The 56,290-nt window shown below is 66.2% G+C and carries 55 protein-coding genes (1 of these 55 cut by a window edge); 36 read left to right on the forward strand and 19 right to left on the reverse strand.

The features are described 5' to 3' along the window. Nucleotides 1-365, reverse strand: a 365-nt coding sequence (locus tag Q8M13_RS18545) for an adenylosuccinate synthetase (protein ID WP_305301639.1), incomplete at its 3' end; no start/stop codon positions are given. A gap of 216 nt (nt 366-581) precedes the next feature. Between Q8M13_RS18545 and Q8M13_RS18550 the strand changes: the two genes are divergently transcribed. Next, a complete protein-coding gene (locus Q8M13_RS18550; RefSeq protein WP_305301640.1) occupies nt 582-1,562 on the forward strand; it encodes a threonine/serine dehydratase in 981 nt (326 codons plus the stop codon). Here Q8M13_RS18550 and Q8M13_RS18555 read toward each other — a convergent pair. The 3 genes from Q8M13_RS18555 to Q8M13_RS18565 are packed head-to-tail and all read right to left on the reverse strand — an operon-like array spanning nt 1,559 to nt 7,279. Continuing rightward, complete coding sequence (locus Q8M13_RS18555) at nt 1,559-4,693, reverse strand: efflux RND transporter permease subunit (RefSeq protein ID WP_305301641.1); 3,135 nt, start codon at nt 4,691-4,693, stop codon at nt 1,559-1,561. The two genes, Q8M13_RS18550 and Q8M13_RS18555, sit on opposite strands and share 4 nt — an antisense overlap. After that, nucleotides 4,690-5,841, reverse strand: a complete 1,152-nt coding sequence (locus tag Q8M13_RS18560) for an efflux RND transporter periplasmic adaptor subunit (protein ID WP_305301642.1) — start codon at nt 5,839-5,841, stop codon at nt 4,690-4,692. Before Q8M13_RS18560 ends, Q8M13_RS18555 begins: the two co-directional genes overlap by 4 nt. 1 nt (nt 5,842) lies before the next feature. Continuing rightward, a complete protein-coding gene (locus Q8M13_RS18565; RefSeq protein ID WP_305301643.1) occupies nt 5,843-7,279 on the reverse strand; it encodes an efflux transporter outer membrane subunit in 1,437 nt (478 codons plus the stop codon). A gap of 241 nt (nt 7,280-7,520) precedes the next feature. Between Q8M13_RS18565 and Q8M13_RS18570 the strand changes: the two genes are divergently transcribed. Together Q8M13_RS18570 and Q8M13_RS18575 are read left to right on the forward strand one after the other, a co-directional pair. Further along, nucleotides 7,521-9,185: a M28 family metallopeptidase gene (locus Q8M13_RS18570; protein ID WP_305301644.1), complete on the forward strand. Its 1,665-nt coding sequence runs from the start codon at nt 7,521-7,523 to the stop codon at nt 9,183-9,185. A 14-nt stretch (nt 9,186-9,199) separates the two neighbouring features. Continuing rightward, entirely contained in the window at nt 9,200-10,003 is an 804-nt protein-coding gene (locus Q8M13_RS18575) for a DUF72 domain-containing protein (protein ID WP_305301645.1), read from the forward strand. Nucleotides 10,004-10,079: 76 nt separating this feature from the next. Here Q8M13_RS18575 and Q8M13_RS18580 read toward each other — a convergent pair whose 3' ends face one another. Continuing rightward, nucleotides 10,080-10,388: a hypothetical protein gene (locus Q8M13_RS18580; protein ID WP_305301646.1), complete on the reverse strand. Its 309-nt coding sequence runs from the start codon at nt 10,386-10,388 to the stop codon at nt 10,080-10,082. Between the two features lie 235 nt (nt 10,389-10,623). Here Q8M13_RS18580 and Q8M13_RS18585 point away from each other — a divergent pair, with 235 nt between their 5' ends. From Q8M13_RS18585 to Q8M13_RS18645, 13 genes are all read left to right on the forward strand, one after another. Beyond that, nucleotides 10,624-12,555 carry a methyl-accepting chemotaxis protein gene (locus Q8M13_RS18585; protein ID WP_305301647.1) on the forward strand — a complete coding sequence of 644 codons (1,932 nt, stop codon included), beginning with the start codon at nt 10,624-10,626 and terminating at the stop codon, nt 12,553-12,555. Between the two features lie 178 nt (nt 12,556-12,733). Continuing rightward, entirely contained in the window at nt 12,734-13,057 is a 324-nt protein-coding gene (locus Q8M13_RS18590) for a DUF1330 domain-containing protein (RefSeq protein ID WP_305301648.1), read from the forward strand. Nucleotides 13,058-13,111: 54 nt separating this feature from the next. Beyond that, nucleotides 13,112-14,038, forward strand: a complete 927-nt coding sequence (locus Q8M13_RS18595) for an SDR family oxidoreductase (RefSeq protein ID WP_305301649.1) — start codon at nt 13,112-13,114, stop codon at nt 14,036-14,038. A gap of 97 nt (nt 14,039-14,135) precedes the next feature. After that, nucleotides 14,136-14,759 (forward strand): TetR/AcrR family transcriptional regulator, encoded by a 624-nt coding sequence (locus tag Q8M13_RS18600; protein WP_305301651.1) that lies wholly within the window; start codon nt 14,136-14,138, stop codon nt 14,757-14,759. A gap of 4 nt (nt 14,760-14,763) precedes the next feature. Next, nucleotides 14,764-15,822, forward strand: coding sequence for an alpha/beta hydrolase (locus tag Q8M13_RS18605; RefSeq protein ID WP_305301652.1), 1,059 nt, complete (start codon nt 14,764-14,766; stop codon nt 15,820-15,822). Further along, complete coding sequence (locus tag Q8M13_RS18610; RefSeq protein ID WP_305301654.1) at nt 15,803-16,780, forward strand: NADPH:quinone oxidoreductase family protein; 978 nt, start codon at nt 15,803-15,805, stop codon at nt 16,778-16,780. The genes Q8M13_RS18605 and Q8M13_RS18610 overlap by 20 nt, the downstream gene beginning before the upstream one ends. 14 nt (nt 16,781-16,794) lie before the next feature. After that, nucleotides 16,795-17,541 carry a type I methionyl aminopeptidase gene (gene map, locus Q8M13_RS18615; RefSeq protein WP_305301655.1) on the forward strand — a complete coding sequence of 249 codons (747 nt, stop codon included), beginning with the start codon at nt 16,795-16,797 and terminating at the stop codon, nt 17,539-17,541. 156 nt (nt 17,542-17,697) lie between these two features. Further along, entirely contained in the window at nt 17,698-17,832 is a 135-nt protein-coding gene (gene rpmH, locus Q8M13_RS18620) for a 50S ribosomal protein L34 (protein WP_056731898.1), read from the forward strand. Nucleotides 17,833-17,867: 35 nt separating this feature from the next. Next, on the forward strand, nt 17,868-18,269 hold the full coding sequence (rnpA, locus tag Q8M13_RS18625; protein WP_305301657.1) for a ribonuclease P protein component: 402 nt from the start codon (nt 17,868-17,870) through the stop codon (nt 18,267-18,269). Nucleotides 18,270-18,281: 12 nt separating this feature from the next. After that, nucleotides 18,282-20,078, forward strand: coding sequence for a membrane protein insertase YidC (yidC, locus tag Q8M13_RS18630; RefSeq protein ID WP_305301659.1), 1,797 nt, complete (start codon nt 18,282-18,284; stop codon nt 20,076-20,078). Further along, on the forward strand, nt 20,078-20,728 hold the full coding sequence (gene yihA / locus Q8M13_RS18635; protein WP_305301661.1) for a ribosome biogenesis GTP-binding protein YihA/YsxC: 651 nt from the start codon (nt 20,078-20,080) through the stop codon (nt 20,726-20,728). Before yidC ends, yihA begins: the two co-directional genes overlap by 1 nt. 218 nt (nt 20,729-20,946) lie before the next feature. Further along, nucleotides 20,947-22,089, forward strand: a complete 1,143-nt coding sequence (locus Q8M13_RS18640; protein WP_305301663.1) for an acyl-CoA dehydrogenase family protein — start codon at nt 20,947-20,949, stop codon at nt 22,087-22,089. Between the two features lie 96 nt (nt 22,090-22,185). Next, nucleotides 22,186-22,944, forward strand: coding sequence for a Crp/Fnr family transcriptional regulator (locus tag Q8M13_RS18645; protein ID WP_305301664.1), 759 nt, complete (start codon nt 22,186-22,188; stop codon nt 22,942-22,944). Between the two features lie 6 nt (nt 22,945-22,950). On the opposite strand, the gene Q8M13_RS18650 is transcribed toward Q8M13_RS18645, so the two are convergent. Further along, nucleotides 22,951-24,219 carry an amidohydrolase family protein gene (locus tag Q8M13_RS18650; RefSeq protein ID WP_305301665.1) on the reverse strand — a complete coding sequence of 423 codons (1,269 nt, stop codon included), beginning with the start codon at nt 24,217-24,219 and terminating at the stop codon, nt 22,951-22,953. A gap of 198 nt (nt 24,220-24,417) precedes the next feature. Between Q8M13_RS18650 and argB the strand changes: the two genes are divergently transcribed. The 4 genes from argB to Q8M13_RS18670 all read left to right on the forward strand — a co-directional run bounded on the left by argB (nt 24,418) and on the right by Q8M13_RS18670 (nt 27,672). Continuing rightward, nucleotides 24,418-25,332 (forward strand): acetylglutamate kinase, encoded by a 915-nt coding sequence (argB, locus tag Q8M13_RS18655; protein ID WP_305301666.1) that lies wholly within the window; start codon nt 24,418-24,420, stop codon nt 25,330-25,332. Further along, nucleotides 25,329-25,991, forward strand: a complete 663-nt coding sequence (locus Q8M13_RS18660; protein WP_305301668.1) for a pyrimidine 5'-nucleotidase — start codon at nt 25,329-25,331, stop codon at nt 25,989-25,991. The genes argB and Q8M13_RS18660 overlap by 4 nt, the downstream gene beginning before the upstream one ends. After that, nucleotides 25,991-26,821: a 2,3,4,5-tetrahydropyridine-2,6-dicarboxylate N-succinyltransferase gene (dapD, locus tag Q8M13_RS18665; RefSeq protein WP_305301669.1), complete on the forward strand. Its 831-nt coding sequence runs from the start codon at nt 25,991-25,993 to the stop codon at nt 26,819-26,821. The genes Q8M13_RS18660 and dapD overlap by 1 nt, the downstream gene beginning before the upstream one ends. Before the next feature lie 476 nt (nt 26,822-27,297). After that, nucleotides 27,298-27,672, forward strand: a complete 375-nt coding sequence (locus tag Q8M13_RS18670; protein ID WP_305301670.1) for a hypothetical protein — start codon at nt 27,298-27,300, stop codon at nt 27,670-27,672. Nucleotides 27,673-27,687: 15 nt separating this feature from the next. On the opposite strand, the gene Q8M13_RS18675 is transcribed toward Q8M13_RS18670, so the two are convergent. After that, the gene (locus Q8M13_RS18675; protein WP_305301672.1) at nt 27,688-28,323 is read right to left on the reverse strand and encodes a hypothetical protein; all 636 of its coding nucleotides are present in this window, start codon (nt 28,321-28,323) and stop codon (nt 27,688-27,690) included. A 171-nt stretch (nt 28,324-28,494) separates the two neighbouring features. Here Q8M13_RS18675 and dapE point away from each other — a divergent pair, with 171 nt between their 5' ends. After that, nucleotides 28,495-29,643: a succinyl-diaminopimelate desuccinylase gene (gene dapE, locus Q8M13_RS18680; protein WP_305301674.1), complete on the forward strand. Its 1,149-nt coding sequence runs from the start codon at nt 28,495-28,497 to the stop codon at nt 29,641-29,643. 18 nt (nt 29,644-29,661) lie between these two features. Here dapE and truA read toward each other — a convergent pair whose 3' ends face one another. Beyond that, on the reverse strand, nt 29,662-30,453 hold the full coding sequence (truA, locus tag Q8M13_RS18685; protein WP_305301675.1) for a tRNA pseudouridine(38-40) synthase TruA: 792 nt from the start codon (nt 30,451-30,453) through the stop codon (nt 29,662-29,664). Then, nucleotides 30,453-31,379, reverse strand: coding sequence for a methionyl-tRNA formyltransferase (fmt, locus tag Q8M13_RS18690; RefSeq protein ID WP_305301676.1), 927 nt, complete (start codon nt 31,377-31,379; stop codon nt 30,453-30,455). Before fmt ends, truA begins: the two co-directional genes overlap by 1 nt. 87 nt (nt 31,380-31,466) lie before the next feature. Here fmt and Q8M13_RS18695 point away from each other — a divergent pair, with 87 nt between their 5' ends. Continuing rightward, on the forward strand, nt 31,467-31,820 hold the full coding sequence (locus Q8M13_RS18695) for a hypothetical protein (protein WP_305301677.1): 354 nt from the start codon (nt 31,467-31,469) through the stop codon (nt 31,818-31,820). On the opposite strand, the gene Q8M13_RS18700 is transcribed toward Q8M13_RS18695, so the two are convergent. The 4 genes from Q8M13_RS18700 to Q8M13_RS18715 form a co-directional block, all read right to left on the reverse strand. Beyond that, nucleotides 31,810-32,601 carry a GNAT family N-acetyltransferase gene (locus Q8M13_RS18700; protein ID WP_305301678.1) on the reverse strand — a complete coding sequence of 264 codons (792 nt, stop codon included), beginning with the start codon at nt 32,599-32,601 and terminating at the stop codon, nt 31,810-31,812. The two genes, Q8M13_RS18695 and Q8M13_RS18700, sit on opposite strands and share 11 nt — an antisense overlap. Nucleotides 32,602-32,666: 65 nt before the next feature. Then, nucleotides 32,667-32,939, reverse strand: a complete 273-nt coding sequence (locus Q8M13_RS18705; RefSeq protein WP_305301680.1) for a DUF4242 domain-containing protein — start codon at nt 32,937-32,939, stop codon at nt 32,667-32,669. A gap of 106 nt (nt 32,940-33,045) precedes the next feature. Further along, a complete protein-coding gene (gene def, locus Q8M13_RS18710; protein WP_305301682.1) occupies nt 33,046-33,555 on the reverse strand; it encodes a peptide deformylase in 510 nt (169 codons plus the stop codon). 15 nt (nt 33,556-33,570) lie between these two features. Beyond that, nucleotides 33,571-34,842, reverse strand: coding sequence for a DNA recombination protein RmuC (locus Q8M13_RS18715; protein ID WP_305301684.1), 1,272 nt, complete (start codon nt 34,840-34,842; stop codon nt 33,571-33,573). A 408-nt stretch (nt 34,843-35,250) separates the two neighbouring features. Here Q8M13_RS18715 and typA point away from each other — a divergent pair, with 408 nt between their 5' ends. The 3 genes from typA to Q8M13_RS18730 all read left to right on the forward strand — a co-directional run bounded on the left by typA (nt 35,251) and on the right by Q8M13_RS18730 (nt 38,757). Beyond that, complete coding sequence (typA, locus tag Q8M13_RS18720) at nt 35,251-37,083, forward strand: translational GTPase TypA (protein ID WP_305301685.1); 1,833 nt, start codon at nt 35,251-35,253, stop codon at nt 37,081-37,083. Nucleotides 37,084-37,289: 206 nt separating this feature from the next. Then, nucleotides 37,290-38,393, forward strand: coding sequence for a sensor histidine kinase (locus tag Q8M13_RS18725; protein WP_305301889.1), 1,104 nt, complete (start codon nt 37,290-37,292; stop codon nt 38,391-38,393). Between the two features lie 13 nt (nt 38,394-38,406). Beyond that, nucleotides 38,407-38,757 (forward strand): response regulator, encoded by a 351-nt coding sequence (locus Q8M13_RS18730; protein ID WP_305301890.1) that lies wholly within the window; start codon nt 38,407-38,409, stop codon nt 38,755-38,757. 11 nt (nt 38,758-38,768) lie between these two features. On the opposite strand, the gene Q8M13_RS18735 is transcribed toward Q8M13_RS18730, so the two are convergent. From Q8M13_RS18735 to Q8M13_RS18745, 3 genes are read right to left on the reverse strand one after another with little or no spacing between them, the layout of a single operon-like run. Then, nucleotides 38,769-39,839: an HlyD family secretion protein gene (locus Q8M13_RS18735; protein ID WP_305301686.1), complete on the reverse strand. Its 1,071-nt coding sequence runs from the start codon at nt 39,837-39,839 to the stop codon at nt 38,769-38,771. 2 nt (nt 39,840-39,841) lie between these two features. Then, nucleotides 39,842-41,431, reverse strand: coding sequence for an MFS transporter (locus Q8M13_RS18740; RefSeq protein ID WP_305301688.1), 1,590 nt, complete (start codon nt 41,429-41,431; stop codon nt 39,842-39,844). Between the two features lie 35 nt (nt 41,432-41,466). After that, nucleotides 41,467-41,928 (reverse strand): GNAT family N-acetyltransferase, encoded by a 462-nt coding sequence (locus Q8M13_RS18745; RefSeq protein ID WP_305301689.1) that lies wholly within the window; start codon nt 41,926-41,928, stop codon nt 41,467-41,469. Nucleotides 41,929-41,968: 40 nt separating this feature from the next. On the opposite strand from Q8M13_RS18745, the gene Q8M13_RS18750 reads away from it, so the two are divergent. After that, nucleotides 41,969-43,135 carry an aminotransferase gene (locus Q8M13_RS18750; RefSeq protein ID WP_305301691.1) on the forward strand — a complete coding sequence of 389 codons (1,167 nt, stop codon included), beginning with the start codon at nt 41,969-41,971 and terminating at the stop codon, nt 43,133-43,135. Between the two features lie 203 nt (nt 43,136-43,338). Here Q8M13_RS18750 and Q8M13_RS18755 read toward each other — a convergent pair whose 3' ends face one another. After that, entirely contained in the window at nt 43,339-44,103 is a 765-nt protein-coding gene (locus tag Q8M13_RS18755) for an SDR family oxidoreductase (RefSeq protein ID WP_305301692.1), read from the reverse strand. A 92-nt stretch (nt 44,104-44,195) separates the two neighbouring features. Between Q8M13_RS18755 and Q8M13_RS18760 the strand changes: the two genes are divergently transcribed. Beyond that, on the forward strand, nt 44,196-45,161 hold the full coding sequence (locus Q8M13_RS18760) for an alpha/beta fold hydrolase (protein ID WP_305301693.1): 966 nt from the start codon (nt 44,196-44,198) through the stop codon (nt 45,159-45,161). A gap of 2 nt (nt 45,162-45,163) precedes the next feature. Here the strand turns inward: Q8M13_RS18760 and Q8M13_RS18765 are convergent, their stop codons facing one another. Further along, nucleotides 45,164-45,895, reverse strand: coding sequence for an extensin family protein (locus Q8M13_RS18765; protein WP_305301694.1), 732 nt, complete (start codon nt 45,893-45,895; stop codon nt 45,164-45,166). Between the two features lie 92 nt (nt 45,896-45,987). Here Q8M13_RS18765 and Q8M13_RS18770 point away from each other — a divergent pair, with 92 nt between their 5' ends. The 6 genes from Q8M13_RS18770 (at nt 45,988) to Q8M13_RS18795 (ending at nt 52,862) form a co-directional block, all read left to right on the forward strand. Beyond that, nucleotides 45,988-47,463 (forward strand): M20 family peptidase, encoded by a 1,476-nt coding sequence (locus tag Q8M13_RS18770; RefSeq protein WP_305301695.1) that lies wholly within the window; start codon nt 45,988-45,990, stop codon nt 47,461-47,463. A gap of 72 nt (nt 47,464-47,535) precedes the next feature. Beyond that, nucleotides 47,536-48,582 (forward strand): hypothetical protein, encoded by a 1,047-nt coding sequence (locus Q8M13_RS18775; RefSeq protein WP_305301696.1) that lies wholly within the window; start codon nt 47,536-47,538, stop codon nt 48,580-48,582. Nucleotides 48,583-48,714: 132 nt separating this feature from the next. Next, a complete protein-coding gene (locus Q8M13_RS18780; RefSeq protein ID WP_305301697.1) occupies nt 48,715-49,326 on the forward strand; it encodes an ATP-dependent Clp protease proteolytic subunit in 612 nt (203 codons plus the stop codon). Between the two features lie 4 nt (nt 49,327-49,330). Further along, entirely contained in the window at nt 49,331-50,944 is a 1,614-nt protein-coding gene (locus tag Q8M13_RS18785) for an alpha-amylase family glycosyl hydrolase (protein ID WP_305301698.1), read from the forward strand. A 17-nt stretch (nt 50,945-50,961) separates the two neighbouring features. Then, a complete protein-coding gene (locus Q8M13_RS18790; protein WP_305301700.1) occupies nt 50,962-52,068 on the forward strand; it encodes an aromatic ring-hydroxylating dioxygenase subunit alpha in 1,107 nt (368 codons plus the stop codon). Nucleotides 52,069-52,079: 11 nt separating this feature from the next. Next, a complete protein-coding gene (locus Q8M13_RS18795; protein ID WP_305301701.1) occupies nt 52,080-52,862 on the forward strand; it encodes an alpha/beta fold hydrolase in 783 nt (260 codons plus the stop codon). Nucleotides 52,863-52,932: 70 nt separating this feature from the next. On the opposite strand, the gene Q8M13_RS18800 is transcribed toward Q8M13_RS18795, so the two are convergent. After that, a complete protein-coding gene (locus Q8M13_RS18800) occupies nt 52,933-53,565 on the reverse strand; it encodes a glutathione S-transferase family protein (RefSeq protein ID WP_305301702.1) in 633 nt (210 codons plus the stop codon). Nucleotides 53,566-53,641: 76 nt separating this feature from the next. Between Q8M13_RS18800 and Q8M13_RS18805 the strand changes: the two genes are divergently transcribed. The 3 genes from Q8M13_RS18805 to Q8M13_RS18815 all read left to right on the forward strand — a co-directional run. After that, on the forward strand, nt 53,642-55,282 hold the full coding sequence (locus tag Q8M13_RS18805; RefSeq protein ID WP_305301704.1) for an acyl-CoA dehydrogenase family protein: 1,641 nt from the start codon (nt 53,642-53,644) through the stop codon (nt 55,280-55,282). 338 nt (nt 55,283-55,620) lie between these two features. Next, the gene (locus tag Q8M13_RS18810) at nt 55,621-55,836 is read left to right on the forward strand and encodes a hypothetical protein (protein WP_305301705.1); all 216 of its coding nucleotides are present in this window, start codon (nt 55,621-55,623) and stop codon (nt 55,834-55,836) included. Next, nucleotides 55,833-56,290, forward strand: partial view of a TetR/AcrR family transcriptional regulator gene (locus Q8M13_RS18815; RefSeq protein ID WP_305301707.1) — the 5' portion only. The gene runs 196 nt beyond the window's last position; only the first 458 of its 654 coding nucleotides appear in the window; its start codon is at nt 55,833-55,835; its stop codon lies off the right edge, out of view. The genes Q8M13_RS18810 and Q8M13_RS18815 overlap by 4 nt, the downstream gene beginning before the upstream one ends.

Consider the following 56,290-nt stretch of genomic DNA (forward strand, 5'->3'; position numbering starts at 1 on the left):
CCCGAGGCCAGTTCGCGCGCCTGATCGAGCTGTACGTGGTAGGGCATGATCAGCGGCGTCGCCGGACTGATCTTCAGGCGGTCGCGCACGGCAACGCCGGTGGCCTCGACCTCGGCCACTTCGGTGCGCAGCGCATCCGGCGACAGCACCACGCCGTTGCCGATCAGGCACTCGATCCCTTCGCGCAGAATGCCCGACGGAATCAGGTGCAACACCGTCTTCTTGCCATTGACGATGAGCGTGTGGCCGGCATTGTGCCCGCCCTGGAAACGCACCACGGCGCGTACGCGCTCGGTCAGCAGGTCGACAATCTTGCCCTTGCCCTCGTCGCCCCATTGGGCGCCGATCACGGTCACATTGGCCATTTAGATACGATTTCCCGGCCTGCCGAGCGGGTCCAACCACGCCCTTCGACAGGCTCTCGGCGGGTGGACTGGATCGATTTTAGGAAGCAGACGCATAGCCTAAGCCAACAGCCGTCCGGTTCGCTGGGGGTAAACCAGCGACGGGCGTCGCCGTCAAGCCCCGCGCCGTGCGGCGAGGTCGCGCCGGTGCGCGCCCGGCGCTATGCTGGACCTCAAATGACAGTGACCTTGCCAGACATCGAAGCCGCCGCCGCTCGCCTCGCCGGCCACGCGGTCGAAACCCCGCTGATCGAAAGCCCTGCCCTGAACGAGCGCCTGGGCCGCCGGGTGTTGATCAAGCCCGAGACCCTGCAGCGGGTCGGCGCATTCAAGTTCCGGGGCGCCTACAACCGGCTGGCGCAGCTCTCATCGCAGCAGGCCCAGGCGGGAGTCGTCGCCTACTCTTCCGGCAATCACGCCCAGGGCGTGGCCCTGGCGGCGAGGCTGCTCGGCATGCCCGCCCTGATCTTGATGCCGTCCGACGCGCCCACCGTAAAGATCGAGGCGACGCGCGGCTATGGCGCGGAGGTCCAACTCTACGACCGCCTGACCCAGAGCCGTGAAGCTCTCGCCGCGACAGTGGCCGCTGAGCGCGGCGCAGTCATCGTTCCGTCCTTCGATGATCCCGACATCATCGCCGGCCAGGGCACGATCGGCCTCGAACTCATCCGCCAGGCCGGCGCGCGTGGCGCTGAGCTCGACGTCGTGGTGGCGCCGATCGGCGGGGGCGGTTTGATGGCCGGCCTATCGACCGCCGTGAAGGCGCTCTCGCCCGCCACCGCCATCGTCGGGGTGGAGCCGGAAGGCTTCGACGACACCCTGCGTTCGCTGCAAAAGGACGAGCGGATCAACATCAAGCCGACGACGCGCTCGCTGTGCGACGCGCTGGAAAGCCCAGCGCCGGGCGAACTCACCTTCCCGGTCCTTCAGAAGACCGTCGCCGATGTCGCGGTCGTCAGCGACGCCGAGGTGGCCGAAGCCATGCGCTACGCCTTCGCCGTCCTGAAGCTCGTGGTCGAGCCCGGCGGCGCCGTCGGCCTCGCCGCCCTGCTGGGGGGCAAGGTCAAGTTCGGGAAAGAGGGCGCTACCGGCCTGGTGCTGTCCGGCGGCAACGTCGATCCCGAGCTGTTCGCCCAGGTCCTGCGCCGAGAGATCTAGAGCCGGTCCTCCGGCGCCGGGACCGGCGCGGCGTCGCGGGGCGTGACCAGCTTGGCGAGCTTGGGTTTCAGCCAGTTCTCGAAGTCGTCGACGAACTCATAAACCACCGGCACCAGCACCAGAGACAGCAGGGTCGAGGTGATCAGGCCGCCGATCACGGCGACCGCCATCGGCTGGCGGAACTCGGCCCCCTTCTCCAAGGCGAACGCGGTCGGCAGCATGCCCGCCGCCATGGCCAGGGTGGTCATGACGATCGGACGCGCCCGCTCGCGGCAAGCCTCGATCAGGGCCTCGCGCTGCTCCCTGCCGTCGCGCTCCCGCTCGATGGCGTACTCCACCAAGAGGATGGAGTTCTTGGCCGCGAGGCCCAGCAGCATCAGGAAGCCGATCAGCGAGGGTATCGATAGCGAGAGGTCGAAGATCAGCAGGCCGAGGAACGCCCCGCCCACCGCCAGCGGCAAGGCCGAGAGGATGACGATCGGCTTGAAGAACGAGCGGAACAGCAGAACCAGAACGCCGTAGATCATCGCCACGCCGGCGAAGACCGCCAGTCCGAAGGAGGCGAACAGTTCCTGCATGGCCTCCAATTGGCCGGTCTCGGCCGGGGTCACGCCGGCCGGCAGGTTCTTCATGATCGGCAGCTTGTCGACGGCCTGGTTGGCGGTGCCCATCTCGACGCCGTTCAACTCGGCCTGGACCGTCTGCTGGCGCATTCGGTTGAGACGTTCGATCCGCGCCGGACCGGCCTGGAACTCGACATCGGCCACCGCCTCCAGCGTCGTCACCGCGCCGGACGAGGTCGGGATGCGCAGCGCCTTGATCCGCTGGATGTCGGCGCGGGCGTCGGCTGGCAGGCGGATGCGGATCGGCAGGCGCCGCTCGCCATCCGTCAGCTTGGCGACGTTGGCGTCGATATCGCCGACCGTCGCCACCCGGGCGACCTGCGCGATGGTGTCAGCGGTGACGCCAAGACGCGCGGCCTCGGCTTCCCGCGGCCGGATCACCACCTCGGGCCCGACCGGCGGAGTCGAGGGCCGGGGGTCGGCGATGACGTTCAGGGTGCGCATCTGCTTCTCAAGCTCGAGCGCAGTGGCCTGAAGCTTGGCCGGGTCGTTGCTCTGCAGGATCTTCTGCAACCCCGCCTCGCCCTGGGATCCGAGGAAGCTGACGCGGGCGTCGGGTATGGCGAGCAGGTCGGCGCGCATTTCCTTGCGCAGGTCCGCCCCGCTGATGTGACGATCACCGGACAGCAGAACCGTCATGGTGCCGGAGCGCAGATCGCTCCCGCCGCCACCGCCCCCACCAGGACCACCAACGGAAACCGTCGAACCGATCTGAGCGAACACGCCGGTGACTTCCGGCCGGTCCTGGAACAGCTTCGTCAGGCGTTGGACGACATCTTCCATGTCGGTCGCGGTCGCGCCGGGCGGGCCCTGCACGTTGATATAGAGATAGTCAGGATCGCCCTCGGGCTGGAAGCCCTGCGGCAGCATCGGGACCAGCAGCAGCGAGCCGATGAAGATCACCCCGCCGATGATGGACGCGATGATCCGGTGGTCGAGCGCCCATTCCAGTGTGTCCCGGTAGAACCCTTCGAACGGTTTACGCGGCTTGGGATGAGCAACGGGCTTCAGCAGGTAGGCGGCCATCAGCGGCGTCAGCAGTCGCGCGACGACCAGCGAGAACAGCACCGCGATCGACACGGTGATGCCGAACTCGCGGAAGAACTGACCGGCCATGCCGGCCATGAACGACACAGGCGTGAACACCACGACGATGGCGAAGGTCGTCGCCACCACCGCCAGACCGATGGCGTCCGCGCCTTCCATAGCCGCCTGATAGGGCCGCATGCCCCCGGCGACGCGTTTCTCGATGTTCTCGATCTCCACGATGGCGTCATCGACCAGGATGCCGATGACCAGGGTCAGCGCGAGCAGGGTCACGACGTTCAGCGAGAAGCCGAACAGGTTCATGAAGAAGAAAGTGGGGATCAGCGAGACGGGCATGGCGAACGCGGTGATCGCCGTCGAGCGCCAGTCGCGCAGGAACAGGAACACCACCAGGGCCGCCAGGATCATGCCTTCCAGCAGCACGTGCTGGGTGGCCCGGAAGCTGGCCCGCGTCTCGTCGACGCTGGAAAAGATCTTGGTGAAGGTGACGCCCTTGTACTGACCTTCGGCCTTCGCCAGGGCGGCGATGATGTTGTCCTCGACCGCGACGTCGCTGGAGTCGCGGGTCTTCATCACCATGAAGCCGACCACCGGCTGGCCGTTCAGGCGCGCGAAGCCGCGCACCTCCGACGAGCCGTCGCCGACCTCGGCGATATCAGTCAGCCGCACGTGGCCGCCATTGCCGGTCGAGATCGTGAAGTCGCGCAGAGCCTTCAGCGTGTTGACCGAGCCGAGAACCCGCAGGGTCTGCTCGCGTCCGCCGACCTCGACGCGCCCGCCGGGAGCGTCGAGATTGGCCGCGCGCAGGGCGTTGTTCACCTGTGCTGCGGTCAGGCCACGGGCGTTGAGCTTGTCAGGATCAATGATGACATTGATCTCGCGGGTCACACCGCCGACCCGGGCGACCTGGGCCACGCCCTTTTCGCCCTGCAGCAGACGCCCCAGCGTGTCGTCGACGAACCACGACAGCTCGACGTCCGACATTTCGGGCGCGGTGACCGCGTAAGTCAGGATGGGCTGACTATCGAGCTCCACCCGTGTGACGGTCGGCTCGTCGATCTCGCGCGGCAATACGGCCCGCGCCTGATCGACCCGAGAGCGAACCTCGTCGGTCTTCTTCTGCAGATCCTCGCCGAGCTCGAACTCGATATTGGTGCTGGAGACGCCCTGGGTAACCGTCGAATAGATGTTCTTGACGTTCGGGATGCCAGCCATGGCGTCCTCGATCGGTCGCGTGATCTGGGTTTCCATTTCCCCCGGCGCAGCGCCGTTTTGCGTGACCGTCACCGACACCATCGGGAACTGCACGTTGGGGAACATTTTTACGTAGAGGCCGGTGTAGGCCACCATCCCGGCCAGCAGCAGCGCCACGAAAAGCACCGCGACCGGAACGGGATTCTTGATGGCCCAGGCTGAAATCTTCAGCCCGTCGCCGCCACCGCTGGCGTGAGCGTCACTCATTGTTTCTTACCAGGAACTGGAGCCGCCGCCGGCTTGGCTGCGGGAGCCGCAGTTGGGGCCGCGGTCGCGTCCATCGGTTTGACGACGTCGCCGTCGAGCAGGAAAGCCGCGGCGTTCTGGATCACTCGGGTGCCAGCCGGCGGTCCCTTGACGAGGGTCACGAGGCCTTCGCCGCGCGCGCCGGTCTGGACGACCACGCGCTTGACCTTGTTACCCTCTCCCACGGTCATCACGCTAGCGCCATCGGCGTCATAGCGGATCGCGGTCTCCGGCACCGTCAGGCCCTGGCCTGAGGCGTCGCTGAAGATGGCGCGACCAAAGCCGCCAGCACGAATATCGTCGCGCACCGGCAGACTGATGCGCACCGAGCCGAGCTTCGTCTGGGTGTTCACTTCCGGCGCGACGATCCGCACCTGGCCCTCCGCACTGCCGCCCGACGGCAGGGTGACGGTGACGCGTTGCCCGACGCGCACCCGGGCCATGTCATCCTCAGGAAGCTCGGCGGACAGCTCGATCTTGCCCTCGCGGGCGATACGGAACCACGGCGTTGCGCCGCCGGCGGCCAGATCGCCTGGCCGCACGGTGCGTTCGAGAACCAGGCCGGAGACCGGCGCGGTGACCGCCAGCTTGCCTGCCCGGGTCTGGGCGTCGCGATAGGCGGCGGCCTGGGCGTTGGCGGTGGCGCGGGATGCCTTGGCCTGGAAGCGGCGCTGCTGCAGCGCCTCGTCCGACAAGACGCCCTGGCCATCGAGGCCAGCGACCCGCGCGGCTTCGGCTTCCGCCTGATCGGCTTGAATCGCGGCCTGGGCGGCCAGTGCGCGCTGCTGTTCGACCTGGGCGGCGATCAAGGCTCCGTCCAGTTGGGCCAGCGTCTCGCCGGCGCGGACATAGGCGCCCTCTTCGACCAGCACGCGCGACACACGATAGCCGGTGACTTCCGGCGCGACGGCCGCTTCCTCACGAGGGATCAGCGAGCCCGAGGCTGTCAACGAACCCGTGATGGAGCGATTTTCCACCCGCACGACACGGACGGTGCGCGCCTCGGCGGCGGGATCCTTCTTGGGCGGTTCCTTGGGGCCGCAAGCCGTGAGGGCCAAGGCAGACACGAGGCCGACCGTGAGCGTCAGATAGGTCTTGGATCTCGACACGTCAGCGAGCCTCTTTGTTGGTCGGAGCCGACTGGAGCGGCCAACCGCCTCCCAGGGCCTTGTAGGTTTGAACCGCGCGGCGCAGGGCCTGCACCTCGGCGGCCGTTTCTTGGGTGCGCACGCTGCGCCACGCCTGTTCGTTGTTCAGCGCCGTCTGCAAGTCGGTGACGCCAGCCACATAACTCTTGCGGGACGCCTCATAAGCCCGCTTGGCGCGGGCCTCGCCAGCGTTCAGCAGTTCCACGCGGCGACGGTCGGCGGCGAGCCGCACCAGCGAATTCTCAGCCTCTCCAAAAGCGGTCTGCACCGCTTTCTCATAGGCGATCGCGGCCTGCTCGGTGCGGGCGTCCTGGGCGTTCAGCTCGGAAAGCAGGCGCGGAATGTCCAGCACCGGGATCGTCACATTGGCGCCGATGGTCCAGCTCTGGACCACGTTGGACAGGTTCGGCTGCCGAGTGTCCTGAAGGCCGATGCCCGGCGTCAGCTTGAAGGTCGGGAAGAAGGCGAGCTTCGCGTAGTCGAGGCGGCCCAAGGCCGAGACCAGCATGGCTTCGGCCTGACGCACATCGGGCCTCCGGGCGAGCAGTTCCCCGGGAATGGCGGCGGGCGGCTGCGGGATCGCGCCGACCTGGGCGTCCACCGGCAGGTTCGCCGTCGGCTCGATTCCGCGGCCAACCAGGATCAGCAGTGTGCGGCGTTGCGCCTGGAGATCAGCCTCAAGCCCAGCCACCTGGCTTTCGGCCGTAGAAAGGTCGCCGGCGACGCGGTCGGCGTCAGATGTCGCGGCGATGCCGCGATCGACCCGGACCTGTACGATACGCAGCAGTTCGCTCTGAATGCGCGCGGTCGCCTTGGCGTCTTCAAGTTGGATCGCCAGGCCGCGGGCCTGGAAATAGCTGTCGGCGACATTGGCCGCGAGACTTGCCCGCGTCGCTTCATAGTCCAGCCGTGCGGCGGCCATTTCAGCATTGGCCGCGCGCCGCGCGGCGAACACTCTGCCGAACAGGTCGATTTCCCAGGTCACGTCGAAATTGACGCCGTAGCTCTCGCTTTCGCCGACCGTCGAGAAGTCAGGAATGCTGACCCGCGTACCATCGATCACCCGGCTATCGGTCTTGGACGCCGAGCCACGAATGTTTCCCTGCGGCAGGAAATTGGTTAGGGCGCCCTGGCGCGTCGCGCGGGCTTCCTGCAGTCGAGCCGCCGCCGTCCGCGCATCGGGGCTGGCCGCCAGCGCCTGTTCGATCAGGCCGGTGAGTTGCGGATCATTGAAGGCGAGCCACCAGGTGTCGAGCGCAACAGCGCCCGCAGGCGGAGCCGAAGGCGCCTCGAAGGCGGCGGGCAAGCGCGTGTCGACGCTCCGCGTGGAGGCGCAAGCCGAGAGCGCAAGGCAGGCCAGGGCGACCAGGGGAGTGGTCGCGGAAGAGGCTGAACGCATCATTCTTTTCGTCATTGGCGGTCCGCGAACGCTCACTGAGCCTGCTGGCTTTCGCGTGGCGCGGCGCTGACCTTGATACCGGCGTTTTCGTCTTAGTCGGGTGCGGGCGCGCCGTCGATTGCCGAGCCGAGACATTCGGCATTGGCCATCGGCACTGTGGCGTGTTGGTCGCAGCCCCCTAGCGCTAGCTAGGCCATCGAATTACGGTCCCGCGCAATCTCGTCCCACACTTGGAATGTTCATGAAGCAGTTTCTCCTCGCCAGCGCCGCGATTTGGGCCGTTTTCGCCGCTCCGGCTCTTGCCGCTGATATCGCCCCGGCCAAGATCGCCGAACACGTTAAAGTTTTGTCATCCGACGCCTATGAGGGCCGCGCTCCGGCGACCGAGGGCGAAAAAAAGACCGTCGCCTACATCATCGAGCAATATAAGGCCGCCGGCCTGCAACCGGGCGGCGACCTGAAGGACGGCCAGCGCGCCTGGACCCAGGACGTTCCGCTCGCCCGCTTCGAAAACGAAGGCCCTGTCACCGTTAGCGTGAACCTGGGCGGCAAGACCCAGACCTGGACCCAAGGCGAAGAGGTCGCCCTGCGCGCTGCCCAGACCGGCGCCGATCGCGTTAGCATCAAGGACGCCCCGATAGTGTTCGTCGGCTACGGCGTCACCGCTCCTGAACGCAACTGGGACGACTTCAAGGGTCAGGACCTGAAGGGCAAGATCGCCCTGGTGCTGGTCAACGATCCGGACTTCGAAACCGGCCCTGACGTCAAGAATGGGGGCGACTTCGGCGGCAAGGCCATGACCTACTACGGCCGCTGGACCTATAAGTTCGAGGAGGCTGCGCGCCGCGGCGCCGCCGGCTTCCTAGTGGTTCACGAAACCGCCCCGGCCTCCTACGGCTGGGCGACGGTGAAGAACTCCAACACCAACACCGTCTTCGACATCATCCGCGACAAGCCCAGCGACGCCCACGCCCCGCTCGAAGGCTGGATCCAGCGCGACAAGGCCGTTGAGCTGCTGAAGGCCTCCGGTCTCGATTTCGAGACCCTGAAGAAGCAAGCCCAGACCCGCGACTTCAAGCCGGTCGAGCTGAAGGGCGCGACTTTCTCCACCGACTACGCCGTCGATGTGCAGAAGATCGTTTCCAAGAACGTGGTCGGCCTGGTCCCCGGCGCCAAGCGCCCCGACGAGGTGGTGATCTACTCCTCGCACTGGGACCACCTGGGCGTCGGGCTGCCGGATGCGAAGGGCGATACCATCTACAACGGCGCCGTCGATAACGCCGACGGCATCGCGACGATGATCGAGATCGGCCGCGCCTTCGCCAACGGCCCAAAACCGGACCGCTCAGTCTTGTTCCTGGCGGTGACAGCCGAGGAAAAGGGCCTGCTGGGCTCGGAATACTATTCGGCCAGCCCGCTCTATCCGCTGGCCAAGACCGTCGCCAACATCAACATGGACGCGCTCTCGCCATCCGGCCCCGCCAAGGACTTCACCTCGTCCGGCAACGCCGCCTCCACTCTGCAGGACGATCTGATCGCGGTCGGCAAGACTCACGGCCGCTACTACTCGCCCGACCCGCGCCCGGAGGCCGGCAGCTTCTTCCGGTCGGACCACTTCCCGTTCGCCAAGCGCGGCGTCCCGGCGATCTCGTTCGGCTCCGGCCGCGACCTGGTCAATGGCGGGACGGCTGCGGGCGACGCCTTCTCCAAGGTCTACACGGCCGACCGCTACCACCAGCCGGCCGACGAATATGACCCCTCGTGGAATCTTGAAGGTATGGCGCAGGACGGCCAACTGATGTTGGATCTGGGCCGCAAGCTGGCCAATTCGACCGAATGGCCGGAATGGAAAGCGGGCTCTGAATTCAAGCTGACCCGGGACGCCACCGCGTCCCAGCGGAAATAGCGAACGAGGGTGCGATGGCGCAGGCGGGTTTGATCCGTACCGGGATCGGAGGCTGGACCTTCGAACCCTGGCGGGGCGTGTTCTATCCGGAAGGACTGAAACAGGCCGACGAACTCGCCTACGCCAGTCGCCACCTGAAGACGCTGGAGATCAACTCCACCTATTATTCGAGTCAAAAGCCCGAGACCTTCGCCAAATGGGCGGCCGCCACTCCGGACGGCTTCGTCTTCTCGGTGAAGGCCTCGCGGTTCTGCACCAACCGGCGGGTCCTGGCCGAGGCCGGCGAGTCGGTCGGCAAGTTCCTGAACCAGGGCGTGGTCGAACTGGGCGACCGGCTGGGGCCGATCAACTGGCAGTTCATGGCCACCAAGAAGTTCGATCCCGACGACTTCGCCGCCTTCCTCGCCCTATTGCCGAAGAAACTCGACGGCTTGGCGCTGCGCCACGTGGTCGAGGTGCGCCATCCGAGCTTCGCCACCCCAGCCTTCGTCAAGCTGTGCCGCGACCATGACGTTGCGATCTGCGTGGCCGAGCATGAGACCCACCCGCTGATCGCCGACATCACTACCGGCTTCGTCTATCTGCGGCTGATGAAGGGCGTCGACGAGATCGAGACCGCCTACCCGCCTGAGGAACTCGACGCCTGGGCAGGGCGGCTTACTGACTACGCGAAGGGCCAGGTGCCCGGCGACTTCAAGCCGCTCGACCGCACCGGCCCCGCGGAAGGCCCGCGCGAAGTCTTCGCCTATGTCATCCACGAGGGTAAAATTCGCGCGCCCGCTGCGGCCCAGGCCCTGGACGCCCGCGTGAACAAGTAGTGGCGCAACGCAAAACGCCCCCGGCCATGGGCCGAGGGCGCGATCTGCAAGAATAGGAATTCTTGTTCGGGGACGCTTACGCGCCGCCGGGGAAGCGCATCGGCACCTTCACGACGCCGGTCTTCGACCCCATCGGCAGGGCGTCGGCCACGCACAGGGCGGCCTTGTCGAAGCCCTTGCCGGCCTTGCTGTCTTCCAGAACCTTGCAGCCCGAAAGCTTGCCGGCCGTGGCGCTGCACTCAAGCATCACAACAGCCGCGTCGCGGGTGTTGGCGTGCTTGGTCAGGCACTTGGCCATGCTGTCTTGGAAATCAGCGGCGGACGACGCGCCGGCGAACGCCAGGCAGAGAGCGATACCGCCCCCGAGTTTGATGAGATTCTTCATTGCCCCAACCCTTTCTAGATAACGGACGCAACGCTGTTATCGGGGATGCAGGTTAAAAGAATCTGATCTTCGCCAAATAGATGTGGTTAAGGACAAGTAAACCGCTGAATCACAATTGTTGTGTCTTTGTATATACGCGCCCGCGCAAGTCGCAAAAAACCCTGACGCCAGTGACGTTTGGTTAGCAACATGTCGGCATCTTCCCCCAAAGGCTAATGGCTTCGGGGGAAAATTAGTGAAGCGCTTTCGGCTTGTAGACGTGCCGCTGATCGTCAAGATCGGCTTCGCACCTGCTTTTGCACTGGTCATGCTGGCCCTGACGGCCGGGGGCGCGGTTGTTATCCAGCGCGGCCAGGCAAGCGACCTGCGCCAGGTTGTCCACTCTGATCTGCCCAACAGCCTGCGTCTGCAGAAGGTTTCGGAACGCATCACCGGCGTTCACGGCGAACTCTACTTCCTTCTGACCCACCAAGCCGCCGCCATCGAAGTCGATCAGATCGAAGGCCGAAGCCAAGCGCTGCTGACCGAAGTCGACGCGATCACCAAGGAAGTCGAGGCGATCGCCGCCAAGGCTCCGCCCTCGCAGAAGAAGTCCTTCGACGAGTTGATCAAGGCGCTGAAGCAGACCCGCGATGCGCTCGACGTCATCGCCGCCATGATCACCACCGACTTCGGCACCGCCGCAGGCTTCGCTGCTCCCTTCGAGGAGGAGTACACGAAGATGAGCGGGACCCTGGGCAAGATCGTCGCCGCCAACGGCGCCCTGACCGACGCCAACGCGAAGGCCAGCGAAGATCGTTCGCAAGCCGCCCAGATGGTGACCATGATCGCCGCCCTTGCGACCTTGCTGATCGCCGGCGCCCTGGCCTGGGCCCTGACCGCCATCCTGCGGGGCGACGTCAAGAAGATCGCCAGCGCCACCGAAGGCCTCGCGCACGGCGACAATGCGATCAACCTGGACGCTCTGGCCCGCAAGGACGAACTGGGCGCCATCGTCTCCTCGCTGACCATCTTCCGCGACAACCAGCTGCATCTTGAGAAGCTGCGCGTCGAACACGAACACACCGAGGCCGCCGCCGAAGTCACCCGCCGCCAGAACGCCGAAGCCGCCGCGGCGATCGCCGAGGAACAGGCCATGGTGGTGCAGTCGCTGGCTCAGGGCCTCGACAGCCTCGCCGCCGGCGACCTGACCTATCGTCTCGATCGCGAATTCCCCGGCGACTACCGCAAGCTTCGCGACGACTTCAACGCCGCCTCCGCCAAGCTTGAAGAGGCCATGCGCGCCATCGCCGGCGCCACCGCCTCCATCCAGTCGGGCGCCGGTGAGATCAGCCACTCGGCCGACGACCTGTCGCGCCGCACCGAGCACCAGGCCGCGACCCTCGAAGAAACCGCCGCGGCGCTCGACGAGATCACCGCGACCGTCAACAAGACCTCGGAAGGCGCATCGCACGGCCGTGAAGCCGTCGCCGCCGCCAAGACCGACGCTGAAGAAGGCGGCCTGGTCGTGGGCCGCGCCATCGAGGCCATGGGTCAGATCGAAAGCTCGGCCAAGCAGATCAGCCAGATCATCGGCGTGATCGACGAGATCGCCTTCCAGACCAACCTGCTGGCGCTGAACGCGGGCGTTGAAGCCGCCCGCGCTGGCGAAGCTGGCCGCGGTTTCGCCGTCGTCGCCTCGGAAGTCCGCGCCCTGGCCCAGCGCTCGGCCGAAGCCGCCAAGGAGATCAAGACCCTGATCTCGGCCTCCAGCCAGCAAGTCGCCTCCGGCGTCAGCCTGGTCGGCGAGACCGGCAAAGCCCTGGAACGCATCGTTCGCCAGGTCGGTGAAATTTCGAACGTGGTCGGCGAAATCGCCGCCTCGGCCAAGGAAGAAGCCCTCGGCCTTGGCCAGGTGAACACCGCCGTCAACCAGATGGATCAAGTCACCCAGCAGAACGCCGCCATGGTCGAGGAATCGACCGCCGCCAGCCGCGTCCTGGCCGACGAGGCAGAGGAACTGGCTCGCCTGGTCGCCCGGTTCAAGGTGGCCGGCGGCGGGGTGCAAACCGCGACCCGCCGGGCCGCCCCGCCCCAGCAACGCCAGTCGCAACGACCGGCGACGCGTGGGGCGAACGCCCTCGCCTACGCCCCCCAGGCTGACGAAGACACCTGGGAAGAATTCTAAGAACAAGACGTCCAGGAAGAGACCAAGGGGTCGCCGCGAGGCGGCCCCTTTTTCGTTGGCGGTCTGATGGTCCTCCGCGACCCAAAAAAAGCGCCTGAGCATTACCTCGCGCGTAATCGATCCGGGCGCCGGGAGAGGACAGGTTCGTGGAGCCAAGTCCACTGACCACGAGGTTCCCATGTCCACCTACGCCATCGCCAAACTCCGCCACATTGTGATGGGTGAGGCCATCGTCGAGTACCTACACCGGATCGACGCCACCCTGGCTCCCTTCGGCGGCAAGTTCCGCGTCCATGGTGGCGAGGCCGAAGTGCTGGAGGGCGACTGGTCCGGCGACCTGATCATGATCGAGTTCGCCGACCGCAGGGCCGCGCGCGACTGGTACGAATCGCCTGCCTATCAGGCGATCCTGCCGCTGCGGACTGAGCACTCCGAAGGGGACGTGATCTTCATCGATGGCGTCGCAGAAAACCACCGCGCACACGAGATCCTGCCCGCTTGACCGACGCGGCGTAAGGAGCCGCGACATCCTCCCAACATATGCGGAGGACGCGCCATGGCCGAGTTGACACCCGACGACCTGATGTTCCGCCCTGGCCTGATGAAGGGCGAGCGGATCCTGATCACCGGCGGCGGCACCGGCCTGGGCAAGGTCATGGCCGAGGCCTGCCTGATCCTGGGCGCCGAGGTCTATATCTGCGGTCGTCGCGGCGGCGTCGTGGAGGCCACCGCCAAGGAACTGATGGCCGCCCATCCCGAGGCCGCCGGCAAGGTCGTCAGCCTGGCCTGCGACATCCGGGTGCCGGAAGCGATCTCGGAAATGCTGGACAAGATCTGGAGCGACGGCGGCGCCCTGACCGGCCTGGTCAACAACGCGGCCGGCAATTTCATCAGCCGCACCCAGGACCTCAGCCCGCGCGGCTTCGACGCCATCGCCAATATCGTCTTCCGGGGTTCGTTCTTCGTCACCCTCGACTGCGGCAAGCGCTGGATCGCCGAGGGCAAGCGGGCCTCGGTGGTGTCGATCCTGACCACCTGGGTCTGGAACGGCGGCCCCTACACCGTGCCCTCGGCCATGTCGAAGGCGGGGCTCGCCACCATGAGCCAGTCGCTGGCGGTCGAATGGGGTGATTACGGCATTCGGTTCAACAATATCGCACCCGGCCCCTTCCCCACCGAGGGCATGAGCGCGCGGCTAAATCCCAGCCAAGCCGAGGACACCGGCGGCGCCTATTCGGATATGACCGGCAACCCGATGGGGCGGGTCGGCGACATGCGCGAACTGGCCAACCTCGCCGTCTATCTGCTGCATCCGTTGTCGGCCTATGTGAACGGCCAGACGATCGCCATCGACGGCGCGGCCTGGCAAGCCACCGGCGGCAACTTCTCTCGGCTACGCAGTTGGGGCGACGCCGAATGGACGGCGGCGCGGGAGGCGATTTCGGCCACCAACGCCAAGGACCGCGCCGCTCGCACGGTTTGACCCATTCGGTCAGCGCGGCCCGGCGATGCTCAGCCTTGGCTTGGCGCACCGGCTGGCCCTACAATGACGGGCGTCACGTTTCTTGAGTCACATCAGAATGTCCGAAATCGCCTACCTCCCCGCCGGCAAGCGCGAGCTGACCAAGGTCGCCAATCGGCAGGCCATCATGGACGCTGCACGCGAAGTGTTCGGGGAGCTTGGCTACGAGACCGCCACGGTGCGCGACATCATCCGGCGTACAGGGCTCGCAGCCGGCACCTTCTATAATTACTATCGCTCCAAGGACGAGGTGTACCTCGCCCTCTCGGCCGAAGGCGCGCGGCAGTTCGCGCCGCTGCTGAAAGCCCAGCGTGCGCAATCGGCCGATTGGAACGAATTCGTCCGTGCCGCCATCGGCGCCTATTTCCTGTTCCTCAGCGACGCCCATAAGACCTGGCTCGCGCGCCGCCCGCCTGAAGAGGTGGTGCCCCACGTGCATGGCGAAACCCCAGAAATGGCGGCGGTGTTCAACGAGGTGCGTGAAGCCATTGTCGATGAGATCGCCATGGGCCGCGCCCCGGCGGCCGACCCCGACTATGTCGCCGCCGCCTGCATCGCGATCGCTCGCGACGTCGGCGAGCGGATGCTGACCCGCCGTCCCATCGACACGCAGGGGGCCACGGAATTCGCCGTCGCCATGATCCAGGGAGGTCTTCAGGGCCTTCCAAAGTCCAAGGCCTGAAGTCGTGCCTGGCGGATCGGCTCAGCGGTTCCTCGCCCGCACGGTCCTGTCACTGCCCGCTCCGATCCTGAGGCTGATGTCGGGAGGATCGGTGGTCTATCGCGGCGGTCGCACCCTTGATCCGCGGCTCCAGTTCATGGCCGCCCAGGCCGCGCATATGCCGCCGATGACGACGCTCAGTCCGGAGGAGGCGCGCAGGGCCAGCGCCCAGGCCGCCGCGATCTATGGCGGCAGGCCCGAACCAGGCGTGCGTACCGAGGCGCTCACGATACCTGCGGCCCACGGCTCGATCCCCGCGCGCGCCTACCGCCCGGAAAACCAGGACCCGGCCGCTCCGGTGATCGTGTTTGCGCACTTCGGCGGGGGCGTGATCGGCGACCTCGACACCTGCGACGCCTTCTGCGGGATCCTGGCGAAGCTGGCCCGCGCGCCGGTAGTGTCGGTGGAATACCGCCTCGCACCCGAACATCGCTTCCCGGCGGGCCTGGAGGACGTGCTGGGCGCGTTCCGCTACGCCCGTGAGCATGCGGCCAGTTTCGGCGCGCCGGCCGGCCACGCGGCGATTGGGGGCGATTCCATGGGCGGCAACTTCGCCGCCGTGGTCTGCCAGGAACTTCGACGCTCCGGCGAGCCGCAGCCCGCCCTGCAACTGCTCATCTATCCGTGCGTCGATGTGGTCAGCGAAACCGCCTCCATGGCCACCTATGCCGACGCCTTCCCACTGTCGCGGGCGATGATGGAGTGGTTCATGGGCCACTATATGGGCCCAGGCGCAGACCCGGCCGATCCGCGCCTGTCTCCGATCCGCGAGGGTGATCTCTCCGGCCTGGCGCAGGCGGTCATCGTGACGGCGGGCTTCGATCCGTTGGTCGATCAGGGCGAGGCCTACGCCAAGCGCCTGCGCGCCGCCGGCGTGCCCGTCGCCTATCGTTGCTACGACAGCCAGGCTCACGGTTTCACCGCCTTCACAGGTGTCGTCCCTTGCGCCGACGTGGCCTGTCGTGAAATTGCGGGCCTGGTCCGCGAAGGCCTGGAGGGACGTATTGCGCGCGCTGTTGGTTGAGGAACTGGCCCCGGATTACGGCGGCTGCGTCCTGAAGGAGATCGAGACCCCTGCCCCCGGTCCGGGCGAGGTGCAGATCAAGGTGCGCGCGGCGGCGGTGAACTTCCCCGACCTGCTGCAGACCCGCGGCGAGTATCAACACAAGCCGCCCCTGCCGTTCATTCCCGGCATGGAGGTCGCCGGCGAGGTGTCGGCCTTGGGCGAAGGCGTGACTGAGTTCGAGGTCGGCGACGCGGTGGTCGGCGGCGCCCGGATCGGCGGATTTTCTGAGTACGCGATCACCCCCGCCGCGATCCTGCGTAAGAAGCCCGAAAGCCTGTCGTTCAGCCAGGCGGCCGGATATTCGACCGCCTATCTCACCGCCTATGTCTCCCTGGTGCGCCGCGCCCAGGTCGAGGCTGGCGAGTGGGTGCTGGTGCATGGCGCGGCCGGAGGCGTCGGCCTGGCCGCCGTGGACATGGCCAAGCACCTGGGCTGCAAGGTGATCGCCGCCTCGGCGTCGGACGAGAAGCTCGCCATCCTGCAGGCCGAGTACCAGCCTGACGCCATTGTGAACGTGACTGGCGGCTTCCGGGAAAAGGTCAAGGAGATCACCGGCGGACGCGGCGCCGACGTGATCTACGATCCGGTGGGCGGGGACGTGTTCGACGAGAGCCTGCGCTGCATCGCCTTCAACGGCCGCATCCTCTCGATCGGCTTCACGTCCGGCCGCCAGCCGGTGCTGCCGGTCAATATAGCCCTGATCAAGGGCTTCTCGGTGATGGGCGTGCGAGCCGGGGAGTACGGCCGCCAATTCCCTGAAAAGGGCCGCGAGAACACCGCCGCCATCTGGGCGATGGCCGATAAGATGAAGCCCCGCGTCGATCACGAGTATCGACTGGACGAGTGGCGCGCCGCGTTCGATTCCCTGGCCACGCGCAAAGTGGTCGGCAAAACCATCGTGCGGCCGGATTTATAGGATAGCGCTCCGCCATGACCATTGAAAAAGAAGAAGAACTCGAGGGCCTGAAGGCGGCCGGCCGGTTGGTGGCGCGGACGCTGGACGCCATGAGCAAGGCCCTGGAGCCCGGCATCACCACGCGTGAGCTGGACCAGTTGGGCCGCCAGATGCTGGAACTGGAAGGCGCCCGCTCGGCGCCGGAGCTGACCTATAACTTCCCGGGCGCGACCTGCATCTCCGTCGGCCCCGACTGCGCCCATGGGATTCCGGACGACCGCAAGATCGCCGCGGGCGACCTGGTCAATATCGACGTCTCTGCCGAGTTGAACGGCTTCTATGGCGACACCGGCGCCAGCTTCGCCGTGCCTCCCGTGACCGCAAAGATCGAGCGACTGTGCCGCGACGGCCGCCGCGCCATGTGGAGCGGCATCCGCGCTGTGCGCCCAGGCGGCAAGTTGAACGAGATCGGCAAAGCCATCGAGACCTTCGCGGACAAGCACGGCTACAGCCTGGTCAAGAACCTCGCCAGCCATGGCGTCGGCCGCTCGCTGCACGACGACCCCAGCGAGATTCCGACTTGGTGGGAACGCGGCGACCGCCGCCGTATTCACGAGGGCTTGGTCTTCACCATCGAGCCGTTCTTGTCGCTCGGCGCCGACTGGGTGGAGGAGTTGGACGACGGCTGGACGCTCACCCCGCCAGGCGGCGAGCCCACGGTCCAGTACGAACACACCCTCGTGGCGACCAAGCGCGGGCCAGTGATTCTGACCCTGGCCTGACCGGCCTGGGAGGGGTGACGAACCCCGCGGATCACATTAATGCTGCTTCGAACGCTCAAACCATGCGGAATAGCGCGTGTTGAGGGTCGCAGCGGTTGACACGTCCCGCCGCCTCCCCTAGGAAGCGCGCCTTGTTTTCGAGCCGGAGCTAATCACGTGAAGCGGACTTTCCAACCGTCCCGACTGGTGCGCGCTCGTCGTCACGGTTTCCGCAGCCGTATGGCGACGAAGAACGGCGCCAAGATCGTGGCTCGCCGTCGCGCCAAGGGCCGCAAGCGCCTGACCGCCTAAGACGTTCCACGTCTTGACGGCTTAGGTGTCGGGCCATGACCGACGCCCCCCTAAAAATCGAGCGCCTGCAAAAGCGCCCTGATTTTCTCGCCGCGGCGCGCGCTGTTTCGTGCGCCAAAGGCGCGATCGTACTGCAGGCCCGAAATCGGGCCGACGACACCCCCTTGATCAGAGTCGGCTTCACCGCCACCCGTAAGGTCGGGGGGGCGGTGGTCCGCAATCGCGCCAAGCGGCGCATGCGTGAAGCCGCCAGGGTGCTTTTGCCGCAGCTCGCCAAGCCCGGCTTCGACTATGTATTGATCGCTCGCAACGGCGCGCCGACGCGCCCATGGCCGCGTTTGCTTGACGATGTGAAAAGCGCGCTGATAAGCCTCGCGGCCGATAGCGACAGCCCGTCCCGCGCTTCGCCGCGCGCCCCTCCTTCCCCCTCCGCCTGAGCGCGCGTCCTTATGCAAGAGAACAACAACCGCAATACGATCATCTTCGTGGTCAGCGCGGTTCTGATCCTGATCGCCTACCAGTTCCTGGTCGTGGACCCCGCCACCAAGCGGCGGAACGCCGACATGGTCCGCCAAAAGGCTGCGACCGTGGAGACCCAGAAGCCCGGCGTGCTCCCCAGCGCGACGCCTGGAACCGTGGTGGTCTCGCGTGAGCAAGCCGCCGCAGCCAGCACCCGGGCGCCGATCACGACTCCGGCCCTGAGCGGTTCGGTCTCCCTGCGCGGCGCGCGGATCGACGACCTGTTCCTGAAGAACTACCGCCAGACGGTCGACAAGACCTCGCCTCCGGTGGAGCTGCTGCGCCCGGAGGGCTCGCGCTACGCCTACTTCGCCGAGTTCGGCTGGACCGGCGCCAACCTGCCCGGCCTGCCGACCGCAGACACCGTCTGGCAACTGGTCGAGGGTTCGACCCTCGCGCCCGGCCAACCGCTGACGCTGCGCACCAGCACCGGCCAGGGCCTGACCTTTACCCGCAAGATCGAGGTGGACGACCGCTTCATGTTCACGGTGACCGACACCGTGGCCAACACCGGCACGGGATCGGTGACGCTCGCTCCCTACGGCTCGGTCCAGCGCCAGGGCATCCCGGCCGGCCTGGGCAAGATACAGATCGTCCATGAAGGCGCGATCGGCTGGCTCGGCGACGAACTGCGCCAGGTGAAGTACGCCAAGTGGCTGAAGGACGGCGGCGGCTCGCCGATCACCTCCACCGGCGGCTGGACCGGCATCACCGACAAGTACTGGCTCGCCGCCATGATCCCGGATCAGAAAGAGCGCATCCAAAGCCAGTACCGGGTGACCAAGGCCGGTGCGACCGACATCTACGAAGCCAACTATATCGGCCAGCCGCGGGTCATCCCCGCCGGCCGCCAGATCACCGAGACCACCCGCCTGTTCGCCGGCGCCAAGACGGTTCCGGTGCTGAAGGACTACGAGACCAAGCTGGGCGTGCCGCACTTCGACATGGCCGTCGACTGGGGGAACTTCTGGTTCATCACCCGGCCGATGTTCGCCTTCCTCGACTTCATCTTCCGCCACGTCGGCAACTTCGGCATCGCCATCCTGCTGCTGACCGTCGCTGTGAAGCTCATCTTCTTCCCGCTGGCCAACAAGAGCTACGAGTCGCTCACCAAGATGAAGAAGGTGCAGCCGCAGGTCGAAGAGCTGCGCAAGCGCCTCAAGGACGACCCGGCCAAGCAGCAACAGGAGCTGATGGCGCTCTATCAGAAGGAAAAGATCAATCCTCTGACGGGCTGCCTGCCCATGCTGGTCCAGATCCCGGTCTTCTACGGCCTCTACAAGGTGCTGACGGTCACCATCGAAATGCGGCACGCGCCGTTCTTCGGCTGGATCCAGGACCTCTCGGCCCGCGACCCGCTGACCATCTGGAACCTGTTCGGCCTGCTGCCCTACAACCCGGCGACCGTCCCGGTCATCGGCGGGTTCCTGAACTCCGACCTCCTGCACCTGGGCCCGCTGGCCCTGCTCTACGGCGTGACCATGTACCTCTCGACGGCCATGAACCCGCCGCAGGCTGATCCCGTGCAGCAGAAGATCTTCCAGTTCATGCCGATCATGTTCACGTTCATCATGGCGCCCTTCGCGGTCGGCCTGCTGATCTACTGGGCCTGGTCGAACGTGCTGACGATCCTGCAGCAGTACCTGATCATGCGCCGCTTCAAGGTGGACAACCCCATCGACCAGATCATCGCCAAGCTGACCGGCAAGAAGTCGAAGATCGCCTAGTGAACGAGGACCCGCTCTTCACCGAAGAACAGTTGGAGGAGGCCCGCGTGCTGTTCGCACGCCAGGCCACCTTCATGATGGGGGCCGTCGCCATCGACGGCCTGCCGCCGGGCGACCTGCCTGAAGTGGCCTTCGCCGGCCGCTCCAATGTCGGCAAGTCGTCGCTGATCAACGGCCTGGTGGGTCACAAGGGTCTGGCTCGCGCTTCCAACGAGCCGGGCCGCACCCGCGAGTTGAACTTCTTCGTGCTGGACGACAAGCTGCGGCTGGTCGACCTACCCGGCTATGGCTGGGCCAAGGCCTCCAAGATCACGGTGAAGAAGTTCCAGAACCTTGGCCGCGACTTCCTGCGCGGCCGGGCGAACCTGAAGCGGGCCTATCTGCTGATCGACGCGCGCCATGGCCTGAAGGAAGTCGACAAGGAGCCCATGGACGCCTTCGACAAGGCGGCGGTCTCCTATCAGATCATCCTGACCAAGGCCGACAAGATGAAGCCGCACGAGGTCGAGGCGGCCCGCATCAAGACTGAGGCGGCGATCGCCAAGCGTCCGGCCGCTTTCCCCCGCGTGCTCGCCACGTCCTCGGAAAAGGGCGACGGCCTGGCCGAACTGCGCGCCGAGATCATGACCACCTGCGAAGTCCGGCCCTAGCCACAACACCAAGCTCGTCATCCTCCGGGCAGCCAAAGGCTGCTCCGGGGGACCCAAGCTGAGGTGCAAAGCTGGTTAGCCCGCTTGGGTCCCCCGGATCGTCTTTCAGACGACGGGAGGATGACGAAGTGGTTTGCCAATGATGACGCAGGGTCACGCTTTCCGCTGAACGCCCCGCATGGAACAACTGGCCCAACCTAACCACAGGGCCAGCCATCATGCTCTCCACCGCCGGCCGCACGGCCTATGACGCCGATCTCGAGCTGTTCCGCGATCAAGTCCGGAAGTTCTTCGACAAGGAGCTCTACCCCCACCTCGACCGATGGGAGGCCGAGGGCATCGTCGATCGCGAGTTCTGGAAGGCCTACGGCGCGGCCGGCCTGCTCTGCCCGCAGGTTCCATCCGAATACGGCGGCCTGGAGTTGGACTACCGCTTCAACGCGGTCATCGGCGAAGAGCTGGCCTATGCCGGCTCGTCGGCCGGCGTCACCCTGCAGTCCGACATCACCGTCGACTACCTGATCAACTACGGGTCCGAGGAACAGAAGAAGCGCTTCCTGCCCGGCATGGTCTCCGGGGAGATCATCACCGCCATCGCCATGACCGAACCCGGCACTGGCTCAGACCTGCAAGGGGTCCGGACCACCGCCCGGCGTGACGGCAATCACTACGTGATCAACGGCTCGAAAACCTACATCACCAACGGCCAGAACGCCGACGTGGTGATCGTGGTGGCCAAGACCGACCCGACGCTTGGCTCGAAGGGGATCTCGTTAATCCTGGTCGAACGCGGCGCGGAGGGCTTTGAGCGCGGCCGCAACCTGGACAAGGTCGGCCAGCACTCGGCCGACACCTCCGAGCTGTTCTTCAACGACGTGCGTGTGCCGATCACCAGTTGCCTGGGCGAGGAAGGTCGAGGCTTCGCCTATCTGATGGGACAGTTGCCGCAAGAGCGCCTGCAGATCGCCGTGGCCGGCCAAGCCGGCGCTCAGCGCGCATTCGACGAGGCGGTCAAGTTCACCAAGGAGCGCAAGGCCTTCGGACAGTCGATCTTCGACTTCCAGAACACCCGCTTCACTCTGGCGGCCCTGAAGGCCAAGCTGCAGGTCGGCTGGGCGCACCTGGACTGGGCGATCACGCGCCACGTGGCGGGCGAACTGACGGCGGCCGAAGCTTCCGCAGCCAAGCTGTTCCACACAGAACTGCAGTGGGAAGCCTGCGACATCGCCCTGCAACTGCACGGCGGGGCCGGCTACATGAACGAGTATCCCATCGCCCGCCTGTGGCGCGACGCGCGCGTGCAGCGCATCTATGGCGGCACCTCGGAGATCATGAAGGAGGTGGTGGCCCGCTCAATCTGAGGCTGACCAAGTCAGTCGTGAACCCGACGGTGAAGCTAGCGTGGCCGTTGTATGCGCTGGCCCGTTCGCAGCGTATGCTCGGTCAGAGGTCACAATATGAGCATCAGCACCGTCGATCCACCTTCGGACCGGAAACGCCTGGGCCTTGAGCCACGCGTGGCCAACCGGTTGCTCGCGGCGGTAAGCGTCGCGGACTTCGAAAAACTTGTCGGCCGCCTAGAGGTGGTCACCCTGAACCGCGGACAGGTCTTGTTCGAACCCGGCGACGACGTGATCACCACCTATTTCCCGGCGCACAAGACGATGGTCTCGTTGTTGATCATCACGCGCGACGGCCACGAGATCGAGGCCGCCACGATCGGCCGCGAGGGTGCGGTGGGCGGCATCGTCAGCGCGGGCAACAAGCCGGCCTTTGGTCGCGCGGTCGTCCAGATCGCCGGCCTCGCGCTCGCCATACCCACGGCCGCCTTGGAGAACATCAAGGACGTCTCGCCGCGGTTTGGAGAACTGTTCTCCCGCTACGCCGACGCCCTGTTGGCGCAGATGATGCAGTCTGTGGCCTGCAACGCCCTGCACTCGGTTGAGGAACGCTGCTGTCGCTGGCTGCTGGCCACCCATGACCGAGCCGGCGACCAGATCATCCAGCTCACCCAGGAATCGCTGGCCGAAATGCTCGGCGTCCAGCGCACCACGGTGACCGCGGTCATCCAGAACCTCGAGGCCAAGGGCCTGCTGCGCCGTCAACGTGGACGGGTCGAGATCATTGAACGGCGCGGCCTCGAGCGCGCCGCCTGCGAATGCTACCAGGCCGTCGAAGACCACTTCGAACGGCTGCTGCCCGAAGTGGCCCTTTGATCGCTGCTAGGGCCGCTTGACCACGTCGCCGCCCTTCATGACGAACACCGGCTTTTCCAACACCGTCACGTCGCTGAGCGGGTCGCCGATCACCCCCACCATGTCGCCGTAGGCGCCAGGCGCCACGCGCCCGACATCGCGCTCCTGGCCCAGCGCCTGGGCCGCGTTGACGGTGGCAGCCTGGATCGCCTGCAGCGGGCTCGCGCCATAGCGCACCATCACCGCGAACTGACGAGCGTTGTCGCCATGGGGAAAGACCCCGGCGTCGGTCGAATAGATCTGCCGCACCCCGGCCTTCAGACTCTTTTTGAAGTTCTGCCGTTGGATCTCGCCGATGTCGCGATCCTTCTGAAGGTTCTCCTCCAGCACGCCGTTCTTCTTGCCCTCAGCCTGGGTGTAGTCGGTGTTGTAGATGTCCATGCCGAACCAGGTCCCCTTCTGGGCCGCGAGCTTGACGCCCTCGTCGTCGACCAGGCTGGCGTGCTCAATGGTGTCGATCCCAGCCAGGATAGCGGCCTTGATGCCGGCCGCGCCGTGAGCATGGGCGGCTACCTTCATCCCCGCCATGTGGGCCTCGTCGGCAACGACCTTCATCTCCTCCAGCGTCATCTGCTGGGCGCCGGGTGCGTCGCCGCGGGAGAAGACCCCGCCGGTGGCGCAGATCTTGATCACCTGCGCGCCATATTTGCGCAGCGTCCGCACCGAGTGGCGCGCCTGATCGGGACTGTCGGCGTTGTAGGGCGACTTCTGCTCCATCGAGGGTGGGAAGAAGGTCTCATCGCAATGGCCGCCGGTGGCGCCGAACGAATAGGCGGCCGTGACGATGCGCGGGCCGGGAATGAAGCCGTTGTCGATCGCCTCGCGCAGGCCGACATCGCCATAGAAGGCCGAACCGACGTTGCGAACGGTGGTGAAGCCAGCCTCCAGCGTATCCTTTGCGTGCCGGGTCCCGATCGCTGTCCAGAAGGCGTCCGAGAATTGATAGCCGGTATAGCCGCCATAGAGCGGCGAGAAGGTCAGGTGTACGTGCATGTCGATCAGGCCGGGCAGCAGGGTCACGCCCGGCAAGCTCACCTGCGTCGCGCCCGCCGGAATGGCGTCCCCCTGCCGACCCACCGACGTAATCCGGCCATCGGTGATGATCACCAGCGGCTTGTCGGCGACCTTGCCCGTGGCCGGGTCGATCAGCCTGTCGGCGCTGACGGCAACGGTGGCGGCGTTGGCGGTGGTGGCGAGAAGCGTCGCGGCGAGCGCGGCGAGCATTGTGGAGCGCATGAAATCCCCTAACGACCTGACGAACAGTGACGCTAGCACGCCATTGCGGCGCGTCGAGACGGTGACACGCGGGTCAGGGTCCGCTATCGGAGCGCTCCGACTAGGGCGCATTGGCCGAACCTGGACGCCGAGTCCGGCGGCTGGCGCGTCCTAACTCTTCGACTTGGAGCCCGAGAGGCTCTTGGAGGGCCGAAAGCCTTGACCGACGACGCCGAAGAACAGGGCTGGGCCACCGCGAAGACCCTGGCCACGGCCCTGCCCTACATCCAGATCTACGACCGCGAGGTCGTGACGATCAAATACGGCGGCCACGCCATGGGCGAGGAAAGCGTCGCCAGGCTGTTCGCCGCCGACGCAGTGCTGCTGAAGATGCTGGGCGTCCATCCCGTGGTGGTCCACGGCGGCGGACCGCAGATCTCGCGCATGCTGGACAAGGCTGGTGTGAAGTCGACCTTTATCGACGGGCTGCGGGTCACCGACGAGGCCACCATGGAAGTGGCCGAGATGGTGCTGTCCGGCGCGATCAACAAAGAGATCGCCAACTGGATCACCCTGGCCGGCGCCGAGGCCGACGTGCGCGGCGTGGGCCTGTCGGGCAAGGATGCTCGCCTGATCACCGTCGAAAAAGCCCACCGCACCAAGAAGGACCCCGACAGCCAGATCGAACAGGTCGTCGACCTTGGCTTTGTCGGCGAGCCGACCCGCATCGATCCCAAGCTGATCGAAGCCCTGATCTATGCCGACGAGGACTACATCCCCGTGGTCGCGCCGATCGGCGTTTCGGTCGAGGGCGAAACCTACAACATCAACGCCGACACCGTGGCCGGCGCCCTGGCCGGCGCACTGAACGCCAAGCGCATGTTGCTGCTGACCGACGTGCGCGGCGTGCTGGACGCCAATGGCGACCTGATCCGCCAGATGACGCTGGCCGAGGCCCGCGAAGCCATCGCCTCGGGCGTGGCCACCGGCGGCATGATCCCGAAGCTGGAAACCGCCATCGCGGCGGTGGAGTCGGGCGTCGAGGCCGTCGTCATCCTTGATGGCCGACGCCCGCATGCCATGCTGACCGAACTCTTCACCGAACATGGCTCGGGGACGCTCATCCGCGCATGAGGCCAGACCTCTCTCACATCGACACCTGGCTCTTCGACCTGGACAACACCCTGTATCCCGCCGAGTCCGGGTTCATGGGTCAGGTCGAGGGCCGGATGACCGCCTTCGTGGCCAAGGTCACTGGGCTGCCGATGGAGGAAGCCTATGGGCTGCAGAAGAAGTATCTTGCCGAGCACGGCCTGACCCTGAAGGGCCTGATGCTGCACCACGGCGTCGATCCGGCCGACTTCCACGCCCTTTTCCACGATCTGTCCCTGGAGCTCCTGGCCCAGGATCCGGAGTTGGTCGCGGCCATTGCCAGCCTGCCGGGCCGCCGATTGATCTTCACCAACGCCGACGACAAGCACGCCGAACGGGTGCTGGCCCACCTGGGCCTTCGCGGCCTGTTTGACGACGTCTTCCACATCCATTCGTTTGGGTTCGCGCCCAAGCCCGATCCGCTGGGCTTCCAGCGGATGATCGACGCCCACGGCCTGAGCCCCTCCACGACCTCGTTCTTCGAGGACTCGGAGCATAACTTGAAGCCGGCGGCGGACCTCGGCATGACCACCGTCCTGGTCGGCTCGAAGGCGCTCGCCTCCACCGCACCCTTTGTCCACTACCGCACCGATAAGCTGACGCCGTTCCTGACGGCGGCGCGCCTCAAGGAAGCCAATTGATGTCCGACGACCTGAAGTCCGTGATCGAAGCCGCCTGGGAAGCCCGGGCCGATATCAACACCGGAACCCAAGGCGCCGTTCGCGAAGCCGTCGAAGAGACCCTGAGCCGACTGGACGCCGGAACCCTGCGCGTCGCCACCCGCGGCGACGACGGCGTCTGGACCACCCACCAATGGGCCAAGCAGGCCATCCTGCTGTCCTTCCGCCTGAGCCCCAACGTGCTGATGGACGCCCCGGCGCCCGGCCCCTTCTGGGACAAGGTCCCCTCGAAGTTCGCCGGCTGGGACGCCGCCCGGTTCGAGGCCGCCGGCTTCCGCGCGGTGCCCGGCGTCGTGGCCCGCCGCGGCGCCTTCATCGCCCGCAACACCGTGCTGATGCCGTCGTTCGTCAATATCGGCGCCTATGTTGATGAGGGCACGATGGTCGACACCTGGGCCACGGTCGGCTCCTGCGCCCAGATCGGCAAGAACGTCCACCTGTCGGGCGGCGCCGGAATCGGCGGCGTGCTGGAGCCGCTGCAGGCCAATCCGACCATCATTGAGGACAACTGCTTCATCGGCGCGCGCTCCGAAGTCGCCGAAGGCGTCATCGTCCGCGAGGGCAGCGTGCTGTCGATGGGCACCTTCATCACCTCGACCACCCGCATCGTCGATCGCAAGACCGGCGAAGTGTTCATGGGCGAGGTTCCGCCCTACTCGGTGATCATGCCAGGTTCGATGCCCAGCCCGTTCGGCGAGGGCCTGCCCTCGATCAACTGCGCGGTCATCGTCAAGACCGTGGACGAGCGCACCCGCTCCAAGACCTCAATCAACGAGCTGCTGCGCGACTGATCGCGCCGGACGCATCCCCGCGTCCTCCACAGCCCATCAACTGATTCGCTAACAGGCCCGCTTGCGGGCCTGTTTTCGTATGTGCGTTGGGCTGGAGGGGCGGTCTGGACCGCGTTTCCCGCCGCCACAGACCAAGTCATCCACAGGAAAAGGCCCGCAACCATACCCGCAGGCGGCGTTTACCATAGCAATCGCTTCTCGCCCATGAGGCGAATCAGTAGCTTACCTATCGAACACCGCACTACACGCAACGTAACCGAGCTAGCGCTTGAAATGGCAGGACTCTCCTCCGGAGAATCAATGCTGTTTTGATCGAGAGAAAGACTGTTGCTGACAACACGGTTAACTCGAATTAACTTTAATGCAAGGCCCGCACCATGAATTCAGCGCCTTCGCTCAAAGTCGTAGCGTCCTCAAAGCCCCGCGGGGAGCAGCCCCTCGCCGAGGCCTCGATCGGCCCCCTGGATGTGGAGACCATGCGGTCCTACTACCGCTGGGGCGGCCACCTCTCGACCGCGCTGGTTCGCATCCGCTCGAAGTTCGACGGAGATCTGGACCAGTGCCTTCTCTACCTAATCTTCCTGCTGGCGGAGCTGTCCGAAGCGATGCCGCGCGGCCCGCGCCCGCCACAGACCTTCCGCCGCCGCCGCGGGTTGAATGCGCTCAGCCTGGCTGAAATCACCCAGATCCCGCGCGAGACCGCCCGGCGCAAACTTCTGGCCCTGGTCGAGCGGGGCTATCTGGTCCGCGAGGGCGATGGCCTGTTCACGCTAGGCGAGGCCTATGACGCCAGCCAGTTCTTCGACGACCTGAAGCCCTTGCTGGGCGAGACCGTCCAAGCTGAGAAATAGCCTGCCTTCCGGCGGCTATTCCGCGCCGTCGAGCTTGCGCCACAGCGCACGGATGGCCAGGGCGCGTAGCGCCGCGTCCTCGGTCTCCAACGGCGCGAGACCCAGCTTCTCGAGACAATCGTTGAGGGTCAGCGGCTCGCGGCGCGACAACCCGATCCCGCGCTGGCGCGCGACGGCCTGGAACCGCCGCCAGGCGCACTCGGAGCCAGCCGCGGCCGCCACGGCCTGATCGGGCAGCATTCCCGACTGCAGCACTCGGTGGAAGCCAACCAGGGTCGCGCCCGCGCACAGCTTGATCGCCAACTGCCCAAACAGCGCGTCGCTGATAGGCTCGACCAGCAGGTCCTCGCTCGCCGCCCCGCCGTACACCATCGCCGGGCTGGTGGAGCGCACGAAGGCGCTGAACGCCACATTCCCTCGATCATCCACGAAAGCGTACTGCATCACCTGCTGGCGACCGTCGGCGGCGACGAGCCGTGCGGCGAAGTAAAGATGGTCGCTGGCGGAGACCTGGCGCGCCGACTTGGCGGCCGCGTCGCGGACAAAGGTCTCGCTCCGGCCGCCCGCCCCGCACCAGGCGAGGAGATCGGCGATGCTCTCACCGCGTTCCTGCGGCGGCTGCGCGACACTCTTGCGGAAAAACATCAACATCACTTCGGCCCCGACGGCAGATGATTAATCGGCCATCGGCCGCGCCGGGTCGATGTGATGGGTTCCCATTTCGGGCGGGGGCGACCTCGTCGCCTACCCATTCCGGGCTGGCGGGTCGCCGGCCCCGCCTCGCCCATTGCTCCGCGCCCCGCCCCCGGCTACCAGCAAGCCATGTCCGAGCTCGACCCCATCGCCCTGACCCAGGAACTGATTCGCCGCCCGTCGGTGACCCCCGCCGACGAAGGCGCCATGGACATCGTCCAGCGCACCCTGGAAGGCCTCGGCTTCGCCTGTAAGCGGATGCGCTTCGGCGAGATCGAGAACCTCTACGCCCGCTACGGAACCGCGCGGCCGAACCTCTGCTTCGCCGGCCACACCGACGTGGTGCCGGTGGGCGACGCCCAGGCCTGGAGCCGCGAAGCCTTCGCCGCCGAGATCGTCGACGGCATGCTGATCGGCCGCGGCTCGGTCGACATGAAGAGCGCGGTGGCCGCCTTCGCCGCCGCCGCCGGCAAGGCCATCGCGGCGGGCCAGGTGAAGGGCTCGCTGTCCTTCCTGATCACCGGCGATGAAGAAGGCGTGGCCACCCACGGCACCAAGATGGTCGTCGAGGCGCTGAAGGCGCAGGGCGAAATCCTCGACCATTGCATCGTCGGCGAGCCGTCGAGCGCCGAGACCTTCGGCGACATGATCAAGATCGGCCGGCGCGGCTCGATCAACACCTGGATCACGGTCGATGGCCGCCAGGGCCACGTCGCCTATCCGCACCGCGCCGCCAACCCGATCCCCGTGCTGATCGACCTGCTGGCCAAGCTTCAAAACCACGTGCTGGATGAGGGTTACACCGGTTTCCAGCCCTCCAACCTGGAGGTCACCACGGTCGATGTGGCCAACGGCGCTACGAACGTCATCCCCGCCCAAGCCAAGGCCCGTCTCAACATCCGCTTCAACCCCTCGCACAAGGGCGCCGAGCTGGCCGCCTGGATCGAGGCCGAAGCCGCCAAGGCCGCCGAGAGTTTCGGCGGGACCATCAAGGTCGAACCCGTCGTCAGCGGTGAAGCGTTCCTGACCGAGCCTGGCGCGTTCACGGACGTGGTGGCCGCCGCGGTCCAGGATGTCTCAGGCTCTGCGCCTGAACTTTCCACCACCGGCGGCACCTCCGACGCTCGCTTCATTCGCGACCTTTGCCCGGTGGTCGAACTGGGCCTGGTGGGCAAGACCATGCACGCCGTGGACGAACGCGCGCCGGTCCAGGAAATTCGCGATCTCCAGCGGGTCTACGAGCGCGTGATCGAGCGCTACTTCAGCAAGTTCGGCTGACGCCCCCAGCCTCGCTCGTCATCCTCCGGTCGCCTGCGGCTGACCGGACGGTGACGAGGCAAGGCGGCCAGCTTCGTACTTCACGCCCACCAGATATAGGCCATCGGCCGGGGCGACCGGCCCGCACGCCTTGCGGTCCCGCGCGTCGAGCGCCGCCTTCACATCCGCGGCGCTCCAGCGTCCGATCCCCACCTCAGCCAGGGTTCCGGTCATCGAGCGGACCTGACGATGCAGGAATGAGCGCGAAGCGAACTCCAGCAGCACCTGCTCGCCCTCGCGCCAGACCCGCGCCACGTCCATGGTCTTGATCGGCGACTTGGCCTGGCACTGCATGTGTCGGAAGGTTGTGAAGTCGTGATTGCCGATCAGCACCTGAGCAGCGTCGTGCATCGCCTCGGCGTCGAGCGGCTTCTTCAGGTGCCAGACCTTGCCCCGGTCGAGGGCCGGCGGACTCTTGCGATTGAGGATGCGGTAGATGTAGCGCCGCTCGGTCGCTGAGAACCGCGCATGCCAATCGCCTTCCGCCACCTGGGCGTCGATGATCGCAATCGGCTCGGGCATCAGATGGGCGTTCAGAGCGTCGCGCACGACTTCCGGCCGCCATTCGCGCTCCAGGTCGATATGGATCACCTGGCCTGTCGCATGGACCCCGGTGTCGGTGCGGCCCGCCGCCTGCAGGCGCAGGGTCTGGCCGCTGAACGCCTTGACCGCGCGCTCGATGGAACCCTGCACCGAAGGCAAGGTCTCCTGCGCCTGGAACCCCTTATAGGGCTGGCCGTCATATTCGATGGTGAGGCGGTAGCGCGGCATCAGCTGAGCTGGGTCCCTGCCGGAACCGCCAGCCCGCGCAGGAAGGTCTCGGCGTCCTGTGGCCCGCGCCCCTCGCGCTGTACTCGCAGCAGACGCACCGCGCCCTCCCCGCAGGCGATGAGCAGGGCGTCGTCCAGCGCCAAGCCGGCCGGGCCATCGCCGTCCTCGCGCCGGGAAAGCAGCGCCTTCACGCGCAGCGGCCCCTTCTCGGTCGCAAGCTCGAACCAAGCGCCGGGAAATGGCGAGAGCCCACGGATCTTGAAATCGACTTCCGAGGCCGGCTTGGCCCAGCGTATCCGAGCCTCCTTAGGCCGGATCTTCTTGGCGTAGGTCTCGCCGTCCTGCGGCTGCGGGGTGGCGCTGGCTTCGCCACGCTCGACGGCGGCCATAGTGCGGGCCAGCAAGGCCGCGCCGGCCTCCGCCAAGCGATCATGCAGGGTTCCGGCGGTCTCCAGGGCGTCGATACGCACGCTTTCAGATGACAGCACCGGCCCTTCGTCCAGGCCTTCGGTCATCTGCATGACCTCGACGCCGGTCACCTTGTCGCCCGCCATGATCGCCCGCTGGATCGGCGCGGCGCCCCGCCAACGCGGCAACAGCGACGCGTGCAGGTTGAAGCAGCCCAGTTTCGGAGCGTTCAACACGGCGGCCGGCAGGATCTGGCCAAAGGCGACCACCACGCCGGCGTCCAGGTTCAGGGCGGCGAAGGCTTCGATTTCCTCAGGGTCGCGCATAGAGACCGGGGTCCGCACCGGAAGGCCGCGCGCCTCGGCATAGGCCTGCACAGGCGAGGGCTTCAGCGCCTGCCCCCGCCCGCGGGGGGCCGGCGGCTGGGAGTAAACGCACGCGACCTCGTGACCGGCCTGAACCAAGGCGTCCAGGGCGGCGACGGCGAAGTCGGGGGTTCCGAGAAAGGCGATACGCATCCCTCTCGGTTTAGACGCGAAGCACGGATTTAGGAACCACACGCAAGCTTCGCCGTTCAACTGCAAGCTCGGGTAGGGAGATACTCCATGCGCAACCTCGTGATCATCAGCCTCGCCGTCGCCGGTCTGAGCCTTTCGGCATGTTCGGAAGCCAAGCAGGAACAGGCGAAAGCCACGGCCGACCGCGCCGCCGCCGAGACCAAGGCCACCGCCGAGAAGGCCGCCGCCGAGGCCAGGGCCGCGGCGTCCAAGGTCGCGACTGAAACCAAGGCCGCCGCGACCAGTCCTGAAGCCCAACAGACCCGCGAGCGGGTCCGGACCGCAGCTCAGGACGCCGCCGTCCAGGCCAAGGGCGCCGCGCGCGCCGCGGCCCGGGACACCAAGGCGGCGATCCACGACGCGACCGCCCCGACGCCGGCTCCGGCAGCCCCTACGAACTAGCCGCGCTGGCCTCCTCGGGAAGACCATAGGGGCGCAGCGTCCAGGTGGTTTCCCGGCCTGCAGGCACGAAGCCCAACCGCTCCAGGATGGGCCGGCTGGTGTCGCGCGCTTCGATGCTGAGATAGGCCAAGCCGCGCGCCCTGGCCTCGGCGACCCGCGCGGCCACCAAGGCCCGATAGAGGCCCCGCCGTCGGTGGGCGGGTGCGACGCCGCCCCCGAACAATTGGCCGAAGGTGCGCCCCGGCGCCATCTCCAGCCGCGCCGACGCGACCGCCTCGCCGGCGACGCAGGCTATGAACAACGCCATGTCGGGATCGTCCAACTGCTTGGCGAAGGCCGCGCGCTGCCACGCCTCTTCGTGGCCAAAGGCCTTGCCGCCCGCGCTGACGAACCCGTCCAGATCCTCCAGGGTCCGCACCCTTCGCACCTCAACGCCGTCGGCCGGCGCCCCGGCCACATCGCCGGCGAGATCAAAAAACATCAGGGTGCCGGGCGGGGCAGGCTCGAAGCCGGCCTCGGCGAGGCAAGCGGCCAAGCCCGGCGGGCCGTCATGATCATAGACGCGCCACATGAGCTCCTCACCCCGCGCGCGGAACCAGGCCACCTGCTCGCCCACCGCCCCGCCCATGGTCTGCGTCGTCAAATCCCAGGCCGAGACGTAGTTGAAGCCGCCAGTCAGCAGGACGAGCCCATCGCGTCGTTCGACGGCGATCCCAGCCGGGGGAGCAGGATTGGCGCGCACCTCGGCGTCGAAACGGGCCAGCACAAGGTCAAGGTTCATTCGCCGAGGCTAACGAGAACCAGCGCTGCAAGCGAGACTGTTGAAAGCCAGGGCGTCCGCCACGTCTACTCGGCGGTAGTCGGGCTGATGATCGTACGAACCTGGGAGATGGCGTTGGCCGGGAAACCGGCCTTCTGCGCGTGCTCGCGCAGCAGGTCCTCGCTCGGCGCGCGATAGATGCAGTATATCTTGTCGGCGGTGACGTAGCTCTGGACCCACTGGATGGAGGGTCCCAGCTCGTTCAGCACCAGGCATGAGGTTTGCGACGCACTCTTCAGGTCATCTGGCCCCAGAGCCCCGACGCCCGGCATGTTTCGCTCAATGACAAATTCCGGCATGGGGATCTCCCATCGCTTGGGCGCGCCGACAGAGCGGCGCCAAAGCGCAGAGATACCAAAGATATTCGAAAATGTCAGGCGACGCCGCGCCTAGCGTTGTCGCCCGCTAGGCGGCGCGGGACTGCTTCTTCACCTTGGCGACCGCACGTTCACGCTTCAGGCGCGACAGGTGATCGATGAAGAGCACGCCTTCGAGGTGATCCATTTCGTGCTGGATGCAGACGGCGAACAGGCCCTCAGCGTCCTCGACGACTTCCTCGCCCTGATAGTTCAGGTACTTCAGCTTCACGCGAGCCGGGCGCTCGACCTCGTCGTAGATATCCGGGATCGAGAGGCAGCCCTCTTCGTAAGGCGCGGTCTCTTCCGACGACCAGACGATCTCCGGATTCACATAATAGCGCGGCGCCTTGGGATCGTCGGGGCCGGCGATGTCCATGACAATCACCCGCTTGGGCACGCCGATCTGGATCGCGGCCAAGCCTATGCCGGGGGCGTCGTACATGGTCTCGAGCATGTCATCCATGAGCGCGCGCAGATCGTCATCGACCTTCTCGACCGGTTGCGACACCAGCTTCAGGACGGGATCGGGAACGACAAGGATTTCACGTATAGCCATAGGAACGCAGGTAGGTCAGCGACCCTTTGCCGTCAAGGCGGCGGGGCGTCCCTGGAGTTCGTCGCCATCGTCGGCGGCGAGCTTGGTCAGCGGCCTGATCCCGGTTTCGACCGGTGCGAGCTCGGCAATCTCCTTGCCCTCATGATCAACTTTCAGATCCTCGAACCGGCGGGCCTGGGTCATGACCTGGGTCTCCAGCGAGCCCACGAATTGGTTATAGCGGCCCACCGCGGCTTCCAACGCCTTGCCCACAGAAGCGGCGTGGCCGCCCATCACCGACAGACGCTTGTAGAGTTCACGACCCAGCTTGGATATCTCCTGGGCGTTGGCAGCTTGCTCTTCCACGCGCCAGCCGTAGACCACGGCCTTGCAGAGCGCGAACAAGGTGGTCGGCGTCACGACCAGCACCCGACGATCCATGGCCTCGGTCATCAGTTCCGGCGCACGCTCCAACGCCGCCGCCAGGAAGCTGTCGCCAGGAATGAACATGGCGACGAAGTCGGGCGAGCCCTGATTGAACTGATCCCAGTAAGACTTGGCCGATAGCCCCATCATGTGAGCGCGCACGCTCTGAGCGTGACGGACGTAGCAAGACTCACGCGTCGCATCATCCACCGCGTCCTGGGCGTCCAGGAATGCGTTCAGCGAGCACTTGGCGTCAATGACGAACACAGCCCCGCCCGGCAGGCGCACGGTGACGTCCGGACGCCGGCGCCCTTCCTCGGTGTCAGTCGAAGTCTGCTCGTCGAAATCGTAGCGATTATGAAGGCCGGCGGCCTCCAGCACATTCCGCAGGGTCTGTTCACCCCAGCGCCCCTGGACGCCGGCCCCGCGACGTAGCGCCGCAGACAGCTTCCGGGCTTCGCTCTGGGTGGCGATCGAGGCGGTCAGCAGTTGATTGATCTGTTCCTTCAGGCCGCCGGTTTCCTCGGCGCGCGTTTTTTCAACCGCGACGACCTGCTCCTGGAACTTGGCCAGGCTGTCGGCGACGGGCTTGAGCTGCGCCTCGAGGCGAGCCTGCGCCAGTTGCTCTCTATTATGGAACGTCTCATCGGCGCGCTTCATCACCTGCTCGGCGATGGTGGCGGCGGCCTCCGCCTGCAGGAAGGCGCTGTTTTTGGCGCTCTGCTCTTCCATGACCCGCACCCGCGCCGCGGCGTCCTGGAGATCCCAAGCCCTTGCCTCAGCACGGTTGGCGCGGCTGCGCTCCATCAGGGCCCAGGCGATCGCCGGCGCCGCCGCCACGAGCGCGGCGATGAGGGCGATAAGGAAGAAGTCTAAGTTCATGCTCCGTTCTATAATCGGAGTCGCGCGATCGAGCTAGCGGCGGCCAGGAACATGCGCTAAGGGCGCAGGCCAAAAAAAAAGCCGGACCCGAGGGCCCGGCAGTTCATTAGGGAGGAAACGCCCAGGAAGGGCAGAGGCGTCAGCGACGCCTCACAATTCGAGTTATAGAGTGCGACGCACAAAATGCCAAGCACTTTTGTGACTTCCTGATCACGTTTTTCGCAACCTCTGAAAAATCACGTTACAAATCAGTGCGATTTCGGCCGCCAAACCGCGCACTCAAAATGCTGCGCTGCACAATCAGAAAATAGCAATGTTCGGCGTTGCGGCGAGAAGGCGCTGGCTAATTGGCCATTCGTCGCCTAAAAGCGCGCGCTTCCCCAAATAGGGCGTTCAAAAGCCAAATCAATGTCGCTCCGCAACATCGCCATCATCGCACACGTCGACCACGGCAAGACAACGCTCGTGGATCAGCTGCTCGCCCAATCGGGCATTTTCCGAGCCAATGAGGCGACGGTAGAGCGCGCCATGGACTCGAACGACCAGGAGCGCGAACGCGGGATCACCATCCTCGCCAAGTGCACCAGCGTCCTCTGGCACGGCAAGGCGGGTGAAACCCGCATCAACATCATCGACACCCCAGGCCACGCCGACTTCGGCGGCGAGGTCGAACGGATCCTTGGCATGGTGGACGGCTGCGTCCTCCTGGTTGACGCCGAAGAGGGCGTCATGCCCCAGACCAAGTTCGTTCTGGGCAAGGCGCTGAAGATGGGCCTTCGCCCGATCCTGTGCCTCAACAAGGTTGACCGCGCCCACGCCGATCCCGACCGGGTCCTCAACGACGCCTTCGACCTGTTCGCGGCCATGGGCGCCAGCGACGAACAACTCGACTTCCCGCACATCTATGCGTCGGGCAAGAACGGCTGGGCGACGATGGATCTGGCCCAACCTAACGACAACCTGGCCCCGCTCTTCGACCTGATCGTCGACCACGTGCCGGAGCCCGCGGCCGTCGCCCGCAAGGACGAGCCGTTCAAGATCCTGTCAGTCCTGATCGAAAACGACCCCTTCCTGGGTCGCCTGCTGACCGGCCGCATCGAAAGCGGCAAGGCCACGCCTGGTCTCGCCATCCACGCCCTCGGCATCGACGGCAAGGAAGTCGAACGGGGCCGGATCACCAAGGTCCTGGCGTTCCGCGGCCTGAAGCGTCAGCCGATTGAAGACGCCGAAGCTGGCGACATCGTCGCCATCGCCGGCCTCGCCAAGGCGACCGTGGCCGACACGCTGTGCGCCATGGAAGTCACCGATCCGCTTCCCGCCCAGCCGATCGACCCGCCGACCATTTCCATGACGGTTTCGGTGAACGACAGCCCGCTGGCTGGCCGCGAAGGCGACAAGGTCCAAAGCCGCGTCATTCGTGACCGCCTGCTGAAGGAAGCCCAGTCCAACGTCGCCATCCGCGTGACGGAGACGGTGGACAAGGACGCCTACGAAGTCGCCGGTCGCGGCGAACTGCAGCTCGGCGTGCTGATCGAAGGCATGCGTCGCGAAGGCTTCGAAGTCTCCATCAGCCGTCCGCGCGTGGTCTTCCAGACCGACGAGGAAACCGGCCAGCGCATGGAGCCGATCGAAGACGTCATGATCGACGTCGACGAAGAGTTCACCGGCATCGTCATCGAGAAGCTTTCGGCGCGTAAGGCCGAGCTGAAGGACATGGGGCCGTCCGGCGCCGGCAAGACGCGCATCAGCCTGATGTCGCCGTCGCGCTCGCTGATCGGCTACCAGGGCGAGTTCCTCACCGACACCCGCGGTTCGGGTGTGCTGAACCGCGTGTTCAGCCACTATGAGCCCTACAAGGGTGCGATCGACGCCGGCCGTAAGGGCGTGCTCGTTTCGAACTCCGATGGTGAAACCGCGGCCTACGCCCTCTGGAACCTCGAAGAGCGTGGGACGATGTTCGTCGGCGCCGGCGAGAAGACCTATCAGGGCATGATCATCGGCGAGAACAGCCGCGCCGACGATCTCGACGTCAACCCGATGAAGGCCAAGCAGCTCACCAACGTCCGCGCCTCCGGCAAGGATGAAGCGGTGCGCCTGACCCCGCCCCGCCGCATGACCCTCGAACAGGCCATCGCCTATATCGAAGAAGATGAGCTGGTCGAGGTGACGCCGAAGTCGATCCGCCTGCGCAAGCAGGTTCTGAACCCCTCCTTCCGCAAGCGTCGCGTCAAGGAGGAGTAGTAGCGCGGGGCGATCCGGCCGAGGTTTCGGGTTCCAACCGACAACTCGCGCGCGAGCGGGCGTTTCGCCTGCTCGCGCTTACCGTCACCGCCCTGTTCCTAGCTTTTGCGGCGCTCGGCGGCGCCTTCGTCTGGTACGATCGCGCCGCCGCCGCCGTTTCTCATACTCATGAAGTCCGCACCGGCATCGACGGCCTCCGCCAGGCCCTGACCGACGCGGAGTCCGCTCAGCGGGCCTTCATCCTAACCGGCGACAGCCAGTTCGCCGGACGCGTCGAAACCGGTCGCAAGCTCGCTCACCGCCAGATCGACACTCTCGACCGACTGACCCAGGACAACCCGCTCCAGCAGCGCCGGATTGACGAGCTTCGTCGCCTGATGGCGACACGGCTGAACATCATAGATCAAACCATGGACGCCCGCCGGCAGGGCACGGTGGGCGCGGCGATCCAGATCATCGCGCGCGGTGAAGGCATGGCGGCCATGGACGGCGTGCGCCGGATCGCCACCGAGCTGGAACACGAAGAAGCCAGGCTCGAGGCGGTTCGATCGAGACAGGTCGCCACCGTTCGCGCCGTGCTGATCGCGGCCACGCTGATCTTCGCCGCCCTGTTGGCGATGCTGTTCTTCAAGGCCCTCCGCGACATCAGCCTCGACCGGGAAGTCGAGGCCGACACGGCCGAACGCCTACGCGCACTGCTGGCCGACCGGACCCTGCTCCTCGATGAGGTGAACCACCGGGTGAAGAACTCGCTGCAGCAGATCGCGAGCGTGGTGCGCCTGCAGTCGCGAACTGTCGAACACACCGACGCTCGCGAGGCGCTCGAAAAGACCCTGGACCGGATCATCGCCGTCGGCCGGGTACACGAACAACTCTACAAGACCGGCGGGGAAATCGGCGCCTTCGACGCGGGCCACTACGCCAAGGCGCTGTCCCATGATCTGGTCGAGTCGCTAGGCCGCGACGACATTGTCCTGGAGACGGATATCCAGTCGGCCGTGCTGGATGTGCGCCAGGCCGTGCCGTTGGCGCTGATCCTCAATGAGTTGATCACCAACGCTTTGAAGTACGGCTGCCCGCCCGACAGGCCGTCCCGCATCAAGGTCACCTTTGGAACCGAAGGCGACGACTATCGCTTGTCTGTGTCAGATGATGGCGACGGCCTTCAGGAGGGCTTTACGCCACACGCCAAAAAGAGCTTGGGGATGAGAGCCATCGAGGCTCTGTCGCGACAACTAGGCGGGCGTTTCGAGATTGAACGACCGGAAGCCGGCGCCGCATTCGCGGTGCTCTTCCCGAGGAGTAAGTAGGCCGATGCGCATTATGGTTGTTGAAGACGACGCACTAATCGCATTGGACATTGTGAGCCTTTTGGAAGACATGGGCCACGAGGTGGTGGCCGAGGCCGCAGACGCCGTAACGGCCTGGGAGCTGGCCGAGGGTGGCCCTCCGGACCTTGCTCTGGTCGACATTCGCCTGGCCAAGAACACCGATGGCGGCAAGCTTGCTCGCAAGCTCTACGATCAGCTCGGCGTTCGCTCGCTGTTCGTCTCCGGCTCGATCACCGACGACTTCCGCGTGGCGATGGCCGCGATCAACCCTGTCGGTTTCCTTGGCAAGCCGCTCACGCGCCACACGCTGGGCGAAGCCCTGCGCAGCGCCACCCACCACTAGGGCGAAACACGCTACCTGCGTCGCGTGTCGATGCTGACCACCGCCGACATCCCCGGCCGTAGCCGTGCCGCCGCCTCTTGGTCCGGATCGATCGCGATACGGACCGGCAACCGCTGAACCACCTTGGTGAAGTTGCCGGTCGCATTGTCGGCCTTGATGATCGAAAATTCCGATCCGGTCGCCGGCCCAATGCGTTCCACCCGCCCAGACAAGGTCACGCCCGGTAGAGCATCGACGCGGATTCGTACCGGCTCGCCCACCCCGACGTCGGCCACCTGGGTCTCCTTGAAATTGGCCGTGATCCAGACTGTTTCGGGAACCAAGCCCATCAATTGCGTGCCGGGCGTGACGTACTGGCCAACCTTGACCCCGACCTCCCCCACCTGACCGGCGATCGGCGCGGTGATCTTAGTGTTCTGCAGGTCGATCTCGGCCAGCTTGACCGCCGCCTGCGCCCTGGCGACCGCCGCTTCCAGAGCCGCACGGCTGACATCGACCGAGGTCAGGTCCTCTCGCGCAACGCGCGCCTGGGCGTCGGCCTGGGCGACGCCGGCCTCGGCCTGCTGCACCGCCAGCCGCAGCCGGTCGAGCTCGGTCGGGGCGAGCCACCCTTGGTCAACCAGCGGCCGCGCCCGATTGTAGTCGGCCTTGGCCTTGGCCAGGGCCGCCCTGGCGCTGGCGCCTTCGCTGCCGACCAGGCTGATATTGGCCTCGCCCCGGCGGCGCTGCTGATCCCAATTGGCGAGGTTGGCCTTTTCCGACGCCAAGCCGGCGCGGGCCTGTTCCAACTTTTCGCGATAGTTCCCGTCATCGATCACCACCAGGGTCTGGCCCTTGGCGACCTGCATGAAATCCTTGACCAGCACCTGGGTTACATAGCCGTCCAGCTTGGGACTGATCAGGGTGACATTGCCCCGAACATAGGCGTTGTCAGTGCTCTGGATCCCCGTGTCGAAGGGCGGCAGCCGCCAGGCGAACAACACCAGCAACACACCGCCGATCGCCGCGGCCACGATCGGAATGGCGGCGCGTGACCAGGGTCTGCGCACGGGCGCCGGGGCGGTTTCAGGCGTGTCGCTCAAGATCAAACAGCCTTTGCTGGAATGAGGGCGTTGGCGCGACGCGTGCGCGCGTCCTCGCGTAGACGCACCGCCAGGAGGTAGAAGAACACCAATAGCGACAACACCGCGATCACCCGGAATACGTCGCCATAGGCCAAGGCCGTGGCTTCGCGGGTTACGACTTGAGCCAGCAGCGCGACGCCTTCGGCCTGGCGGATCGCCGCGTCGCTCACCGTCCCCGCATAGACCCCGGCATACTGCTGAAGCCTGGCGACGACCTGGGGGTCGGCCAGGGTCAGATGCTCGACGATCTGGCTGGTGTAGGCCCGCTGGCGAATGGTCAGCAGCGTGCCGAGGAAAGCCGAGCCGGCCAACGCGCCCAGGCTCTGGCCGGCGCCGAAGATCACCGCGAAACTGACGATGAACTCCTGCCCCTGGCGCATGGCGCGGGAAAAGCCCGCCAACATCGCGGCGGGCAGGAACAGCGCGCTCGCAAAGGCGATCAGTCCCTGGCTGACATACATCTGCTCGGGCCGGGTCAGACTGGTCAGTCGGCTGTCGGACCATGCCGCCGCCGCGATCAGCAGCAGGGCGATCAGGGCCGGAGTGGAGACCCGGGCCGGATTGATCGTCACCGCCACCCCGATCACCCCGGCTAGAGTCGCCCAGCACATCACCCAGGACAGCCCTCGCATCTGGTCGTTGTTGACGCCCATCGCCTGGAGGAAGCCCAACGCCCCGACCCCCTGCTCCGACAGCACGATCCGGAACAGCAGGATGATCACCGCCAGACGCAGCATGTCGGAGGTGGTCAGCCATCGGACGTGCAGCAACGGCTTCTCGCGGTGCAACTCCAGCAGGACCGAGGCCGACAGCAGGATGATCGCCGCCACCAGAGACCAGCCCAGCCAGGGTGCATTGAACCACCAGACGAAGCGCCCCTGGGACAGCACGGCGCACAGCAGCGCCACGCCGGGCGCGAACAGCGCGAAGGTCAGGAAATCGCGGGCCTGGAACATCTTCACCCGGGGGATGGGCGGCAGCGGCATGAGGTTCACCGCCGCCAGACAGAGCAGGCTGAGCCCGATCTCCAGCAGGTAAAGACCGTGCCACTGGCCGATCTGCAGCAGGTCGGACGAGACCAGTCGCGATAGCGGCGCAGCCAGTTGGCTCCACCCGACCCCGAGCGCTATGCCCATGGGCCGCTTGGCCTCCGGCACGGCGTTGATCATGTAGAGCAGGGCAAGCGTACTGAGCGCCGTCGCCGCCACGCCCGCCGCCGCGCGCACCGCAATGGCCGAGCGCAGGTCGTCGGTGAACAGGTGCGCTAGAGCCACGACGATGAACAGCCCAAGGCCGATGTCGGCGAACAGCCGCAGCCCGTACTGGAACCGGAACTTGATCGCCAGCAGGGCGATCGTCGCATTGGTGGCTGTATAGGCGGTCGCCAGCCACGCCGCCTCGTTGGAATAGGCGCCCAACGAACCCTGAATCCAGGGCAGGTTGTTATTGATGAGGTTGAAGCCCAAGCCCTGGGTCAATCCCAGCAGGATCGAGACCGCTCCGTAGGCGAAGTAGCGCGCTCTGGATGGCTGCAACGCCACGCCCGCCATCTGCCTACCGCCTCCTGCCCACCGGAGCGTCCAAGCTAGACCGGGCGCTCCATCCAGACATCACAACGCGCATAATCGCTCGGCGGTCGCATGGCCGGGTCGAGATCGACAAATCCCATGGCGCGATAGAGGCCGAGCGCGGGGGCGAGGCTGGAATTGGTCTCGAGGTAGAGCCGCGGCGCGCCATCGGCCCGCGCCTTGTCGATGCAGGCCTGCATCAGCAGCCGGCCCAGGCCCGTCCCCCGCGCGGCCTCGGTCACGGTCATCTTTGCGACCTCATAGCCGCCGTCGGCCATAGCGATCAGGGCCACGCAGCCAATGACCTCGCCATCGCGCTCAGCCATGAAGATGTGGCCGCCGCGATCCAGGATCTTGCCCTTAGGATCGTCCAGCACGGCGCGATCTTTCGCCTCGATGGCGAAGTGCTTCGATATCCAAGCCTCGTTCAGGGACCGCCAAGCCTGAGCGTGACGGGGTTCGAAAGCTATGATCCGCATAGGCGAAATATCCCGCGCCCCGCTATGCTAGGCAACCATCATGGCCAATCCGATCTTCGCAAACCTGCCCACCACCGTGTTCGAGGAAATGTCGGGCCTGGCCCGCGAACACGGGGCCATCAATCTGGGCCAAGGCTTCCCGGACGACCCCGGCCCCAAGGCGATCCGGACCAAGGCCGCCGACGTGGTGATGAACGGCTACAACCAGTATCCGCCGATGGCCGGCCTGCCGGAGTTGCGTCAAGCCGTCGCCGGTCACTACGCCAGGACGCAAGGGCTCGACCTCGATTGGACGAGCGAGGTGACCATTACCTCGGGCGCCACCGAAGCGCTGGCCGCGGCGTTCTTCGGCCTGATCCAGCCCGGCGACGAGGTGGTGGTCTTCCAGCCGCTCTACGACGCCTATCTGCCGCTGATCCGTCGCGCCGGCGGCGTGCCCAGGCTGGTGAAGCTGTCCCCGCCCAACTGGCGGTTCGACCGCGCCATGCTTGAGGCGGCGTTCACGCCGGCGACGCGCTTTGTGGTGCTGAACAATCCGATCAATCCGGCCGGAGCGGTGTTGCCCGACGCCGACCTGGCCCTGCTGGCTGAATTCTGCGTGCGTCATGACGCCATCGCCATCTGCGACGAGGTCTGGGAGCAAGTTGTGTTCGACGGCGCCGTCCACCGCCCACTAATGGCCTACCCCGGCATGCGCGAGCGGACGGTGAAGATCGGTTCGGCCGGCAAGATGTTCGGCCTGACCGGCTGGAAGGTCGGCTTCCTCTGCGCCGCGCCCGTCCTGACCCATGTGCTGTCGCGCACCCACCAATTCCTGACCTTCACCACCCCGCCGAACCTGCAGGCGGCGGTGGCGTTCGGCCTGGAAAATAGCGGCGACTGGTTCGAGGCGATGCCCAAGGCGTTGCAGCGCTCACGCGACCGGTTGGCCGCGGGCCTGCAGCGCGAAGGCTTCGCGGTCCTGCCGAGCCAAGGCACCTATTTCCTCAATGTGGATCTTGCCGCCTCAGGCGTCACCGAAGACGATCGGGCCTTCGCTCTGCGCGCGGTTCGGGAAGCTGGCGTCGCGAGCATTCCAGTCTCGGCCCTCTACGAGGAAGACCACGTCACGACGATCCTGCGGCTTTGCCTGGCCAAGAAGGACGAGACGCTCGACGCCGGCGTCGAGCGCCTAGCCAAGGCGCGGGACCTGTCGCGGAAGGGTTAAGCGCTGTCCTTCTCATTGAGGCCCCGCGCATGTGAGTCTGAATCGATATCTATCTCTCCTCCCCCATTAATGGGGGAGGGGGACCGGCGCAGCCGGTGGAGGGGGCGAGACTGGGCTCAGCGCTTGCGGCTTGCCCCCTCCACCACCCTACGGGCGGCGCCCCTCCCCCGCTTCGCAGGGGAGGAAACACGCCTCTCAGTCGATCAGCAGGTCGAGCCGCCATCGACGACGATGGCCTGGCCGGTCATCCACGAGCCGGCCTTGGAGGCTAGGAACACCGCCGCGCCGGCGATGTCGTCCGGCTCGCCCAGGCGACGCAGCGGGGTATTGGCGCTGGAACGCTTCTCGGCTTCCGGAGTGTCCCACAGCGCCTTGGCGAAGTCGGTCTTCACCAGACCCGGCGCGATGCAGTTGACGCGGATGTTGTCGGGGCCAAGCTCGACCGCCAAGTTGCGGGCCAGCTGGAAGTCGGCCGCCTTGGAGATGTTGTAGGCGCCGATCCCAGTTGATCCGCGCAGGCCCCCAATCGACGATATGATGATCACCGACCCTTCGCGACGCTCGCGCATCTGGGGCGCGGCCATCTGGATCAGCCAGTTGTTGGCGATGATGTTGTTGTCGAGAATCTTGCGGAACTGATCGTCGTTGATCTGCGACATCGGGCCGAAGAACGGGTTGGTCGCAGCGTTGCAGACCACGATGTCGATCTTGCCGAACGCCTTGACGGTTTCGTCGACCAGACGCTGCAGGTCTTCCTTCGACGAGATGCTGGCCGGGATGGCGATGGCCGCACCGGGGTGCTTGGCGTTGATCTCGGCGGCGACCTCATCGCACGGGCCGGCCTTGCGGGACGAGATGACGACCTTGGCGCCGTGTTCGGCCATGCGCTGGGCGATGGCCTTGCCGATCCCGCGCGAGGATCCGGTGATGACAGCGACCTTACCGGCCAGATCGAACAACTCGCCCATGGCGTTCCCTCTAAACACGTGTTTGATTTTGTGTGTCGCCATTTGCCGCACAGGGCGACGTTGGGTCAAGCTTGGCCTCTGGAGAGCCCGCAATGCCGAATTTCCAAACCATCGACCTGCCAGATGTCAGCCTGCGGGCGGCGATTGAAGGGCAAGGCCCGCTGGTGGTCATGGTCCACGGCTTTCCGGAGAGTTGGTATAGCTGGCGTCACCAGATGGGTCCGGTGGCGCAGGCCGGCTTCAAGGTCTGCGCTCTCGACGTGCGCGGCTATGGCGGCTCCTCGCGGCCCGAGGCGATCGAAGCCTATGACATGGAGCACATGGTCGCCGACGTGGCCGGCGTCATCGAAACGCTGAGCCCGGACGCCCCTGCCGTTCTGGTCGGCCACGACTGGGGCGCGCCGATCGTCTGGAACACCGCCCTGATCCGCCCCGACCGCGTGCGTGCGGTCGCCGGCCTATCGGTGCCCTATACGGGCGTCCCCAAGCGCCCGTTCACCGATCTGATCGAGAACGTCTTCACCAGCCGCGGCAAGTTCTTCTACCAGGCCTGGTTCCAGAACGTCGGGCCGGCCGAGGCCGAGCTGGAGGCCGATCCGCGCGCCTCGCTGCGCAAATTCTACTACGCCATCAGCGGCGATGCGCCGGACGGAACCTGGCCGAACGACAAGCCCCATGGCGCAACCCTGCTGGAAGGCCTGGTCGATCCCGATCCCTTCCCCGCCTGGCTGACCGACTCCGACCTCGACTACTACGCGGCCGAGTTCGAGCGCTCCGGCTTCCCCGGCCCGCTGAACCGCTATCGCAACCACCAACGGGACTTCGAGTATCTCTCGCAGTTCGAAGGCCGGAAGATCGAGCAGCCGTCGCTGTTCATCGGCGGCGAGCGCGACCTGGTGCTGAGCATGCTGGGCCGCGGCGATCTGGTGGAAATCATGGGCGCGGAGATGACCGACCTGCGCGGCGCCGACATCCTTCCCGGCTGCGGCCACTGGACCCAGCAGGAGCGCCCAGAAGAGGTCAACGCCCGGCTATTGCCCTGGCTGGCCTCGCTCTAGCCTCAGCGGCACGTGCGGTAGCGACCGAAGTCCAGGTGCAGATGGTCGCGGTGGGCGGCGTTGTAGTCAGGGCTGAGCGTCGCGCGAAACCAGTCGCACGCGCCGTCCCGCGCCGCGCGCAAGAATTGCCCACGCTCGTCCTCACGCGCGAAATCCCCCAGCACGGTCAGGCGCCGGCCGTCCGCAGTCCGAAAGCCGGCGACATCCAGAGCGTTGGCGAAGGCATGCTCACTGCGGCGGCCCTCCGCCTGATTGTAGATGTTGCGGCACGCATAGGTCCCCAGGTGATCGACCTGGGTCACTGGCTGGCCCAGGAGCCGGCGCGCGGCCGGCTGCAATCGGTGCCGATCCCAAAAGGCGTAGCTCAGGGCCTGCGGGCAGGTCATCGCCGGAGCCGCCGGCGACAAGCGGGTCACCCCGCCTGTCAGCCGCACGGCGTTGAGTTGCGCGCAAGAGCCGTCGACCTGCTCGGCCACTTCGGCGAAGCGCACGCCCCCTTCGCGCAGGATGGCCCGACACAGCCGGCGATCCTGCGCGGCGGTCGAGAACTTGGCCGCCGTCGCCAAGCCCGGCGGGTCCTCCAGCCTTAGCGGCTTCCAGGGCAGATCCTGCGGCGGGGCGGCGGCGTCGATCCACCAAAGCGTCGCAATCGCGACGAGCGCGACGTCCAGCAGGGTGGTCCAGACTGCGCCCAGCCAGACGTTTTGCGGAGAGGAAACGGGAACCTTGGCCACGCGCACCGAACGGTCAGACGCCCCTTCGGTTCAGTGGGCTTTTCTTACCGTTCGTCATCGACCTATGGTCGCCGCGGGTTGGGGAGCGAAACATGAAACTCATCGGCAAGATCACTCTGGGCCTGATCGGCTTGCTGGTCATCCTGGCCGCCGTCGTGGCGATCCGCACGATCACCTATAAGCCGCCATCGGCCGCGGACCTCACCCAAGTCAAACTGGCCCCTCCTGTCGCGATCGACACCGCCAAGGCCGCCGAGCACCTGTCCCAGGCCATCGGCTTCCAGACCGTCAGCCACCAGGACAAGTCGGAAGACCAGCCGGCCGAGTGGGACAAACTGCACGCCTGGCTGCAGGCCACCTATCCCGCGATCCACGCCGCAACCACCCGCGAAGTCATCTCGGACCACACCCTGGTCTACACCTGGAAGGGCTCGGACCCGAGCCTTTCGCCCATCGTGCTGATGGCCCATCAGGACGTCGTGCCCGTGACCCCGGGCACCGAGAAAGACTGGAAGCATCCGCCCTTTGACGGCCTGATCGCTGATGGCGCGGTCTGGGGTCGCGGGGCCATCGACGACAAGGGCTCGCTGATCACGCTGTTCGAAGGCGCCGAGGCGCTGGCCGCCAAGGGGTTCAAGCCCCGCCGCACGGTGATCATCGTGTCCAGCCATGACGAAGAAGTGCGCGGCCAGGGCGCGCGCGCCGCCGCAGCCCTGCTGAAATCCCGCGGAATCACCGCTGACTTCGTGCTGGACGAGGGCATGGCGATCATCGCCGACAACCCCGTCATGGGCGGCCCCGTCGCATTGATCGGCGTCGCCGAGAAAGGCTATGGCACGCTGGAGGTCACCGCCAAGGCGACCGGCGGCCACTCCTCGGCTCCGCCAGCCGATTCGGGCGGCGTCGCTACTCTGGCGAAGGCGCTGGTGAAGATCACCGACGCGCAGTTCCCGATGAAGCTGGACGGCCCCGGCGCGGGCATGCTGCAGGTCCTGGCGCCGGAAGGCTCCTGGCCGATCCGGATGGCCGTCGCCAACCGCTGGCTGTTCGAACCGCTGATCGTCAAGCAAACCGCCGCCACCCCAGCCGGGGCCGCGTTGCTGCACACCACCATCGCCCCGACCATGCTCAAGGGCAGCCCCAAGGAAAACGTCCTGCCGCAGGACGCCACGGCCTGGATCAACTACCGCATCGCGCCTGGCGACACCGCCGCCAGCGTGCTGGCCTACACCAAGGCCGCGGCCGGGGACCTGCCGGTCACCATCGCCTGGGCCAAAACGCCGGACGAGCCTTCGCCAGTCTCCTCGACCAGCTCCGACGGCTGGAAGGCCATCGCGGCCCTGGCCGGCGATATGGCCAAGGCGCCGGTCGCCCCGGGCCTAGTCACCGCCGGCACAGACAGCCGCTACATGCAGCCGGTCGCCAAGGACGTCTATCGCTTCCAGCCGATGAAGTTCGCGCTGAAGGACACCCAGATGATCCACGGCACCAACGAACACATGACGCTGGAGAACCTTGGGTTAGCGGTGCAGTTCTACGCCCGGCTGATCGCCACGGCCGCCGGCTGAGGAGCCGGGTCGACAGCGGCCGGGGATTGGTGGAAATCCCGTCCTAACCTCACTGCGCCGGACCTCGCCTCGATGCTGAATTGGATCTACGCCACCCTCGGCCATGCGTGGGGCCCGTTGCGGCTCTTCGACTCGTTCTTTTTCCTCGCGGCCATCGGCTTCGCCTTCAGCGCCCTGGCCACCTGGATCGTCCTGCCGCGCGTATGGTCCAGGCTCCCGACCGACCGTGGCCGCGCCTTCGCGGTGAACGCCGATCAAAGCGTCGGCAAGCCGCTCAGCGCAGGCCTGGTCTTCGTCAGCATCTTCTGCATCGCATCGCTGATCTTCGTCCCCTTCGGCGCCCGCAGCCTGCTGACCCTGCCGTTCGTGGTCGCGGCGATGGTCGTCGGCTATCTCGACGACCGCCGCGGCGGTTTCAGCGAATATCAGCTCGCGGTGATGGACCTAGCCATCGCACTGGGCGCCTCGATGGTGATCTACGCCCTGGCCCCGGCCACCATCTGGCTGCCAGGCTGGAAGGGCGTCATCGTCCTGGCCCCCTGGATCGCCATTCCCTTGGCGACTGGGGTCATCTGGCTCGCCATCAACGCCACCAACTGCTCGGACGGAGTGGACGGTGTTTCGGGCAGCCTGACCGGCACCGCCATCCTGCTGCTGGGCGGCCTCCTCTATACGGTGATCGGCAATGAGATCGTCGCCCAGCACCTGAACATCCCCACAAATCGCGAAGGGGCGAGCTGGGCGATCATGGCCTTCCTCATGGTCGGGGCGATCGGCGGCTATCTCTGGTACAACGCCACGCCCAGCCTGGTGCTGATGGGCGACGCCGGCTCGCGGCCCATCGGCCTGCTGATCGGCATGCTGGTGGTGGCGACCAACAACCCGCTGTTCCTGCTGCTGATCGGCTCCGTGATCCTGCTCAACGGCGCGACCGGCTTGGTGAAGGTCGCGCTGATGCGCTTCTTCGGGCTGAAAATCCTCGCCGGGGTGCGGTTTCCCCTGCACGACCACTGTCGCAAGGAGCTGGGCTGGTCGAACACCCAGGTCTTGGTGCGCTTCATGCTGGTCCATCTGGGCGTCTCGGCCCTGCTGGTCATACTGGCGCTCAAGCTGCGCTAGGTCGCCAAGCCAGATAAAATCACCGAAACCCGTCAAGCTTTGGCAATAACCGCCTGCGCATAGCGCTCGGGCACTTGCGAACTGGCGCTGCGCATCGCACGTTCCAGTCCTATCGAATTGGAGACCTCCCCTATGCGTAACTGGCGCCTGGACGAAGACGACGACGGCGACGAGAACGCCCGCAAGCCCGACATGCCTATGACGTCTGGGCCCGTCCAGAATGCGTTGTTCAAGTCGCGCACCGTGCTGGTGTTCGGCGAAATCGACATGCGCCTGGCCGAGCGGGTGACCGCTCAGCTGCTGGCGCTGTCGGCAGAGAGCGACAAGCCGATCAAGGTCGTGATCAATTCTCCCGGCGGCCACGTCGAGAGCGGCGACACCATCCACGACATGATCCGCTACTGCGGTCCTCAGGTGAAGGTGATCGGGACCGGCTGGGTCGCCAGCGCCGGCGCCTCGATCTTCCTGGGCGCCCAGAAGGAAAGCCGCTTCTGCCTGCCCAACACCCGCTTCCTTCTGCACCAGCCCATGGGCGGCGTGCGCGGCCAAGCCTCGGACATCCAGATCGAGGCCGAGGAGATCGTGAAGATGCGCGAGCGCGTCAACCGCATGATCGCCAAGGAAACCGGCCAGCCCTACGACAAGATCGTCAAGGACACCCAGCGTAACTTCTGGATGGGGGCCGAGGCCGCCGTCGAGTACGGGCTGGTGTCCAAGATCATCAACAACGCCACCGAGGCCTAAGGTGATGGCCGCGCCCTGGTGGAAGGGCGCGGTCGTCTACCACGTCTATGTCCGCAGCTTTTTCGACTCGGACGGCGACGGCCACGGCGACCTGAACGGCGTCCTGGCAAAACTGGACTACATCGAGAGCCTTGGCGTCGACGCCATCTGGCTCTCGCCTGTCCACCCCTCGCCCAACCGCGACTGGGGCTACGACATCTCCGACTATGAGGGCGTCCATCCCGACTACGGGACGATGGCCGATCTGGAAGCCCTGGTGACCACCGCTCATGCGCGCGGCCTGAAGGTCATGCTGGACGAGGTGTTGGCCCATACCTCCGACGAACACGCCTGGTTCGCCCAGAGCCGCGACGGCGGCGCCGAAGGCGAGAAGGCCGACTGGTACGTCTGGGCCGATCCGGCGCAGGACGGGACCGCGCCGAACAACTGGCTGTCGGTGTTCGGCGGCCCGGCCTGGGCCTACCAACCCGCGCGCCGCCAGCACTATCACCACAAGTTCCTGCGCCAGCAGCCCAAGCTGAACTGGCGTCAGCCGCACGCCCAGGAGGCGGCGCTGAAGGTGCTCGACTTCTGGCTGGCCAAGGGGATCGACGGCTTCCGGCTCGACGTCGCCGGCACCTTCCTCCACGACGACGCCCTGACCGACAATCCCGCTGTGCCGCCGGCCGAACGCACCCGCCATCACTGGTCCCACGCCAGCGAAATGCAGCGCCACCTGCACGACTCCAACTTGGCCGAGAACATCCCGCTGCTGGACGTGATCCGCCGCCGGGTGGACGCCCACAACAACGACGGCGAAGGCGAGCGGTTCGTGTTCGGCGAGTTTTCCGAGGAGGAGGAGCGCTGCGGAGCCTATTGCACGCCGCAGGAGGGCCTGCACTCGGCCTACACCTTCGTGCTGCTGCACGCGCGCAAACTGGCCGCCCAGGTGTTCCGCGAACACTACGAGACGCTGGGACGCTTCCCCGACCACTGGCCCTGCATCTCGTTCTGCAACCACGACATCCCGCGCACCGCCAGCCGGTTCGGCGGCGGCGAGGACGTCGCCCGGCTGATGCTGGCGCTGCTGCTCAGCCTGAAGGGCACCACCCTGCTCTATCAGGGCGAGGAACTAGGCCTGCCCGAGGCCCGCAGCCTGACCCGGGAGGAAATCCGCGATCCGGTGGGCGATCTCTACTGGCCAATCTCGAAGGGCCGCGACGGCTCGCGCACGCCGATGCCCTGGACCGAGAGCGCCAATCTCGGTTTCTCGACCGCCAAGCCCTGGCTGCCCGCCGCGCCGGAGCACGTCGGCCTGTCGGCGGCGAGCCAGGACGGTGATCCGAATTCCACATTGGCCTTCTCGCGGGCGCTGATCGCCCTGCGGAAGGCTACGCCCGCCCTTACCGTCGGCGAGATCGAGATGATCACCACGCCCGAGCCGGTGCTGGCCTTCATCCGCTACGAGGGCGCAGAGCGCATCGCCTGCGCATTCAATATGAGCGCCGCCCCGGCCATCTTCGGCGACGAGCGGCTGGCGGGCGGCGAACTCCTAACGCCCTCGACTGGCGAGGCCAGTCTCGACGGCGCGGCCCTGCACCTGGGACCTCACGCCGCCCGGTTCCTGCGGCTCGCCTGACGCGCTAGAAGAGGCCCATGGCCGACGGCGAAACAAAGCAAGCCCGCACCCCCACTGCCGACATCAAGTTCGGCCGCGGGTTCCTGCACGACATCTGGTACTTCGCGGCGCTTTCCAGCGACCTGAAGGCCGGCAAGCTGCAGCGCTACGAACTACTGGGCGAACCGGTGCTGCTTGGCCGCGACCGAGCCGGCAAGGTCTATGCGCTGAAGGACATCTGTCCGCACCGCGCGGCCCCGCTATCGGCCGGCAAGCTGACACGGGAAGCCGACGGCGCCGAAAGCGTCGAATGCCCCTATCACGGCTGGCGATTCCGGACAGACGGCGCCTGCGCGGCCATTCCCTCGTTGGTCGACGACCAGGCCATGGACGTCAGCCGCATCCGGGTCCGCAACTATCCGGCCACCGAGAGCCAAGGGCTGGTGTTCGTCTGGATCAGCTCCGATCCCCGCTTCACGGGCGAGCCGTCCGAACCGCCGCCGGTCTTCCCCGGCGTGGTCGGCGGCGGCCCCAAGCTGGTCGACCGCATGGAGTTCGACGCCCATATCGACCACGCGGTGGTGGGTCTGATGGACCCGGCGCACGGCCCCTACGTGCATCAGCAATGGTGGTGGCGCTCGGCCAAGAGCCAGCACGAGAAGGCCAAGAAGTTCGAGCCCCGCGAGCAGGGCTTCGCCATGGTCCGCCATGAACCGTCGAAGAACAGCCGCGCCTACGCCGTGCTCGGCGGCGAGCCGCTGACCGAGATCACCTTCCGTATCCCAGGCATGCGCTGGGAGCACGTGACCGTCGGCCAGCGCCAGGTGCTGTCGCTGACCTGCCTGACCCCGATCAACGAGGCCAAGACCAAGATCACCCAGATCGTCTGGTCAGATCACCCGGCGTTCCTGTTCCTGAAGCCGTTCATCGCCGCAGGCGCACGCGCCTTCCTGCGCCAGGACGGCGACATGGTGAACCTGCAGAACGAGGGCCTGCGCTACGACCCTGCTCTGCTGTGGATCGACGACGCCGATCGCCAGGCGAAGTGGTACCAGCAGCTCAAGCGTGAATGGACCGCCAGCCGTCAGGCCGGTCGGCCCTTTGCAAATCCCGTGGAAGCCGCCACCCTGCGTTGGCGCAGCTAGGCGGGGACACCATGGACTTTACGACCAGCGACGGCCTCTCGGTCAGCTACGACGACATCGCGCCGGAGGGCTATGAGCGGGCGATCCTGCTGGTCCACGGCTTTGCGTCGAACCGCAACGAAGGCTGGAAGCGCACCGGATGGTACGCGGCGTTGGAGCGGCGACGGTTCCGCGTCATCGCGCTGGACCAACGCGGCCACGGCCAGAGCGCAAAGCCGCATGAGCCGGAAGCCTATCGACGTGAAAATCTGGCCCGCGACGTGGTGGAGTTGATCGACCACCTGGGAATCAACCGCGTCGATCTGTTCGGCTATTCCATGGGTGCGCGGGTCGCCTCGGCCGCGGCGCTGGTGGCCCCTGACAGGTTCTCCAACCTCATCCTGGGCGGGGTCGGAGACAAGATGCTGAGCGAGCGCCCCTCGGCGCGCGGCGACGTGATGGCCCAGGCGATGCTGGCCGAGGATCCCGAGAGCATCACCGAGCCCTTCCTGCGCAGCTTCCGCCAGTTCGCCGACGAACAGGGCGAGGACCGCCAGGCGCTCGCCGCCTTCGTTCAGGTGGAAAATCCACCCCTCGACACGGACAGCTTCGCGACCCTGCCGATGCCGGTTCTGGCGGTGGCGGGCCAGCGCGAGACCAATGGCGATCCGGAAGTCCTGGCCAAGGCGTTCGCCCACGGCCATGGCGTGATCATCCCCGGCTGCGACCACTTCTCGGCCATACCGCACGCCCTCACCAAGGCCGCGGTGTTCGACTTCATCGACGGTGTGCTCGACGATCCCTGGGCGCGGTAGAGCTGCTCAAAGAAGGCCCCTCCCCCGACCTCTCCCCAGCGGGGAGAGGAGTAGAATATTTCCGGCCCGCCTAGTCCTTCGGACCCATGTTGTAGGGGCCGCCCTTGGCGAGCGCCGCGCGGTAGGCTGGGCGGTCTTGGAAGCGCTTCACCCAGGCGGCGATGTTCGGATAGGCGGCGTAGCGGCCGAAAGCCCCGACGATCTCGCCGACGAAGCTCATCTGGATGTCAGCCGCCGACAGTTCCGAGCCCATCAGATAGTCACGGCCTTCAAGCACGCCCTCGACATAGCCGAGATGGTTGGCGATCTCGCTCTCGATGCGCGGGTGCAGCGGCGCGCCGGCCTCGCCCAGGCGCCCGACATACATGAACAGCATCAGCGGCAGCATGGCCGAGCCCTCTGCATAGTGCAGCCACTGCTGATAGGTGTCGTATTCGGGCGTATTGGCGGCGGGAGCCAGGTCGCCCGCGCCGTGATGGCGCAGGACGTAGTCGATGATCGCGCCGGACTCGATGACCGTCGCCGCGCCCTCGGTGACCACCGGCGACTTGCCGAGCGGATGCACCGCCTTCAGCTCCGGCGGCGCCAACCGCGTCGTCGCGTCGCGCTGATAGGATTTGATCTCGTAGGGAAGCTTGAGCTCCTCCAGCAGCCAGAGGATGCGCTGCGAGCGCGAGTCGTTGAGGTGATGAACGACGATCATGGCCGGCTCCGGTTTCTCTGTTCTCGAGGCGTACAGGCCAGCGTGACGGGCGACAAGCTTCGCCTATAGTTGGCGGATGATCTTGCAGAACCTACCCGCTCGCCTCACAGAGGCCGCCGACTCCGCCGAAGCCCTTGTCGCCCGGATGAAGCAGGCGACCATGGCCCGCGTCAGCTCCGAGGGCCGCCTCGACCGGCGCGCGCTCGACGCCGAACAGCATGTCGCCCACGGCCTGGCCTGGGCGGCGTCCTATGCCGAGACCCTTCGCCAGACTGCGGCCTGGGCTAAGGCGCTGGACGCCGAGGGCCGGCTGGGAGAAGCCGAGGCCCTGCCCGCGCAACTGCTCGCCTTTGAATATCTGAGCCAACTGGCCGGCGGGGTGCCGATGAACCAGGGCGAGACCTTCCGCCCCGGGGACCTTGGCCTGGACGCCGGTGACCTTGCGCCGATCATCGAACGCCTGCGGCCCGGCGCATCCCAGGCGGTGAAGACCAGGATCGTCGCGCTGCTGGAAGCCGCGCGCGGGCGCCCCTCGCTGGAAGCCAGCGGCCTCGACGAAACCCTGGAACAGGTCCGTGATCAGTTCCACGCCTTCACCAACGAAAAGATCTCGCCGCACGCCCATGGCTGGCATCTGCGCGACGAACTCATTCCCCTGCCGCTCATCGAAGAGTTGGCGGAGCTCGGCGTTTTCGGCCTGACGGCCCCCGAGGCCTACGGCGGATCGGGTCTAGGCAAGGTGGCGATGTGCGTGGTGTCCGAGGCGCTGTCTCGCGGCTGGATCGGAACCGGCTCGCTGGGCACCCGCTCGGAGATCGCGGCCGAACTGATCCTGGTCCACGGCACCGATGAGCAGAAGCAGCGCTTCCTGCCGGCCATCGCCTCGGGCCAGATCATCCCGACCGCCGTCTTCACCGAGCCGGAAGCTGGATCCGACCTCGGCTCGCTGCGCACGCGCGCTGTTCGCAATGGCGATGCCTGGCAGGTGACGGGCGCCAAGACCTGGATCACCCACGCCGCCCGCGCCGACCTGATGACGCTGCTGGTGCGGACTGATCCAAGCTCGAAGGACCATCGCGGACTGTCGATGTTCCTGGCGGAGAAACCGCGCGGAACGGTGGCCGCGCCCTTCCCGGCCGCGGGCATGGACGGCGGCGAGATCGGGGTGATCGGCTATCGCGGCATGAAGGAGTACGAGATCGCCTTCGACGGCTTCTCTGTCCCGCACGCCAACCTGCTCGGGGGCCAGGAGGGCCAAGGCTTCTCTCAACTGATGGCCACCTTCGAGAGCGCCCGGATCCAGACCGCGGCGCGGGCGATCGGCGTCGCGCAGTCAGCCCTCGACCTCGCCCTCGACTATGCGCTCGCCCGGCGTCAGTTCACCCAATCGATCGCCGACTTCCCCCGGGTGGCCAACAAGCTCGCCTATATGGCGGCCGAGATCCTCGGCGCTCGCCGCCTGGCCTGGTTCGCGGCCGGCACGAAGGATGAGGGGCGTCGCTGCGACCTTGAGGCCGGCATGGCCAAGCTGGTCGCCGCACGGGTCGCGTGGGCCTGCGCCGACAACGCTGTCCAGATCCACGGCGGGACGGGGTTTGCGGTCGAGCAGCCGGTAAGCCGCGTTCTGGCCGACGCTCGGATCCTGAACATCTTCGAGGGCGCTGGCGAAATTCAGGCCCAGGTCATCGCGCGCCGGATGCTTGAAGGCGCGAACTAGCCCTTCGCGCGCGCCCTCCATAGGCCCGCTTCGCATTACAAATTTTCAATGCTGGGCCGGCCACCCGACCTTTTGGCAGGACCCCTGCCTCTTTATGTTTCAACGTTATACGAGCATGCTCAGCGATTGAGAATCTTTCGAAGTCTTGTGATGCGGCCTGAAAACGTCTGAAAGTGACCGCAAAACGCCGATCTGCGACGTCGCGCCACACGGTCAAGCCGTACTTGGTGGTCTAGACCCAGAGGGTATTCGTATCGCGGAACGAGTTCGTTGAACACGATCAACAAAACCCTTCGCTTGGACGCGCCGTTTCGAAGGGCTAAGAGGAACAGGTGGTCATGATGACCTACGACACCGCTGTCCGACTCCCCCCGGGCGGCAGCCAATCCGAAGTTGAAGTGGGTCAGTTCGCCGCTGGTCTGCGCGCCGCTTCCCAGACCGGGGCGCGCGTCGCGCTGCGCCTCGTCGAGCTGTTCGAGAGAATTGTGGAAGAGTTTTGCGTAAAGTTCGAACAGCCAGCGACACCGGCCATGGCGAGGATCATCGCCCGATGAAACACGTCTCAGGCAATATTGAAGTCGCCGGCGAAGCCGAGGTCCGCGTCCCCACCCGTCGCGCCCTGGCCAAGCAACAAACCCGCGCCAAGGTGCTGTCGGCCGCGCGTCGCCTGTTCTCTGAGTCGGGCTACGAAGGCGCCACCATCCGCGACATCGCCGCCGAAGCGGGCATGTCGACCGGCGCGGTGTTCGCCAACTTCGCCGACAAGTCCGACCTGTTCCGCGAGATCATGGTCGCCGACATGGAGTCGCTGGTCGAAGCCATGCGTGACGGCGTCTCTCGCGGTCGCGGCGTCGACGACACTCTGCTGAAGCTCTTCATGGCTGGCTACGCCTTCTACAAGAGCCGCCTGCCGCTGGCCCGCGCGGCCTTCAGCATCTCCTGGCAGCCTGACCAAGGTGCGGAACTGCGCGACCTGCAGCCGGTGCAGATGATCCAAGATCTCTTCAC

It is taken from the genome of Phenylobacterium sp., assembly GCF_030681155.1.
Lineage (GTDB): Bacteria > Pseudomonadota > Alphaproteobacteria > Caulobacterales > Caulobacteraceae > Phenylobacterium.

Bases quoted from the DNA above. Each gene is read 5' to 3' on its own strand.
- Q8M13_RS18550 (WP_305301640.1), top strand. From the start codon at position 582: ATGACAGTGACCTTGCCAGACATCGAAGCCGCCGCCGCTCGCCTCGCC.
- Q8M13_RS18555 (WP_305301641.1), bottom strand. From the start codon at position 4,693: ATGAGTGACGCTCACGCCAGCGGTGGCGGCGACGGGCTGAAGATTTCA.
- Q8M13_RS18565 (WP_305301643.1), bottom strand. From the start codon at position 7,279: ATGCGTTCAGCCTCTTCCGCGACCACTCCCCTGGTCGCCCTGGCCTGC.
- Q8M13_RS18570 (WP_305301644.1), top strand. From the start codon at position 7,521: ATGAAGCAGTTTCTCCTCGCCAGCGCCGCGATTTGGGCCGTTTTCGCC.
- Q8M13_RS18575 (WP_305301645.1), top strand. From the start codon at position 9,200: ATGGCGCAGGCGGGTTTGATCCGTACCGGGATCGGAGGCTGGACCTTC.
- Q8M13_RS18580 (WP_305301646.1), bottom strand. From the start codon at position 10,388: ATGAAGAATCTCATCAAACTCGGGGGCGGTATCGCTCTCTGCCTGGCG.
- Q8M13_RS18590 (WP_305301648.1), top strand. From the start codon at position 12,734: ATGTCCACCTACGCCATCGCCAAACTCCGCCACATTGTGATGGGTGAG.
- Q8M13_RS18595 (WP_305301649.1), top strand. From the start codon at position 13,112: ATGGCCGAGTTGACACCCGACGACCTGATGTTCCGCCCTGGCCTGATG.
- Q8M13_RS18600 (WP_305301651.1), top strand. From the start codon at position 14,136: ATGTCCGAAATCGCCTACCTCCCCGCCGGCAAGCGCGAGCTGACCAAG.
- map (WP_305301655.1), top strand. From the start codon at position 16,795: ATGACCATTGAAAAAGAAGAAGAACTCGAGGGCCTGAAGGCGGCCGGC.
- rnpA (WP_305301657.1), top strand. From the start codon at position 17,868: ATGACCGACGCCCCCCTAAAAATCGAGCGCCTGCAAAAGCGCCCTGAT.
- yidC (WP_305301659.1), top strand. From the start codon at position 18,282: ATGCAAGAGAACAACAACCGCAATACGATCATCTTCGTGGTCAGCGCG.
- Q8M13_RS18640 (WP_305301663.1), top strand. From the start codon at position 20,947: ATGCTCTCCACCGCCGGCCGCACGGCCTATGACGCCGATCTCGAGCTG.
- Q8M13_RS18645 (WP_305301664.1), top strand. From the start codon at position 22,186: ATGAGCATCAGCACCGTCGATCCACCTTCGGACCGGAAACGCCTGGGC.
- Q8M13_RS18650 (WP_305301665.1), bottom strand. From the start codon at position 24,219: ATGCGCTCCACAATGCTCGCCGCGCTCGCCGCGACGCTTCTCGCCACC.
- Q8M13_RS18660 (WP_305301668.1), top strand. From the start codon at position 25,329: ATGAGGCCAGACCTCTCTCACATCGACACCTGGCTCTTCGACCTGGAC.
- dapD (WP_305301669.1), top strand. From the start codon at position 25,991: ATGTCCGACGACCTGAAGTCCGTGATCGAAGCCGCCTGGGAAGCCCGG.
- Q8M13_RS18670 (WP_305301670.1), top strand. From the start codon at position 27,298: ATGCGGTCCTACTACCGCTGGGGCGGCCACCTCTCGACCGCGCTGGTT.
- Q8M13_RS18675 (WP_305301672.1), bottom strand. From the start codon at position 28,323: ATGTTGATGTTTTTCCGCAAGAGTGTCGCGCAGCCGCCGCAGGAACGC.
- dapE (WP_305301674.1), top strand. From the start codon at position 28,495: ATGTCCGAGCTCGACCCCATCGCCCTGACCCAGGAACTGATTCGCCGC.
- truA (WP_305301675.1), bottom strand. From the start codon at position 30,453: ATGCCGCGCTACCGCCTCACCATCGAATATGACGGCCAGCCCTATAAG.
- fmt (WP_305301676.1), bottom strand. From the start codon at position 31,379: ATGCGTATCGCCTTTCTCGGAACCCCCGACTTCGCCGTCGCCGCCCTG.
- Q8M13_RS18695 (WP_305301677.1), top strand. From the start codon at position 31,467: ATGCGCAACCTCGTGATCATCAGCCTCGCCGTCGCCGGTCTGAGCCTT.
- Q8M13_RS18700 (WP_305301678.1), bottom strand. From the start codon at position 32,601: ATGAACCTTGACCTTGTGCTGGCCCGTTTCGACGCCGAGGTGCGCGCC.
- Q8M13_RS18705 (WP_305301680.1), bottom strand. From the start codon at position 32,939: ATGCCGGAATTTGTCATTGAGCGAAACATGCCGGGCGTCGGGGCTCTG.
- def (WP_305301682.1), bottom strand. From the start codon at position 33,555: ATGGCTATACGTGAAATCCTTGTCGTTCCCGATCCCGTCCTGAAGCTG.
- Q8M13_RS18715 (WP_305301684.1), bottom strand. From the start codon at position 34,842: ATGAACTTAGACTTCTTCCTTATCGCCCTCATCGCCGCGCTCGTGGCG.
- typA (WP_305301685.1), top strand. From the start codon at position 35,251: ATGTCGCTCCGCAACATCGCCATCATCGCACACGTCGACCACGGCAAG.
- Q8M13_RS18730 (WP_305301890.1), top strand. From the start codon at position 38,407: ATGGTTGTTGAAGACGACGCACTAATCGCATTGGACATTGTGAGCCTT.
- Q8M13_RS18740 (WP_305301688.1), bottom strand. From the start codon at position 41,431: ATGGCGGGCGTGGCGTTGCAGCCATCCAGAGCGCGCTACTTCGCCTAC.
- Q8M13_RS18745 (WP_305301689.1), bottom strand. From the start codon at position 41,928: ATGCGGATCATAGCTTTCGAACCCCGTCACGCTCAGGCTTGGCGGTCC.
- Q8M13_RS18750 (WP_305301691.1), top strand. From the start codon at position 41,969: ATGGCCAATCCGATCTTCGCAAACCTGCCCACCACCGTGTTCGAGGAA.
- Q8M13_RS18755 (WP_305301692.1), bottom strand. From the start codon at position 44,103: ATGGGCGAGTTGTTCGATCTGGCCGGTAAGGTCGCTGTCATCACCGGA.
- Q8M13_RS18760 (WP_305301693.1), top strand. From the start codon at position 44,196: ATGCCGAATTTCCAAACCATCGACCTGCCAGATGTCAGCCTGCGGGCG.
- Q8M13_RS18770 (WP_305301695.1), top strand. From the start codon at position 45,988: ATGAAACTCATCGGCAAGATCACTCTGGGCCTGATCGGCTTGCTGGTC.
- Q8M13_RS18775 (WP_305301696.1), top strand. From the start codon at position 47,536: ATGCTGAATTGGATCTACGCCACCCTCGGCCATGCGTGGGGCCCGTTG.
- Q8M13_RS18780 (WP_305301697.1), top strand. From the start codon at position 48,715: ATGCGTAACTGGCGCCTGGACGAAGACGACGACGGCGACGAGAACGCC.
- Q8M13_RS18785 (WP_305301698.1), top strand. From the start codon at position 49,331: ATGGCCGCGCCCTGGTGGAAGGGCGCGGTCGTCTACCACGTCTATGTC.
- Q8M13_RS18790 (WP_305301700.1), top strand. From the start codon at position 50,962: ATGGCCGACGGCGAAACAAAGCAAGCCCGCACCCCCACTGCCGACATC.
- Q8M13_RS18795 (WP_305301701.1), top strand. From the start codon at position 52,080: ATGGACTTTACGACCAGCGACGGCCTCTCGGTCAGCTACGACGACATC.
- Q8M13_RS18800 (WP_305301702.1), bottom strand. From the start codon at position 53,565: ATGATCGTCGTTCATCACCTCAACGACTCGCGCTCGCAGCGCATCCTC.
- Q8M13_RS18805 (WP_305301704.1), top strand. From the start codon at position 53,642: ATGATCTTGCAGAACCTACCCGCTCGCCTCACAGAGGCCGCCGACTCC.
- Q8M13_RS18810 (WP_305301705.1), top strand. From the start codon at position 55,621: ATGATGACCTACGACACCGCTGTCCGACTCCCCCCGGGCGGCAGCCAA.